The organism is Pseudomonas sp. 13B_2.1_Bac1 (genome assembly GCF_025466155.1).
In the GTDB taxonomy this organism is placed as follows: domain Bacteria; phylum Pseudomonadota; class Gammaproteobacteria; order Pseudomonadales; family Pseudomonadaceae; genus Aquipseudomonas; species Aquipseudomonas aylmerensis.
Genome location: NZ_JANLOH010000094.1, coordinates 1 through 55,963 on the forward strand (window position 1 = coordinate 1; position 55,963 = coordinate 55,963).

General features: G+C 61.5%; 55 protein-coding genes and 2 pseudogenes (1 of these 57 cut by a window edge). 20 read left to right on the forward strand and 37 right to left on the reverse strand.

Annotated features, from left to right (window positions below; all coding sequences use genetic code 11):
• Positions 1–1,136: RHS repeat domain-containing protein (locus NTD80_RS23095; RefSeq protein ID WP_262135132.1), on the forward strand; the 1,136-nt coding region annotated here is incomplete at its 5' end.
• Between the two features lie 7 nt (positions 1,137–1,143).
• Positions 1,144–1,560 (forward strand): hypothetical protein, encoded by a 417-nt coding sequence (locus NTD80_RS23100; RefSeq protein WP_262135133.1) that lies wholly within the window; start codon positions 1,144–1,146, stop codon positions 1,558–1,560.
• 68 nt (positions 1,561–1,628) lie between these two features.
• Here NTD80_RS23100 and hemB read toward each other — a convergent pair whose 3' ends face one another.
• The 3 genes from hemB to NTD80_RS23115 form a co-directional block, all read right to left on the reverse strand.
• Positions 1,629–2,603 carry a porphobilinogen synthase gene (hemB, locus tag NTD80_RS23105; RefSeq protein WP_065907100.1) on the reverse strand — a complete coding sequence of 325 codons (975 nt, stop codon included), beginning with the start codon at positions 2,601–2,603 and terminating at the stop codon, positions 1,629–1,631.
• Between the two features lie 130 nt (positions 2,604–2,733).
• Positions 2,734–3,576, reverse strand: coding sequence for a PhzF family phenazine biosynthesis protein (locus NTD80_RS23110; RefSeq protein WP_262135134.1), 843 nt, complete (start codon positions 3,574–3,576; stop codon positions 2,734–2,736).
• 3 nt (positions 3,577–3,579) lie between these two features.
• Positions 3,580–4,278, reverse strand: coding sequence for a glutathione S-transferase N-terminal domain-containing protein (locus NTD80_RS23115; protein ID WP_262135135.1), 699 nt, complete (start codon positions 4,276–4,278; stop codon positions 3,580–3,582).
• A gap of 251 nt (positions 4,279–4,529) precedes the next feature.
• Here NTD80_RS23115 and NTD80_RS23120 point away from each other — a divergent pair, with 251 nt between their 5' ends.
• Positions 4,530–5,231 carry a histidine phosphatase family protein gene (locus NTD80_RS23120; protein WP_120448085.1) on the forward strand — a complete coding sequence of 234 codons (702 nt, stop codon included), beginning with the start codon at positions 4,530–4,532 and terminating at the stop codon, positions 5,229–5,231.
• 44 nt (positions 5,232–5,275) lie between these two features.
• The gene (locus NTD80_RS23125) at positions 5,276–6,331 is read left to right on the forward strand and encodes a permease (RefSeq protein ID WP_213553526.1); all 1,056 of its coding nucleotides are present in this window, start codon (positions 5,276–5,278) and stop codon (positions 6,329–6,331) included.
• Between the two features lie 112 nt (positions 6,332–6,443).
• Here NTD80_RS23125 and mnmH read toward each other — a convergent pair whose 3' ends face one another.
• From mnmH to NTD80_RS23145, 4 genes are all read right to left on the reverse strand, one after another.
• A complete protein-coding gene (mnmH, locus tag NTD80_RS23130; protein ID WP_262135137.1) occupies positions 6,444–7,547 on the reverse strand; it encodes a tRNA 2-selenouridine(34) synthase MnmH in 1,104 nt (367 codons plus the stop codon).
• Positions 7,547–8,581: a selenide, water dikinase SelD gene (gene selD, locus NTD80_RS23135; RefSeq protein WP_106804504.1), complete on the reverse strand. Its 1,035-nt coding sequence runs from the start codon at positions 8,579–8,581 to the stop codon at positions 7,547–7,549. Before selD ends, mnmH begins: the two co-directional genes overlap by 1 nt.
• 94 nt (positions 8,582–8,675) lie before the next feature.
• Complete coding sequence (locus tag NTD80_RS23140; RefSeq protein ID WP_065907112.1) at positions 8,676–9,425, reverse strand: TerC family protein; 750 nt, start codon at positions 9,423–9,425, stop codon at positions 8,676–8,678.
• A gap of 28 nt (positions 9,426–9,453) precedes the next feature.
• Complete coding sequence (locus tag NTD80_RS23145; protein ID WP_065907113.1) at positions 9,454–9,699, reverse strand: hypothetical protein; 246 nt, start codon at positions 9,697–9,699, stop codon at positions 9,454–9,456.
• Between the two features lie 134 nt (positions 9,700–9,833).
• On the opposite strand from NTD80_RS23145, the gene nhaR reads away from it, so the two are divergent.
• The gene (gene nhaR, locus NTD80_RS23150; protein ID WP_262135138.1) at positions 9,834–10,745 is read left to right on the forward strand and encodes a transcriptional activator NhaR; all 912 of its coding nucleotides are present in this window, start codon (positions 9,834–9,836) and stop codon (positions 10,743–10,745) included.
• 1 nt (position 10,746) lies between these two features.
• On the opposite strand, the gene NTD80_RS23155 is transcribed toward nhaR, so the two are convergent.
• Together NTD80_RS23155 and NTD80_RS23160 are read right to left on the reverse strand one after the other, a co-directional pair.
• Entirely contained in the window at positions 10,747–11,901 is a 1,155-nt protein-coding gene (locus tag NTD80_RS23155; RefSeq protein WP_262135139.1) for an MFS transporter, read from the reverse strand.
• A 158-nt stretch (positions 11,902–12,059) separates the two neighbouring features.
• Positions 12,060–12,569 carry a DUF1993 family protein gene (locus tag NTD80_RS23160; RefSeq protein ID WP_065907120.1) on the reverse strand — a complete coding sequence of 170 codons (510 nt, stop codon included), beginning with the start codon at positions 12,567–12,569 and terminating at the stop codon, positions 12,060–12,062.
• Positions 12,570–12,694: 125 nt separating this feature from the next.
• Here NTD80_RS23160 and NTD80_RS23165 point away from each other — a divergent pair, with 125 nt between their 5' ends.
• Positions 12,695–13,342: a YceH family protein gene (locus NTD80_RS23165; protein ID WP_065907123.1), complete on the forward strand. Its 648-nt coding sequence runs from the start codon at positions 12,695–12,697 to the stop codon at positions 13,340–13,342.
• Between the two features lie 536 nt (positions 13,343–13,878).
• On the opposite strand, the gene NTD80_RS23170 is transcribed toward NTD80_RS23165, so the two are convergent.
• On the reverse strand, positions 13,879–14,697 hold the full coding sequence (locus tag NTD80_RS23170; RefSeq protein WP_262135140.1) for a shikimate 5-dehydrogenase: 819 nt from the start codon (positions 14,695–14,697) through the stop codon (positions 13,879–13,881).
• A 156-nt stretch (positions 14,698–14,853) separates the two neighbouring features.
• Here NTD80_RS23170 and NTD80_RS23175 point away from each other — a divergent pair, with 156 nt between their 5' ends.
• The 3 genes from NTD80_RS23175 (at position 14,854) to NTD80_RS23185 (ending at position 15,908) form a co-directional block, all read left to right on the forward strand.
• Positions 14,854–15,207: a hypothetical protein gene (locus tag NTD80_RS23175; RefSeq protein WP_065907126.1), complete on the forward strand. Its 354-nt coding sequence runs from the start codon at positions 14,854–14,856 to the stop codon at positions 15,205–15,207.
• Between the two features lie 232 nt (positions 15,208–15,439).
• A complete protein-coding gene (locus tag NTD80_RS23180) occupies positions 15,440–15,634 on the forward strand; it encodes a hypothetical protein (RefSeq protein WP_065907127.1) in 195 nt (64 codons plus the stop codon).
• A 91-nt stretch (positions 15,635–15,725) separates the two neighbouring features.
• Positions 15,726–15,908, forward strand: coding sequence for a hypothetical protein (locus NTD80_RS23185; protein WP_065907128.1), 183 nt, complete (start codon positions 15,726–15,728; stop codon positions 15,906–15,908).
• 3 nt (positions 15,909–15,911) lie between these two features.
• On the opposite strand, the gene NTD80_RS23190 is transcribed toward NTD80_RS23185, so the two are convergent.
• Together NTD80_RS23190 and NTD80_RS23195 are read right to left on the reverse strand one after the other, a co-directional pair.
• Complete coding sequence (locus NTD80_RS23190; protein WP_065907130.1) at positions 15,912–16,979, reverse strand: AI-2E family transporter; 1,068 nt, start codon at positions 16,977–16,979, stop codon at positions 15,912–15,914.
• 107 nt (positions 16,980–17,086) lie between these two features.
• Positions 17,087–17,623, reverse strand: coding sequence for a thioredoxin family protein (locus tag NTD80_RS23195; protein WP_315974946.1), 537 nt, complete (start codon positions 17,621–17,623; stop codon positions 17,087–17,089).
• 171 nt (positions 17,624–17,794) lie between these two features.
• Here NTD80_RS23195 and yegQ point away from each other — a divergent pair, with 171 nt between their 5' ends.
• The gene (gene yegQ, locus NTD80_RS23200) at positions 17,795–19,123 is read left to right on the forward strand and encodes a tRNA 5-hydroxyuridine modification protein YegQ (protein ID WP_262135141.1); all 1,329 of its coding nucleotides are present in this window, start codon (positions 17,795–17,797) and stop codon (positions 19,121–19,123) included.
• Here the strand turns inward: yegQ and NTD80_RS23205 are convergent.
• The 6 genes and pseudogenes from NTD80_RS23205 to NTD80_RS23225 form a co-directional block, all read right to left on the reverse strand.
• Positions 19,120–20,322, reverse strand: coding sequence for a pyridoxal phosphate-dependent aminotransferase (locus NTD80_RS23205; protein ID WP_262135142.1), 1,203 nt, complete (start codon positions 20,320–20,322; stop codon positions 19,120–19,122). The two genes, yegQ and NTD80_RS23205, sit on opposite strands and share 4 nt — an antisense overlap.
• Positions 20,319–20,978 carry an RraA family protein gene (locus tag NTD80_RS23210; RefSeq protein WP_262135143.1) on the reverse strand — a complete coding sequence of 220 codons (660 nt, stop codon included), beginning with the start codon at positions 20,976–20,978 and terminating at the stop codon, positions 20,319–20,321. The genes NTD80_RS23205 and NTD80_RS23210 overlap by 4 nt, the downstream gene beginning before the upstream one ends.
• On the reverse strand, positions 20,975–21,643 hold the full coding sequence (locus tag NTD80_RS23215; RefSeq protein WP_262135145.1) for an RraA family protein: 669 nt from the start codon (positions 21,641–21,643) through the stop codon (positions 20,975–20,977). Before NTD80_RS23215 ends, NTD80_RS23210 begins: the two co-directional genes overlap by 4 nt.
• A 102-nt stretch (positions 21,644–21,745) precedes the next feature.
• Positions 21,746–22,567 (reverse strand): methyl-accepting chemotaxis protein, encoded by an 822-nt coding sequence (locus tag NTD80_RS31445; protein ID WP_371920706.1) that lies wholly within the window; start codon positions 22,565–22,567, stop codon positions 21,746–21,748.
• 36 nt (positions 22,568–22,603) lie between these two features.
• Positions 22,604–23,425 (reverse strand): annotated as a pseudogene (locus tag NTD80_RS31450) (cache domain-containing protein); the annotation flags it as partial.
• Positions 23,426–23,515: 90 nt separating this feature from the next.
• On the reverse strand, positions 23,516–24,835 hold the full coding sequence (locus NTD80_RS23225; RefSeq protein WP_162946149.1) for a Na+/H+ antiporter family protein: 1,320 nt from the start codon (positions 24,833–24,835) through the stop codon (positions 23,516–23,518).
• Between the two features lie 1,384 nt (positions 24,836–26,219).
• On the opposite strand from NTD80_RS23225, the pseudogene NTD80_RS31455 reads away from it, so the two are divergent.
• Both NTD80_RS31455 and NTD80_RS31460 read left to right on the forward strand, forming a co-directional pair.
• A pseudogene (locus NTD80_RS31455) lies at positions 26,220–26,366 on the forward strand (HAMP domain-containing protein); the annotation flags it as partial.
• Between the two features lie 102 nt (positions 26,367–26,468).
• Entirely contained in the window at positions 26,469–27,224 is a 756-nt protein-coding gene (locus NTD80_RS31460; RefSeq protein ID WP_371920707.1) for a methyl-accepting chemotaxis protein, read from the forward strand.
• A gap of 842 nt (positions 27,225–28,066) precedes the next feature.
• On the opposite strand, the gene NTD80_RS23235 is transcribed toward NTD80_RS31460, so the two are convergent.
• From NTD80_RS23235 to NTD80_RS23250, 4 genes are read right to left on the reverse strand one after another with little or no spacing between them, the layout of a single operon-like run.
• The gene (locus NTD80_RS23235) at positions 28,067–29,386 is read right to left on the reverse strand and encodes a sensor histidine kinase (RefSeq protein ID WP_120448074.1); all 1,320 of its coding nucleotides are present in this window, start codon (positions 29,384–29,386) and stop codon (positions 28,067–28,069) included.
• Positions 29,383–30,051 (reverse strand): response regulator transcription factor, encoded by a 669-nt coding sequence (locus tag NTD80_RS23240; protein ID WP_027603141.1) that lies wholly within the window; start codon positions 30,049–30,051, stop codon positions 29,383–29,385. The genes NTD80_RS23235 and NTD80_RS23240 overlap by 4 nt, the downstream gene beginning before the upstream one ends.
• A complete protein-coding gene (locus tag NTD80_RS23245; protein ID WP_065907150.1) occupies positions 30,051–30,362 on the reverse strand; it encodes a PepSY domain-containing protein in 312 nt (103 codons plus the stop codon). Before NTD80_RS23245 ends, NTD80_RS23240 begins: the two co-directional genes overlap by 1 nt.
• Positions 30,362–30,664, reverse strand: a complete 303-nt coding sequence (locus NTD80_RS23250) for a PepSY domain-containing protein (RefSeq protein WP_262135147.1) — start codon at positions 30,662–30,664, stop codon at positions 30,362–30,364. Before NTD80_RS23250 ends, NTD80_RS23245 begins: the two co-directional genes overlap by 1 nt.
• 160 nt (positions 30,665–30,824) lie before the next feature.
• Here NTD80_RS23250 and NTD80_RS23255 point away from each other — a divergent pair, with 160 nt between their 5' ends.
• The 7 genes from NTD80_RS23255 to codA all read left to right on the forward strand — a co-directional run bounded on the left by NTD80_RS23255 (position 30,825) and on the right by codA (position 37,425).
• The gene (locus NTD80_RS23255) at positions 30,825–31,904 is read left to right on the forward strand and encodes a patatin-like phospholipase family protein (RefSeq protein WP_262135148.1); all 1,080 of its coding nucleotides are present in this window, start codon (positions 30,825–30,827) and stop codon (positions 31,902–31,904) included.
• Positions 31,905–31,979: 75 nt separating this feature from the next.
• Positions 31,980–32,336 (forward strand): 6-carboxytetrahydropterin synthase QueD, encoded by a 357-nt coding sequence (queD, locus tag NTD80_RS23260; protein WP_003190259.1) that lies wholly within the window; start codon positions 31,980–31,982, stop codon positions 32,334–32,336.
• Between the two features lie 91 nt (positions 32,337–32,427).
• The gene (locus NTD80_RS23265) at positions 32,428–32,868 is read left to right on the forward strand and encodes a GNAT family N-acetyltransferase (protein ID WP_262135150.1); all 441 of its coding nucleotides are present in this window, start codon (positions 32,428–32,430) and stop codon (positions 32,866–32,868) included.
• A 9-nt stretch (positions 32,869–32,877) separates the two neighbouring features.
• The gene (locus tag NTD80_RS23270; RefSeq protein ID WP_065907157.1) at positions 32,878–33,501 is read left to right on the forward strand and encodes an NUDIX hydrolase; all 624 of its coding nucleotides are present in this window, start codon (positions 32,878–32,880) and stop codon (positions 33,499–33,501) included.
• Positions 33,502–33,691: 190 nt separating this feature from the next.
• On the forward strand, positions 33,692–34,960 hold the full coding sequence (gene codB / locus NTD80_RS23275) for a cytosine permease (protein ID WP_120448070.1): 1,269 nt from the start codon (positions 33,692–33,694) through the stop codon (positions 34,958–34,960).
• On the forward strand, positions 34,957–36,162 hold the full coding sequence (locus tag NTD80_RS23280; RefSeq protein ID WP_262135152.1) for a PucR family transcriptional regulator: 1,206 nt from the start codon (positions 34,957–34,959) through the stop codon (positions 36,160–36,162). Before codB ends, NTD80_RS23280 begins: the two co-directional genes overlap by 4 nt.
• A 27-nt stretch (positions 36,163–36,189) precedes the next feature.
• On the forward strand, positions 36,190–37,425 hold the full coding sequence (gene codA / locus NTD80_RS23285; RefSeq protein ID WP_262135153.1) for a cytosine deaminase: 1,236 nt from the start codon (positions 36,190–36,192) through the stop codon (positions 37,423–37,425).
• Between the two features lie 9 nt (positions 37,426–37,434).
• Here the strand turns inward: codA and NTD80_RS23290 are convergent, their stop codons facing one another.
• The 5 genes from NTD80_RS23290 to NTD80_RS23310 all read right to left on the reverse strand — a co-directional run bounded on the left by NTD80_RS23290 (position 37,435) and on the right by NTD80_RS23310 (position 44,515).
• Entirely contained in the window at positions 37,435–39,585 is a 2,151-nt protein-coding gene (locus NTD80_RS23290; RefSeq protein WP_262135154.1) for a lipase family protein, read from the reverse strand.
• Between the two features lie 12 nt (positions 39,586–39,597).
• Positions 39,598–40,380 carry a hypothetical protein gene (locus NTD80_RS23295; RefSeq protein ID WP_262135155.1) on the reverse strand — a complete coding sequence of 261 codons (783 nt, stop codon included), beginning with the start codon at positions 40,378–40,380 and terminating at the stop codon, positions 39,598–39,600.
• The gene (locus tag NTD80_RS23300; RefSeq protein WP_262135156.1) at positions 40,373–41,209 is read right to left on the reverse strand and encodes a DUF4123 domain-containing protein; all 837 of its coding nucleotides are present in this window, start codon (positions 41,207–41,209) and stop codon (positions 40,373–40,375) included. The genes NTD80_RS23295 and NTD80_RS23300 overlap by 8 nt, the downstream gene beginning before the upstream one ends.
• Positions 41,209–43,227, reverse strand: coding sequence for a type VI secretion system tip protein TssI/VgrG (gene tssI, locus NTD80_RS23305; RefSeq protein WP_262135158.1), 2,019 nt, complete (start codon positions 43,225–43,227; stop codon positions 41,209–41,211). The genes NTD80_RS23300 and tssI overlap by 1 nt, the downstream gene beginning before the upstream one ends.
• A gap of 301 nt (positions 43,228–43,528) precedes the next feature.
• Positions 43,529–44,515, reverse strand: a complete 987-nt coding sequence (locus tag NTD80_RS23310) for a diaminopimelate epimerase (protein ID WP_262135159.1) — start codon at positions 44,513–44,515, stop codon at positions 43,529–43,531.
• Between the two features lie 348 nt (positions 44,516–44,863).
• Here NTD80_RS23310 and NTD80_RS23315 point away from each other — a divergent pair, with 348 nt between their 5' ends.
• Positions 44,864–46,015, forward strand: a complete 1,152-nt coding sequence (locus tag NTD80_RS23315) for an MFS transporter (RefSeq protein ID WP_065907177.1) — start codon at positions 44,864–44,866, stop codon at positions 46,013–46,015.
• A gap of 49 nt (positions 46,016–46,064) precedes the next feature.
• Here NTD80_RS23315 and NTD80_RS23320 read toward each other — a convergent pair whose 3' ends face one another.
• From NTD80_RS23320 to NTD80_RS23365, 10 genes are all read right to left on the reverse strand, one after another.
• Positions 46,065–46,967 (reverse strand): hypothetical protein, encoded by a 903-nt coding sequence (locus NTD80_RS23320; RefSeq protein WP_262135160.1) that lies wholly within the window; start codon positions 46,965–46,967, stop codon positions 46,065–46,067.
• 203 nt (positions 46,968–47,170) lie between these two features.
• A complete protein-coding gene (locus NTD80_RS23325) occupies positions 47,171–47,569 on the reverse strand; it encodes a type III secretion protein (protein ID WP_262135162.1) in 399 nt (132 codons plus the stop codon).
• Between the two features lie 59 nt (positions 47,570–47,628).
• Complete coding sequence (locus NTD80_RS23330) at positions 47,629–48,060, reverse strand: hypothetical protein (protein WP_262135163.1); 432 nt, start codon at positions 48,058–48,060, stop codon at positions 47,629–47,631.
• A gap of 760 nt (positions 48,061–48,820) precedes the next feature.
• Complete coding sequence (locus NTD80_RS23335; protein WP_120448062.1) at positions 48,821–51,226, reverse strand: TonB-dependent siderophore receptor; 2,406 nt, start codon at positions 51,224–51,226, stop codon at positions 48,821–48,823.
• 97 nt (positions 51,227–51,323) lie between these two features.
• Entirely contained in the window at positions 51,324–52,298 is a 975-nt protein-coding gene (locus NTD80_RS23340) for a FecR family protein (RefSeq protein WP_262135193.1), read from the reverse strand.
• A gap of 31 nt (positions 52,299–52,329) precedes the next feature.
• On the reverse strand, positions 52,330–52,830 hold the full coding sequence (locus tag NTD80_RS23345; RefSeq protein WP_213553557.1) for a sigma-70 family RNA polymerase sigma factor: 501 nt from the start codon (positions 52,828–52,830) through the stop codon (positions 52,330–52,332).
• Positions 52,831–52,914: 84 nt separating this feature from the next.
• Positions 52,915–53,559 carry a CGNR zinc finger domain-containing protein gene (locus NTD80_RS23350; protein ID WP_201143900.1) on the reverse strand — a complete coding sequence of 215 codons (645 nt, stop codon included), beginning with the start codon at positions 53,557–53,559 and terminating at the stop codon, positions 52,915–52,917.
• Positions 53,560–53,655: 96 nt separating this feature from the next.
• Complete coding sequence (cysC, locus tag NTD80_RS23355) at positions 53,656–54,270, reverse strand: adenylyl-sulfate kinase (protein WP_262135164.1); 615 nt, start codon at positions 54,268–54,270, stop codon at positions 53,656–53,658.
• On the reverse strand, positions 54,267–55,496 hold the full coding sequence (locus NTD80_RS23360) for an MFS transporter (protein WP_262135165.1): 1,230 nt from the start codon (positions 55,494–55,496) through the stop codon (positions 54,267–54,269). Before NTD80_RS23360 ends, cysC begins: the two co-directional genes overlap by 4 nt.
• A 10-nt stretch (positions 55,497–55,506) precedes the next feature.
• On the reverse strand, positions 55,507–55,963 hold the 3' portion of the coding sequence (locus NTD80_RS23365) for a class I SAM-dependent methyltransferase (protein WP_065907189.1). It continues 314 nt past the right edge of the window; only the last 457 of its 771 coding nucleotides appear in the window; the start codon falls outside the window, past its right edge — the gene reads right to left on this strand; the stop codon is at positions 55,507–55,509.

A 55,963-nucleotide genomic window follows, 5' to 3' on the forward strand; every position in this document is an offset into this window, starting at 1 on the left:
GGCACGTGCTGATCACCGAATACCGCTACGACTGCCAGCACCGGTTGATCGGTATCACCCAGCCCAACGGGCGGACGGCCAGCTACGGCTATGACCCGTTTGGACGGCGGATCAGCAAAACCGTTGATGACATAACCACGGAGTTTTTCTGGCAAGGCGACAAGCTGATTGCCGAGCATCACGCGGATCGTCATCGCAGCTATCTCTACGAGCCGAATAGCTTCCGCCCGCTCGCCCTGTTGGAAGGCTTCGGCCCGAAGGACACCAAGCCCTACCACTACCAACTCGACCACCTGGGCACCCCACAGGAACTCACCGCCCCGGATGGCGAAATCGTCTGGTCCGCCCATTACCGCGCCTATGGCGAGATAAGCCGTCTCGACATAGGAAAAATCGACAACCCGCTGCGCTTCCAAGGCCAGTACTTTGATCAGGAAAGCGGGCTGCACTACAACCGCCATCGCTACTACAATCCGGATATTGGTCGCTACCTGACGCCGGACCCGGTGAAGCTGGCGGGTGGAATCAATGCGTACCTGTACGTGCCCAATCCTACGGGATGGGTTGATCCGTTAGGGTTAAGCTCATGTCCAGGTGGAGACGAATGCAAGCCTAACGCTCCTCCTATTTTTTTGAAGCCGAGCGTTAATGAAGGCACGCCCGCTCTACCTCAACTGGCGCACACTCAACGACAGACGAGAATAGATGAACTGGCAGAGGCAAATGCAAAACAAAAAGTACTGGATTGGGAGCAGAAATACGATATGCACTCGGTTGAAAAGCATGGCCCAGAGATACCAGACAACGCTTTAAAGCAAAGATCTATTGATGGAACAAATCCGACCACTGGGGCGAGAGGAACTATTAATTCCAGCTCCCAATTTAAAACCTGGGGAATGCAGCTCCACGCTATAAATAAAGCCATGGGTAGGATGCAAAGCGACCCACCATTTCCTACAGGTCTTGATGGAAGAGGTAACCCCGTGGTTATAGTCGAGCTACCCGGAGCCGGGCGAGGCTACAAACCTAACCGCAGGGACGTAAACGATCCTAAGTACATTGAAAACATGGACAGAGCGGAGGTCAGATTTGACAGAAACAATCCAACTCGGCCATTCACTGCATTCCCTAAGTGAGCAGACAATGCTGAAATGCCCATTCATGAATACTCCTTACACTCCTAATATCTCTCATATATTGGGAGCTCTATCGATATACGATCTTGAGGAGACAGCTGGCAAAGAACTATGGAAGTACGACCCTAACAACGAGAAAGACCGAGAAACAATCATAATTTCTTTTATTTTGAAGGACCTCATGTATCTGTCATATAGACATCGCTTCGTATTGATGTCTGAACTCAGAGATGTGCTGGACAATCCCGACTTTAACTTCTCGAAAGAATTCGAAAGCGATTACGACGAATACATAACTATGGCTTGGGACGAAACAGAAATCGCCGACCCTAGAGGCTTCTTCGTCGATATCTACCGTTTAGCCAATAAGGTCTGGAAAGACGACCTCGAAAAAGCCAGCCTCGAAGACCAGTCAACGTGGTAACACCGCCACTCTCCCTGACAACCCAAACCCTGTGACGAGCGTTTGCCCCCACAGGGTTTGCACTGCCCTTAGATCCCAGCCAACGCCAAGTCCATAGCGAAATAAGTGAAAATCAAGTCCGCCCCCGCGCGCTTGATCGACCCCAACGTCTCGCGCACTACCCGATCCTCATCAATCGCCCCCGCCTGGGCGCCGAACTTGATCATCGCGTACTCGCCGCTCACTTGATAGGCCGCCACCGGCAGGCGCGACGCCTCGCGGATGTCGCGGATGATGTCGAGGTAGGCACCGGCCGGTTTGACCATCAGGGCGTCTGCGCCTTCCTGTTCATCCAGCAGTGATTCGCGCACGGCTTCGCGGCGGTTCATCGGGTTCATCTGGTAGCTTTTGCGGTCGCCTTTGAGCGCGCTGCCGCCGGCTTCGCGGAAGGGCCCGTAGAGGGCCGAGGCGAATTTGGTCGAGTAGGCCATGATCGGGATATGCGTGAAGCCGGCGTCGTCCAAGGCGCGGCGGATGGCCTGGACCTGGCCGTCCATCGCTGCCGACGGGGCGATCACATCAGCGCCCGCGCGGGCGGCCGCCACGGCTTGTTTGCCGAGGTTGACCAGGGTCGCGTCGTTGTCGACATGCGCGCCGTGCATCACGCCGCAGTGGCCGTGGTCGGTGTATTCGCAGAAGCAGGTGTCGGACATCACCACCATTTCCGGCACGGCGTCCTTGATGATCGAGGACATGCGCGAGACCAGGCCGCGTTCCTTCCAGGTGTCGCTGCCGCTGGCGTCGAGGTGGTGGGACACGCCAAAGGTCATCACCGACTTGATGCCGGCACGGGCGTAACGCTCGATCTCGCCGGCCAGTTTCTTCTCAGGGATACGCTGTACGCCCGGCATGCTGGTGATCGGCACAAAGTCGTCGATTTCTTCTTCGACGAAAATCGGCAACACCAGGTCGTTGAGGGTGAACTCGGTTTCCTGGAACAAGCCACGCAGCTCCGGGGAGCGGCGCAGGCGGCGTGGGCGGGCTTGGGGGAACTGGCTGGTCATGGCGGTCCTGACTGGGTGTAAAACAGTGGAGGCAGAAAACAATGGGGCGAAAGCTTATGCCCGCAGGCCCCGGCAACACAAATGCCAAGGGCCCAACAGTGTATTGCGTGGGGCGTAATAATTTATTGATCTAGAGCTGTAGACGCCCCGCGATGCACACCGCGACGGCGCCACCGATCCAGATTTCATCGCCCTGGCGCTCGACGTGAATGCGCCCCGCACGCCCAATGGCCGTGCCCTGGCTGACCGCATACCGCTCAGGCGCCAACCCCTCGCCGAGCAGCCATTGGGCAACGCCGGCGTTCAGGCTGCCGGTGGCCGGATCTTCCTGGGCGCCGTCGCCTGCGACAAAGGCACGCACCTCAAACTGCGCGTCGACGTCATCATGCGCGGGGTTGCAGGGAGCGATCACACCCACGGCCAGCCCCAGCAGTTGCGAAAAGTCCGGCTGCACTGCCAGGACTTGCTGACGGTCAGCCAACATCACCGCGAGCCACCCCGCGCCGTTATCGACCCACTGGCTGCGCACGATAGCCCCCGGTGCCAGGCCCAACCCCAGGCGCACACGCTCCAGCAACGGCGCGTCGACTGGACCTGAACGCAACAGCGGCGGCGCGATGAACGCCAGCTCGTCGCCCTGGCGCCGGATGCGTACCAGGCCGATCTCGCATTCCTGGATGATCTCCTCGCCGTGGGGCACGCCCCCGGCCTGCAGCCATGCATGGCAACTGCCCAGGGTCGGATGGCCGGCGAAAGGCAGTTCCTGCAAGGTGGTGAAAATGCGCACCCGGTAGTCCGCCCGTGGATCGCGGGGCGTCAGCAAAAACGTGGTTTCACTGAGATTGGTCCAACGGGCGAAATCCGCCATTTGCGCATCGCTGAGGCTGTCGGCGCCGAGCACCACGGCCAGCGGGTTGCCCTTGAGCGCGACGTTGCTGAACACATCCAGCTGCTTGAAATCGAAAGTCGGCATGGGTCAGCTCGGTATGTTCAGGCCACGGATGACCGCCGGCCGGGCAACAAAGCCGTCCAGCGCGCGCAGTACGTTAGGAAAGTCGGCAATGCCCACCAGGTCGCCGGATTCGTAGAAGCCGATCAGGTTGCGGATCCACGGAAAGGTCGCGATGTCGGCAATGCTGTACTCATCGCCCATGATCCAGGTGCGGCCCAACAGGCGCTTTTCCAGGACATCGAGCAAACGCCGGGATTCGGCGGCGTAGCGGTCACGGGGACGCTTGTCTTCGTAGGCCTTGCCGGCGAACTTGTTGAAAAAGCCCACCTGGCCGAACATCGGGCCGATACCGGCCATCTGAAACATCAGCCACTGAATGGTTTCGTAACGTGTCGCCGGGTCTTCAGACAGCAACTGACTGGTTTTTTCCGCCAGGTAAATCAGGATCGCGCCGGACTCGAACAGGGCCAGCGGCTGCCCGCTGGGACCGTTCGGGTCAATGATCGCGGGGATCTTGTTGTTGGGGTTCAGCGAGAGAAATTCCGCCGACATTTGGTCCTGGGTCTCGAAGCTGACTTTGTGTGCCTCATAAGGCAGCCCCAGCTCTTCGAGCATGATCGAGACTTTTACCCCGTTGGGCGTGGGCAGCGAGTACAGTTGCAGGCGGTCCGGATGCTGTGCAGGCCATTTACTGTTGATCGGGAAGGCGGCGATTGAGTTCATCGGGAAGTCCCTGTGCGCAAAGCCTCCATGATAGCCAGCTGTCACCTGTCCTGCATGGGTCATCAATGCGCAACATCCGCTGGCTAATATCCCGCATGGGCGAACCAATAGGCCCAGGCACACTCTTAAGTGCGCTCTTACGGTGAATGGAGGCACCTCGCTTTATCGACAAGGAACACCGCAGGACGCCGGATGCGTCACTGGGGCCGGGCTTGTCCGCCTTAATCCGAAGCACCGAAGACTCGACACTCATGACCATCAAGCCTCTGTGCCTTGCGCTGCGCCTCAAACGCTACTCCTACATCATGTTGCCGCTGCTGCTGGTCGGCGGCGCCATCGGCCTGACCCTGGAATCGCGCATCAGCAGCGCCGAACAGGTCGACGGCGTGCAAACCCTGGTATTCCTGCGCCACGGAGAGAAACCCGCCGGTGGTCTCGGGCAACTCAATTGCCAGGGCCTCAACCGGGCGATGAACCTGGCCACGGTATTGCCGGAAAAATTCGGCAAGGCCAATTTCGTGTTCGCGGCCAACCCGACGCGCAATGTCGAGGAAGGCGAGCTGGACAACTCCTACAGCTACATTCGCCCGCTGATGACCATCAGCCCCAGCGCCATCAAGCTGGGCCTGCCGGTCAACATCAAGTTTTCGGCGAATGACACCAGCGCCCTTGCCGATGAGCTGGTCGAGGACAAGTACCACAATTCGATCATCTATACCGCCTGGTCCCACGGCTACCTGCCGGAGTTGATCAACAAAGTGGCCAGCGAGGCCTCGGGCGAAAAACACACCATCACCGACGACTGGTCGGGCAGCGACTATGACTCGCTGTACGTGCTGACATTGACCTGGCACAACGGCAAGGCCTCGCTGCTGAGCCGCAACTATAAACAGGGCCTGGACAACGGCGAAGAGACCTGCCCGCTCCCCACGCAGGTGAGCGCCGATAGCTGAGGGCGTATGATGCGCCGCTATTGACTCATCTGCGGATCATCCCCATGCCCAACCTCACCTCCTCCCAGCCCTCCCGGGGTTGGTCTTTCTGGTGGAAACCAGCGCTGTTCCTGCTGGTCGCCTGTGTCGGCCTCTACTACGTGAAGTGGTCGCCCTACTACCTCAAGGCGTTTGTGGCCGCGGATAACCACAACATCGGCGCCTCGATCCTCAATGACCAGCAAAGCTCGCCGCTGGCGGCAGCGCTGGCGTATGCCCAAGTGTATTTCCTGGCAATCTGGAAAGCCGCCGTATTGGCGGTGATCCTCGGCTCGCTGCTGCAGGTGCTGATTCCCCGCGACTGGTTGCTGCGCCTGTTTGGCCGCGCCGGCCTCGGATCGACCCTGCGCGGCGGGCTGTTCGCCTTGCCGGGGATGATGTGCAGTTGCTGCGCGGCACCGGTCGCGGCGGGCATGCGCCGCCAGCAGGTGTCGGTGGGCGCGGCGCTGGCGTTCTGGATCGCCAACCCGGTACTCAACCCGGCGACGCTGGTGTTCATGGGCTTTGTACTCGGCTGGGGCTTTACCGCCTTGCGGCTGGTGGCGGGCATTGTGCTGGTGGTCGGTGTGTCGCTGGTAGCACAACGCATCGCACGGCCGGACCAGGTGCCGGAAGCGGCACTGGAGGCAGTCGCCGACGTCAGCCAGGCGGATGCGCAGCCTTTCCTCGGGCGCTGGCTGCGCACCCTGTGGCAGCTGTTCTGGAGCACCATCCCGGTGTATATCCTCGCGGTGCTGGTGCTGGGTGCGGCGCGAGTGTGGCTGTTCCCGCATGTGGACGGCGCCATGGCCAACAGCCTGGTGTGGCTGGTGCCGCTGGCGATTGTCGGCACGCTGTTCGTGATTCCCACCGCTGCCGAGATTCCCATCGTCCAAACCATGATGACCCTGGGCATGGGCACCGGCCCAGCCGTGGCCCTGCTGATGACCTTGCCGAGCGTGAGCCTGCCGTCGCTGTTGATGCTGCGCAAGGATTTCGACGCGCGAGTGCTGGTGACGGTGGCCGGGCTGACCATGCTCGTGGGGGTGGTATGCGGCTTGATTGGAGCGGTGATTCTTTAGCGTCTGAATGAAGCGCGAGCAGGCCCGCGCCTACATTTGACGGTGGTTACCCTGGAGGAACCCGGTCAAATGTGGGTGCAAGCTTGCTCGCGAACAGGCTTCTACCCGCCCTTTATGCGCGTCTGGCAACCCGTTCGCGCAGATACTCCAGCACCGCGCCCTGCTCCCCCGCAAACTCGATCCGCGCGCCTTTGCTTTCGCGCTGGAAGGCGTACATCGGGTCGTAATACTCGCGCAGCAAACACTCGATCCACACCCTGTGCAACTCCACGGCGCCACTGCGCGCCTGTTCCGCCAGCGCCTCTTGCATGATCACCTGCAAACGCTGGGAACGCTCACCGCCCAGGCGCTTGTGGATATTGGCCAGGCTCTGCGTCAGGCGCTCGGCAAACAATGCCTGGCCCTGCTCGCCAAACACCGCGATAAATTCCGCGCACAGGTCGACGACATAATCGCGCAGGATCCGCTCGACGCGGCCTTCGACGCTGTCCTCCAACCACACCATCGCAAAGGTCTGCATGCCCTTGTGCAACGGTAATGGCAGCGCGCAACTGCCGATCATGCGGCTTTCGTCCTCGACGACAAATTGCTCGATGCCCGCCGCGCGTTTTTTCAGCAGGTCCACTGCCAGGCGGTTTTCGAAGTCGATGTTGGACGGTTGCGCCGTGGCCCGCTTGCCGAAGCTGGAACCCCGGTGGTTGGCGTGGCCTTCCAGGTCCAGTGCATTGCGCAATTGGCCGAGGACTACGGTCTTGCCGGTACCAGTCATGCCTCCGAGCAACACGAAATCACACTGGGCCGCCGCCTGGTCAAGGGTCTCCAGCAGAAAGGTACGCATGGCTTTGTAGCCACCGCCGACGCGCGGGTAATCGATGCCAGCGTCGGTTTTCAGCCATTGCTGCACGATCTGCGAGCGCAGCCCGCCACGAAAGCAATACAGGTAGCCGTCAGGATTGGCCTGGGCAAACCGCGCCCAGTGCTCGATACGCTCGGCCTTGATCGCGCCCGATACCAGTTCATGCCCCAGCACGATGGCGGCTTGCTGGCCCTGCTGCTTGTAGCAGGTGCCGACGCGCTGGCGCTCGTCATCGGTCATCAGCGGCAGGTTGATCACGCCGGGAAAGGCACCCTTGACGAATTCAACCGGCGCGCGGGTGTCCATCATCGGCCGGTCGTTGAGGAAGATATCGCGGTAGTCGGTGATGTCAGTCGCCATCAAAACACCTCTACCGCGTGGGTCTGTCGCTCAACCAGTGTACCGATCGGCTCAAGGCTCAGGCCGAGTTCGGCGGCCACGGTGTGGAATTGCGCGTCACCTTCCGGGGTTACCGCGATCAGCAGGCCGCCGCTGGTCTGCGGGTCGCACAGCACGCGCTTGTGCAACTCCTGCAAGCGTCCGATCTTGCTTGAGTAGCTGTCGAAGTTACGCAAGGTGCCGCCGGGCATGCAGCCCTGGTCCAGGTAGTCCTCGATCCCCGGCAGGCGTGGGACTTTGGCGTATTCGATGCGCGCCGTTACGCCGCTGCCGTCAGCCATTTCCACCAAGTGGCCCAACAGGCCGAAACCGGTGACATCGGTCATGGCGGTCACTCCCGCCAACTTGCCAAATCGGCTGCCTGGCTTGTTCAGCGTGCACATCCAGTCACGGGCCAGGCCGATATCCGCCTCGCGCAACTTGCCCTTCTTTTCGGCAGTGGTGAGGATGCCGATGCCCAGCGGCTTGGTCAGGTACAGGCGGCAGCCGACGGTGGCGGTGTCGTTGCGTTTCATGTGGCGCTTTTGCACGAGGCCGGTCACGGCCAGGCCGAAGATCGGTTCAGGTGCGTCGATGGAGTGTCCACCCGCCAGCGGGATCCCGGCTTCGTCGCACACCGAGCGACCGCCACGGATTACTTCGCGAGCGATCTCCGGCGCCAGCACATTCACTGGCCAGCCAAGAATCGCGATAGCCATCAACGGATCGCCGCCCATGGCATAGATATCGCTGATCGCGTTGGTCGCGGCGATCCGGCCGAAGTCGAAGGGATCATCGACAATCGGCATGAAAAAGTCGGTGGTGGACACTACGCCGCGCTCGTCGTCGATGGCATACACCGCCGCGTCGTCGCGGGAGGCGTTGCCCACCCACAAGTTGGGGTCGAGGTTCTGCGCGCCGCTGCCGGCGAGGATCACTTCCAGCACCTGCGGCGAAATCTTGCAGCCACACCCGGCGCCGTGGCTGTACTGGGTAAGGCGAATCGGCTCGTTCATGGTGGACCTCAATCTATCAAGTGGGCGGATTCTAGCAGACAGCAAAAGGCCGGCTGTGCTCTGGTGAGCACAGCCGGCCGGTTTGTTTCAGCGATTACTGGCGGGCAGCGAGCAAACGCTTGTGGCGGTTGCGTCGGGCGATGTTCAGGCATTCGATCACGGCCGAGAACGCCATGGCTGCATACACGTAGCCTTTAGGTACATGGGCACCGAAGCCTTCGGCGATCAGGGTCATGCCGATCATGATCAGGAAGCCCAGGGCCAGCATCACCACGGTCGGGTTGTCGTTGATGAACTTGGCCAGCGGCTCGGCCGCCACCAGCATCACGATCACCGAGGTCACCACGGCAATGATCATGATCGGCAGGTGCTCGGTCATGCCCACGGCCGTGATGATGCTGTCGATGGAGAACACCAGGTCGAGCATCAGGATCTGCCCGATCGCCGCGGCAAAACCGATGGACACGACATTACCGGTGGTCTCCTTTTCTTCCGGCTCAGGGTCCATGCTGTGGTGGATCTCGGTAGTGGCCTTCCACACCAGGAACAGACCACCGGCGATCAGGATCATGTCCTTCCACGAAAATGCCTGGCCGAGGACTTCGAACACCGGCGTGGTCAACTGCACGATAAACGCGATGGTGCTCAACAGGCCCAGGCGCAACACCAACGCCATGCTGATGCCGATGCGACGCGCCTTGGCACGATGCTTTTCCGGCAATTTGTTGGTGAGGATCGAGATGAAGATCAGGTTATCGATACCCAGCACGATTTCCATCACGATCAAGGTCGCCAGGGCGACCCAGGCGGTGGGGCTGGCGGCCAGTTGTAAAAGGTAGTCCATAGGTCAGTCCTGACGTTGTGCTGGGAAATTAGGCTTCTTTGTTACTGTTCGATTCTTCTTGCTCGTCTTCCTGCTTTTCAGGACTGATCAAGCCTTGGGTTGCTTCACTCAATGCCTGCTCGGCGGCCTTGTGCGTGTCATCGATGGCCTGCTTGGCCGACTCGGTGGCTTTGCCGATCACTTGCTGCGCGCTTTTTTCGACTTGATCGCAACCACTGATCATCACCAATGAAAGCGCAAGCACCGACGCCGCGCCCAGGGAATTGAGTTTCATGATGTATTCCTCGTTAGAACCATTGGGTCCAAATACTGGCCCCTCGATAGCGAGGCATTCTATGCAGGCGAACAGTTCAGGAAAATTCGTATTTTTCTCGCGTATACTTCGATTTTTACGAAGTGACGCACAGCATGCTCAATTATCGCCAATTGCATTATTTCTGGGTCGTGGCCAAGACCGGCAGCATCGTGCGCGCTTGCGAGCAACTGAACCTCACGCCCCAGACCATCAGCGGGCAGATCAGCCTGCTCGAACAGACCTTCGGCATCGCGCTGTTTCAGCGGGTCGGCCGCCAGCTGGAGCTGACCGAAGCCGGGCGCCGCGCCCTGCCCTATGCCGAACAGATGTTCCAGACCGGCAATGAATTGGAGGCGATGCTGCGCGCGCAACCGAATGAGCAGCAGATCCTGTTCCGGGTCGGGGTGGCGGATGTGGTGCCCAAGTCCATCGTCTATCGCTTGATTGCGCCGACCATGGAATTGAGCGAGCCGATCCGCATCACCTGCCGTGAAGACAAACTCGAACGGTTATTGGCCGATCTGGCGATCCAGCGCTTGGACTTGGTGATCTCCGACAGCCCTATGCCTACGCACCTGGACATTAAAGGCTACAGCCAGAGACTGGGGGAATGTGGCATCAGCTTTTTCGCCACCCGGGCGCTGGCTGACCGGTATGCGGGAGATTTCCCACAGTGCCTGCACGGTGCACCGCTGTTGATTCCGGGTGCGGAAACCGTGGTGCGCAGCCGTTTGCAACGCTGGTTTGCCGAACAGCAGATTCAGCCGAAGATCATCGGCGAGTTCGATGACAGCGCCTTGATGCAGGCCTTTGGTCAATCCGGCAGCGGGATCTTCATCGCGCCCAGCGTGATCGCCGATGAGGTGGTGCGCCAGTACGGCGTGGTGTTGATGGGCCAGACCGACGCGGTCACCGAGTCGTTCTATGCGATCTCGGTGGAGCGCAAGGTCAAGCACCCCGGCATCGTGGCAATCACCGAAGGGGCACGGCGCGAGCTGTTTACCGCCCTGCCCGCGCCCGCCTGAGTCAGTTGCAGATCGCTGTAGGCTTGGCGGTCATCAGCCACAACGCCAGCAGGATCGACACCAGGATAAAGCCGGAAGCCGCGAAACCCAGGCTGCCCAGGCCGAGGGTGTCGATCACGTGCCCGCCGACCATCGCCCCCAGGCCGATCCCGAGATTGGCCCCGGCGATATTCAGCGACGCCGCAAACGCCGGCGCATGGGGCGCGGCCTTCATCAGCCGCACGTGGCTGACCAGGAACATCGCCGCCTGGGTCACACCCCACACGGCCATCGCCGCGGCCAGGCCAACGGTGGAATGAATCGCCGGCACCAGCGCAACCATGCCCGCGATCATGAAGCCGCAGAACACCATGGAGGCAATCAGCGGGTGCCGATCCACCGCACGCCCGCCCAGTGAGTTGCCGAGCAACCCTACCGCGCCAAAGCCCATCAGGCACCAACCCACCAGGGTGCCGTCGAAGCCGGCCAGGCGCTCAAGGATGTCGGCCAGGTAGGTGTAGGCGGTGAACATACCGCTGAACACCAGGATCGACAGCAGGATATGGCCCTGCATCAGCGGGTTGCGCAGGATCTTGAACTGCGAGCGCAACGTCACCTGGTCGTTCTTCGGCTGCGTCACCGGCAGGTAGATAAACAGCAGCACGGCCTTGGCCAGCGCGACCACGGCAAGGATGGCAAAGGCGGTGCGCCAGCCGAACATATCCGAAATCAGCGTACCCACCGGAATGCCGAACACCGTGGCGCAGACGATGCCAAAGCCGATTTTCTCGATGGCGCGCCCGGCGTATTCGGGGCCGACGATGTCCACCGCCGTTTCACTGGCCAGCGCCCAGAACACCGGCAGGCCCAGGGCCGGGATCAAGCGTGCCAATGCCATCACCCAGATGTTCGGCGCCAGCGCGGCCACGGTGTTGGCGACGCCGAACAGGATCAGGATGCTGATGAACAGGCGCTTGCGTGGGAAACGCGCGAAGTAGGCGGTCAGGAACGGGCCGAATGCCGCCACGGTAAACGCGAACAGGGTCACCAGCAGCCCGGCCTGGGACACGCTGACATTCAGGTCCCGGGCGATGGACGGCAGCAGGCCGACGATGACGAATTCTGTGGTCAGCACGGTAAAGCCGGCGGCCGACAGCAGCAGGATGGGAAACAGCATCAAAAACTCCAGAAACGGCAACACCAACGACAACCCGAAGGTTCGCTGGCAGATAGGATGAAAAAAGGATGCTGAATCTTAACAGAGTGTGTCGGTGTAGCCCATGAAAAAGCCCGGCGACGCCTGCAGGCATCGACCGGGCTTTGCGGCGTTACGACTTAGAACGCGCCCATGTAGTCGCGCTTGCCCACTTCCACACCGTTGTGACGCAGCAAGGCGTAGGCGGTGGTGACGTGGAAGAAGAACTGCGGCAGGCCGTAGGTCAGCAGGTAGGACTGGCCGCTGAAGCGCTTCTCTTTCGGCGTGCCTGGACGGGTGATGATTTCGATGCCTTCCTTGCCGTCGATTTGCTCGGGCTTGATGCTGTCGACAAAAGCCAGGACCTTGGCGATCAGCGCCTGCAGGTCGGCGAAGGTCACTTCGGAGTCTTCGTATTTAGGCACTTCGATCTCGGCCAGGCGCGCGGAAACGCCCTTGGCGAAGTCGACGGCGATCTGCACCTGGCGCACCAGCTGGAACATGTCCGGGAACAGACGTGCCTGCAGCAAGGCGTTGGGCTCGATGTTCTTGGCGGTGGCGTGGGCTTCGGCTTTGTTCAGCACATCGCTCAGGGCGGTGAGCATTTGCTTGAAGACCGGGACGGAAGCGGCGTACAGGGAAATAGTCATGGCAGTCTCATGGGTAATGGCACGGTTTGAACCAGCGGCGATTATAGACACGCCAGCCGCGCGCGCGGCTTGTCTTTTATTTTTTCAGGATTAGGCTAGAGCGCTCACTGCATAGGGAAAGCGCGATGACCGCCGAGCACGACACCGACACCCCTGAGCCGCGCCTGAACAGCACGGAAATCCGCGTCCTGGGCTGCCTGATCGAAAAACAGGCGACCAACCCGGAAACCTACCCCCTGACCCTCAATGCCCTGGTGCTCGCCTGCAACCAGAAGACCAGCCGCGAGCCGGTGATGAACCTCAGCCAGGGCCAGGTCGGCCAGAGCCTGCGGGTGCTCGAGGGTCAGGGCTTCACCCGCCTGGTGATGGGCAGCCGCGCCGATCGCTGGGAGCATCGCGTGGACAAGGCACTGGAACTGGTGCCGGCCCAGGTGATCCTCACCGGGCTGTTGTTTTTGCGCGGGCCGCAGACGGTCAACGAACTGCTGACGCGCAGCGGGCGCATGCATGACTTTGAAGATGCCGAGCAGGTCGTGCATCAGCTCGAACGCCTGATTGCGCGCGGGCTGGCGGTATTGGTGCCGCGTCAGGCAGGGCAGCGGGAAGACCGCTATACCCATGCGCTGGGAGATCCTGCGGATATTGAAGCGATCATCGCGGCCCGCGGGAATCCGGTGGAGCGCAGTACGGGGGTTTCTGCAGAGCGAATAGAAGAGCTGGAAGCACGAATTGCAGCACTGGAAGAGCGTCTGGCCCAGCTCGAACAGGGCTGAACCCATCTAGAATGTGAATACGCGGGATTGCTCGCGAAGGTGGCGGTGTATCAGTTGATGCATTTGGTGGCTGATGCACCGCTTTCGCAGGCAAGCCAGCTCCCACATTTGATCTTCATACACCCGGGAACCCGAGTGATACCCGGATCCCCCTGTGGGAGCGGGCTTGCTCGCGAAGGCGGTGTGTCAGTTGATGCATTCGGTGACTGATGCACCGCTTTCGCAGGCAAGCCAGCTTGCTCCCACATTTGATCTCCATACACCCGGGAACCCGAGTCATACCAGGATCCCCCTGTGGGAGCGGGCTTGCCCGCGAAGGCGGTGTGTCAGGTGATGCATTCGGTGGCTGACCCACCGCTTTCGCAGGCAAGCCAGCTCCCACATTTGATCTCCATACACCCACATACCCGAGTCATACCAAAATCCCCTGTGGGAGCGGGCTTGCCCGCGAAGGCGGTGTGTCAGTCAATGGATGCTTAACGGATACCCAGCATTCGCCCGCAATCCCGGTCTCACCCTTGGCTCGGCGCCAGCCCTCAGCTTCGGGCGAAGGCTACGGCCGCCTCAAACTGCTCCTGCGTAGGCCGCACGCCGGTGTAGAGCACAAACTGCTCCAACGCCTGAATGGCGATGACTTCCAAGCCCGTGATCACTTGCTTGCCTTGTGCCCGACCGCGCACGATCAGCGGCGTTTCGGCGGGGATCGCCACGACATCGAACAGCGTTTGCGCGGCATCCACCGCTTGCGCCGCGAACGCCAGCGCATCCGCCTCGGCCCCGCCGGTCATGCCGATCGGCGTCACGTTGATCAGCATCTGGGGGCGCAGGTCACCCAGGTCGGCTTGCCATTCGTACCCCAGGTTGCGGGCCAATGCCTGGCCTGCGGCAGCGTTGCGCGCCACGATCACGCCATTGGCATAGCCGCCGTCGCGCAAGGCACTGGCAACGGCCTTGGCCATACCGCCGCTGCCGCGCAGGGCGAAGGTCGAGGCTTTCGATACCGCATGCTTTTTCAGCAGCTGTTCAATGGCGATGTAGTCAGTGTTGTAGGCCTTGAGATGGCCGTCGGTGTTGACGATGGTGTTCAAAGAATCGATGGCTTGAACCGAATCGTCGAGTTCGTCCACCAAGGCAATGGCGGCTTCCTTGAACGGCATGGAAACCCCGCAACCACGTATGCCCAACGCGCGAATACCACCTATCGCGCCGGGCAAATCCTGGCTGCTGAAAGCTTTATAGTAGAAGTTCAGACCCAGCTGTTCGTACAGATGGTTATGGAATCGCAGGCCAAAATTCCCGGGACGCGCCGACAGTGACATGCACAGTTGGGTGTCCTTGTTGGGGTGCATCTGCATGGAAAACTCCTTTGAGTAAGCAAATCGGTACAGACCTTACACAACCTTTACCTAGCGGCCGTGCTGTTTTTCAGAAATACGTTGTCTTAAAAGTATCCCCGCGACATTACTTGAGTCTATTGATTGCAGACCACAAGCGCAGGGGCTAACCGAGGAATGACCATGATTCGTAAAATCCCCAAGATCGCCTTGCTTATCGGTGCACTCGCTATGGCCGGCCAAGCCTCCGCCCACGGTGGTGGATGGGGTGGCCCGGCTGTCTTGGGTGCGTTAGTCGGCGCAGCCGTCGTAGGCTCCGTGGTTGCCAGCCAACCCCGCGAAGTCTATGTGCAGCAACCGGTATATGTGCAACCTCAGCCGGTGTACGCCGCCCCACCGCCCGTCTACTACGCACCGCCACCACCGGTGTATGTGCAACAGCAGGTTTACTACCGCCCGGCACCGGTCTACTACGGTCCACCGCGTGGTTACTACGGCCCTCCCCACGGCTACTACGGCCGCGGCTGGTAACGGCCAATCGTCCTGTCTGAAACAGGCCTCGCTTATACGCGGGGCCTTTTTTTGCGTGCAACGTCCGAATTTATGCGGCCAAGGTCGCTCTGAGGACAATGACGTGGGTGAAATCGCACATGATTGAGGCCAATGTCTACTTGCTTGATGGGGCCTCGCGCTGTCATGTTTGTGTCACGACACACTCTCACTATCGATCCTGTCCACTCAATAACAACAAGGACGGCTGACCATGCCCACGCAAAACCCACATCGCACCGCTGGCCTGTGCACGTCCAGCAAGGTCTATAGCGCCCTCACCGAGCTCAAGCACCTGGAAGGCCATCGCAGCGCCAAGTTCCTCGCGCTGCTGGCTGAAAACCTGGTGCACAAGGGTCTGCTCAGTGAGCAGGAAGTGGTGAACATGCTCGATCAGGTAGTGGACTGACGCCTCACGTCGATGTCGACTATCGAGCCAGGTGATTTTTCCTACGGCTCCCGGCACCGTAAGGTGACCTCCATAGCGATTGGAGGTTCTTATGCCCACTGTTCAAATCATGTCCGTTATCGGCAGCGCCGTCCCCGCCCCTCTGCGGGAACTGGGGTTGCTCGCCTGCTGGTACCTGGTACGCGATGGCGAGGCCATCAGCGGCCCGCTCACCTCGTTGTCCGCCGCCGAGCAGCAACTGCGACAGGCGTCGAGCTTCAGGCTCCACGCCTGAAACTCAAGGCAAGGGCAGCTTGACCCGCGGCTTGCTTTCGACAAACAGCGCCCAGGTCGACATGAACAGCGCCGCCACCAGCGGGCCGATCACAAAGCCGTTCAGGCCAAATACCGACAGGCCGCCAAGGGTCGAGATCAAGATCAGGTAGTCCGGCATCCGCGTGTCCTTGCCCACCAGGATCGGGCGCAGCACGTTGTCCACCAGGCCGATCACAAATACGCCAAACAAGCCCAGCACCACGCCCTGCCAGATCGAACCACTCAGCAGGAAGTACACGGCCACCGGCCCCCAGACAATCCCGGCACCGACTGCCGGCAGCAGTGACAGAAACGCCATCAGTACCGCCCAGAGCAACGCGCTGGGAATGTCCAGGAACCAGAAGATCAGGCCACCCAGCGCGCCCTGGGTCACGGCCACCAACACGTTGCCCTTGACCGTCGCGCGCACCACCCGATTGAACTTGAGCTGCAGGCGGCGCTTCTGCGGTTCGGCCAACGGCACTGCCGTGCGCACCTTGCGCACCAGATCAGGGCCGTCGCGCAGCAGGAAAAACAGCAAGTACAGCATGATGAAAAAGCTCACCAGAAAATCAAACGTGCCCTGGCCAAAGCTGAATGCCTGGGACGCGAAGAACTGGCTGCCCTGCATCGCACTCTTGACGATCTTCTCCCGCAGCCCTTCAAGGTTGCCCATGCCGAAGCGATCGAGCAGGTGCTGGAAGTACGGCGGCAAAAAGTTCTTGAACTGCTCGATATAGCCGGCCACGTCGAGCTTGCCGCTCTCGACGTTTTTGTACAGCGTGGCGCCCTCTTGCACCAGCAAGGCACTGGTGATGATCACCGGCAAAATCGCGATCACCAGGCACACCGCCAAGGTGGTCAGGGACGTCAGGTTGCGGTTCCAGCCGAAGCGCTGCTGCAGGCGGCGCTGCATCGGGGCGAAGATGATGCCGAGGATGATCGCCCAGAACACTGCGCCGTAGAACGGCAGCAATATCCAGATAAAGGCGATGGTCACCAGGACCAGCAGTAACAGCAGGGTTTTGAATTGCAGGTTGGATTGATTCATGTCCGGTCCATGTCAGAAAAGCAGAGGGCCTGTGTAGGCCCTGTTGCTTAGTCCACTGCGAAACCTGGGAGTGCCATCCTTTATCCCACCAGCATAGACCGCAATCTTCAATGGCCCGCCGCCTCACGCAACAGCGCCTGGATCATGGCCTCCTGCGCGTCATACCGGCCCTCGCCGAAGTGGCTGTAGCGCACCTGGCCCTGGGCATCGATCAGGTAATGCGCGGGCCAGTACTGATTATCGAAATTGCGCCAGATCGCATAGTTGTTGTCGATCGCGACCGGGTAGGTGATGCCCAGCTTGCGCACCTGCTCCCTGACATTCGCGATGAAGTGCTCGTGGGCATATTCCGGGGTGTGCACGCCAATGACCACCAGGCCGTCCCGCGCATACCGCTGGGCCCAGGCCTTGACGTGCGGCAGCGCCCGGCGGCAGTTGACGCAGTCGTAGGTCCAGAAATCCACCAGCACCACTTTGCCCTTGAGCGTCTCGGGTGTCAGCGGCGGTGAGTTGAGCCATTCGACCGCCCCGGCCAGCGACGGCATGGCGCCCTGGGGCTCGTTGCTCTGATTGCCTGCCACCTGGCTGGAAATCAGCGCGAAAGCCAGCAGCAGGCCGGCAAACACGGCCGTGATAAGTCGCATGGGGATGACCTTTTGGAGACGGGGAGCGCCATTGAACGCCCCTGAGGTATCACTTCTGTGTCCACACCCAGCTGGCGATACACAGCGATACAAAATCGCCAAAGGACGACCTGGATCAATAAACCGCCGGCCCACCTGCACTACCCTCGCGCCCTTTTGCGACCCACGCCCATGCTCCCTGCGATTGCCTCCCCACTGCCAGCCCCTGAACTGCTCGCCCCCGCGGGCAGCCTGAAAAACATGCGCTACGCCTTCGCCTACGGCGCCGATGCGGTCTATGCCGGCCAACCGCGCTACAGCCTGCGGGTGCGCAACAACGAGTTCGATCACCCCAACCTGGCCCTGGGTATCGAGGAAGCCCACGCGCTGGGCAAGCGCTTCTACGTGGTGGTGAATATCGCGCCGCACAACGCCAAGCTGAAGACCTTCCTCAAGGACCTCGCGCCTGTGATCGCGATGGGCCCGGATGCGCTGATCATGTCCGACCCGGGCCTGATCATGCTGGTGCGCCGCAACTACCCGTGGATGCCGATCCACCTGTCGGTGCAGGCGAACACGGTGAATTGGGCCAGCGTGGAGTTCTGGCAGCAGCAAGGCATCAGCCGGATCATTTTGTCGCGCGAGCTTTCCCTGGAGGAAATTGACGAAATCCGCCAGCAGGTGCCAGCCATGGAGCTGGAAGTGTTCGTCCACGGCGCCCTGTGCATGGCCTATTCCGGGCGCTGCCTGCTCTCGGGCTACATGAACAAACGCGACGCCAACCAGGGCACCTGCACCAATGCCTGCCGTTGGAAGTACCAGGCCACGCCGGCCGTGGAAAATACCACCGGCGATATCGTCCAGGCATTCGAACCGACGCTGGGGATCGGCACCCCGACCGACCAGGTCTTCCTGCTGCAGGAAGCCAACCGTCCGGATGAGCAGATGCCCGCTTTCGAAGACGAACACGGCACCTACATCATGAACGCTAAGGATTTGCGCGCGGTGCAGCATGTGACGCGCCTGACCCGGATGGGCGTGCATTCGCTGAAGATCGAAGGCCGGACCAAATCCCACTTCTACTGCGCGCGCACCACCCAGGTGTATCGCCGTGCCATTGATGATGCGGTGGCCGGCCGTGAATTCGACCGCAGCCTGATGACCGACCTGGAGTCGCTGGCCCAGCGCGGCTACACCGAAGGTTTCCTGCGCCGCCATGTGCACGACGAATACCAGAACTACCAGAACGGCAGCTCAGTCTCGGAGCGCCAGCAGTTTGTCGGCGAGTTGACCGGCGAGCGGCGCGGCGAACTGGCCGAGGTCAAGGTCAAGAATCGCTTTGCCGTGGGCAACCACCTGGAATTGATGACGCCCACCGGCAACTTTCACTTTGACCTGGCCACCCTGCACAACGCCAAGGGCGAAGCCATCGAAGTGGCGCCGGGGGATGGGCACACGGTGTATGTGCCCCTGCCCGCCGAGATGGACCTGCAGTTTGGCCTGCTGATGCGCGACCTCTAGCGGGTCGCCAGGCAAAACCGGCGGATCGCTTCGCACGCCTGGCGCAAGGAATCCTCATCCAGCGCATAGGCAATGCGCAGGTACGGTGCCAGGCCGAACGCACTGCCGTGTACCACCGCCACATTGGCTTCGTCGAGCAGCGCGTGCGCCACGTCTTCATCGGTGCGCAGCAGCGTGCCGGCAGGTGTGGTACGACCGAGCAGGCCGGCGCAGGACGCGAAGGCGTAGAACGCACCCGAGGGTTTCAGGCACTCCAAACCCGGTGTGGCATTCAGAAAAGCCACCACCCAGTCCCGACGCGCCTCGAACACCGCCCGCGACTGCTGGATAAAAGCCTGCGGGCCGTTCAATGCGGCGATGGCGGCCTGCTGGGAAATCGCACTGGCTCCCGAGGTCTGCTGGCCCTGGAGTTTTTCCATGGCCTCCAGCAACCAGCGCGGCCCGGTGGCGAAACCGATGCGCCAGCCGGTCATGGCGTAGGCCTTGGACACGCCGTTCATGGTCAGCACGCGCGGTGCCAACCGAGGTTCCACTTGCGCCAGGGTGTGGAAGGTTTGCCCGTCGAACAGCAAGTGCTCGTAGATATCATCCGCCAGCACCAGCACATGGGGATGCTGCAACACCACCTGCGCCAGGGCCTGCAGCTCCTCGCGGCTATACACCGCGCCGGTCGGATTGGACGGCGAATTGAGGATCAGCCAGCGCGTGCTGGGGGTGATCGCCTGGTCCAGCGCGGCGGGCGTCAACTTGAAAGCGTCTTCGGCACTGCACGCCACGATCTTCGCCGTGCCGCCGCACAACTCGACCATTTCCGGGTAACTGACCCAATACGGCGCGGGCACGATCACCTCGTCGCCTTCGTTCAGCGTGGCCGCCAGCGCGTTGTAGATCACATGCTTGCCGCCATTGCTCACCAGGGTGTCCTGCCAGCTCACGTCCAGGCCATTTTCACGGCGGAATTTATCCGCCACGGCTTCACGCAAGGCGCGTACGCCGGCAACCTGGGTGTAGCGCGTCTGGCCGTTGCGGATCGCGTCGATACCGGCCTGGCGAATGTGCTCCGGCGTGTCGAAATCCGGCTCACCGGCGCACAGCGAGATGATCTTCGCACCTTCGGCACGGCGGGCCGCCACGCGGTCGATGATGCGGTACGTGGCGGAAGGCTTGGCCTGGGCCAGGCGCTTGTTCAGAGTATTCACGCGTCCTTCCTCTGCAAGGTGTGATAGCCGAGGGATTCACGGGCCTGCCTGAGGGTCTTGCCGGCTTCGATCTGCGCCCGGATCTGCGACTCGACGGCCTCGATCTGGCGGGCGATACGCGCGACTTCCTCGGCACGCGCCCAGGGCACCACCAGCACGCCATTGGCATCGGCCACCACGATGTCTCGCGAACACACGCGGGCGCCGCTGATTGCCACCGGCTGGTTCACCGCCAGGACTTGCACACGGTCCTTGCCGGTGCGCATGTAGCGGCCTCGGGTAAACAGCGGATAACCGTCGCCCAAGGCCTTGCTGACGTCGCGGCACACGCCATCGATTACCGTCGCCGCGATGCCACGGCTGCCGGCGTACTGGGTCATGATGTCGCCCCACACGGTGCAGTCAGTGCGACCGGCATTGGCGATCACCACCACATCCCCCGGCGACACGTCCTCGATAAAGTCGCCCACCGATCCCGGCGGCATGCTGGCCGGTACGTATTGCACGGTGAACGCCGGGCCCACCACGGTGCCGTGGTAGTTATCCAGCGGCGCGATTCCCAGGCATTGACCGGCGATGCCCAGTTTGTCCATGGCATCCGAGACGCCCGGGGTGTCGAGCCCTTCGAACAGGGCGACAAGCTGTTGATCGTTCATCGGGCAGGCTCCACGCGGATGGCTTCAAATTGGCGGTCATGCATCACGTCGGCGACCGAACGACCGCTGCGCACGGCATCGATCATCCCCGCTTCACGGGCGGCGATGCGCTCGCTCAACGCCAGCACCTGCTCAATCACCGCAGCCGGGATAAACACACTGCCGCAGCGATCGGCGATCACGTAGTCATCCTGCGCAACGTCCACGCCGCCGACGCGGATGGTCACGCCGGAATCGACCTGCACCACGCGATTGCGCGCGCTGATCATAGTCACGCCACGCCCGTAGACCGGGTAGCCGATGGACGCGCTGCCGTCGATATCGCGGCTGAAACCGTCGATCACCGAACCGCGAATGCCCTTGGTCACGGCGGCATTGGCGATGATGTCACCCCAGCACGAGATGCCATCAAGGCCCCCGGCGATCACCAGCACGCGGTCATCCGTGGTGATCGCGTCGATCACCGGCGAGATCAGGTGCACGCCGGGCACGGCGTCGGTCTTGGGTGCCAGTTTGACCGTGCTGGCGCGGCCGACCACCTTGGGGCAGTCCCACAACGGGCGGATGCCCACCACGGCGCCTGGCAGTTGCAGGAAGTCGAGGGCGTCGGAGACGGTGTTGGTGTCGAGTTCAGCCAGGCGCTGAAGCGGGTCGGGAGGTGACATGAGATGAGCCCCTGTTGTGGTTGGGGCTCAAGTCTCACTGAGGCGCTGTGATGGGTATATTCGTATTAACGTTAGGCAGACATACGCCCAAGCTATGGTTGCTCAGATGCGGAACTGCCCCACCAGTTGCCCCAGGCGCTGGCCCAAATCCGCCAGGCTGCGCGAGGTCTGGGCGCCCCGCTGGGTTTCATCGGCCACGCTGTCGACTGCCACGGCAATCTGATGCACGCTGCGGTTGATCTCCTCGGCCACGGCGGTCTGTTCTTCGGCGGCGCTGGCAATCTGCGCGTTCATCGAATTGATGGTGCCGATCAACTGGGCCATGGTGTCCAGCGACGCCCCGGCTTCATTGGCCTGGGCCGAGGTGCCGTCACCCGCATCGCTGGAGCGGCGCATGGCGTCGACGGCGGCCACGGTGCCTTTTTGCAGGCGGTCGATCATGCCCTGGATTTCCTGGGTGCTGGTCTGGGTGCGACTGGCGAGTGCACGCACTTCGTCGGCGACCACCGCAAAACCGCGCCCGGCCTCGCCTGCCCGCGCGGCTTCAATCGCTGCGTTGAGCGCCAGCAGGTTGGTCTGTTCGGCGATCGAGCGGATCACGCCGAGCACGCTGACAATCGACGACACGTCCTGCTGCAGGCTGTCGAGGGACACGCCACTGCTGCGGATGTCGCTCACCAGCGCATGGATCTGCGCAATGCTGCCATCCACCACACGCTTGGCGGCCTGGCCTTCGACATCGGTCTGCTGCGCGGCCACCGAGGCGCCCTGGGCACTGCGCGCGACTTCTTGGGCGGCGGATGACATCTGATTGATCGCGGTGGCGACCTGGTCGGTCTCGTGACGCTGGCGCTCCATGGCCTGTTCCGAGCGTTGGGCCTGGTCGGAGACCTGGCTGACCAGGCCGGTGAGTTGGCTGGTCATCTCGGTGATCTGGCGCACCAGGCCGTGGATCTTGTCGACAAAGCGGTTGAACGCGCCGGCCAGGTCGCCGAGTTCATCCTGGCTGGTGATGGCCAGGCGACGGGTCAGGTCGCCCTCACCGGCGGCGATGTCGTCGAGGTTGGCTTTCATCAAGTGCAACGGGCGCAGGATAGCGTTGGCCAGCAACATGCCGACGGCAGCGATCACCAGCAGCACCACCACGGCCACGCCGAGGATGCTCAGCAATACGCCTTCCATGCGCGTTTTCACCTTGGCCTCGACCACCGCCACCTGGGCTTCGATGCCGTCCAGGTTCACCGACGTACCGATGACCATGTCCCACTTCGGCAGGTATTCGGTGTAGCCGAGCTTGGGCACCAGTTCGGTCTGGCCGGGCTGGGTCGAGCTGTATTGCAGGTAGTGCGTGCCATCCTTGCCGACCTTGACCAGGTCGCGGTTGACGTAGACACCGTTGGGGTCGCGGTTGTCCTTGAAGCTCTTGCCCACGCCGTCGGGGCTGTTACCCTTGAACAGGCGAATGGTCTCGGAGTCGTAGCCGAAGAAGTAGCCGTCCTTGCCGTAGCTGGTGTTGGACAGCAGCTTGACCACCTGGGCCCGCGCGGCCGTGTCGCCGGGAGCCGCCACGTCATAGAGCGGCTTGATGGTGGTCATGGCCACTTCGACGTAGCTCTGCAGGGTCGCCTTGGCGTCGTTGAGCAGGCGCTGGCGGGTTTCATCCACTTCGTTGCGTGCCTGGCCTTGCAGGATCCACACGGTGGTCAGGCTGATCACCACGGCAAACAGCAACACCGGCACAACGGCGAGGGACAGGACTTTGGCCTTCAAACTCAGACGCATGGCTTTTCTCTCTTATTAGTGGCGACTTGAGAGGTTATCGGCCATGCGCCTGGGATCTGTAGGAGCCGGCTCCTACGGAACGGCGGTGTGTCAGAGGGTCATCGCGGCCAGCCAGCCGAACGCCAGCAGCGGGATGTTGTAGTGCAGGAACGTCGGCACCACGGTGTCCCAGATATGGTGGTGCTGGCCGTCGATGTTCAGGCCGGAGGTCGGGCCGAGGGTTGAGTCCGAGGCAGGCGAACCGGCATCGCCCAGGGCCCCGGCGGTGCCGACGATGCACACGATGGCCAGCGGGCTGAAGCCCAGTTGCACACACAGTGGCACGAAGATCGCGGCCAGGATCGGCACCGTGGAAAACGACGAGCCGATGCCCATGGTCACCAGCAGCCCCACCAGCAACATCAACAACGCGCCGACGCCACGACTATGGCCGATGAACGCCGCCGAGGCTTCCACCAGCGAACGCACGTCGCCGGTGGCCTTGAGCACTTCGGCAAACCCCGACGAGGCGATCATGATGAAGCCGATCATGGCCATCATCTTCATGCCTTCGGTGAACAGGTCGTCGGTGTCGCGCCAGCGCACGATGCCCGACACCGAGAAAATCAGGAACCCGGCCAGGGCACCGATGATCATCGAGTCCAGCCACAGCTGGATGATGAACGCCGCGGCGATCGCCAGGCCGGCCACCAGCAGGGTCAGCGGGTTGTACTGCACCGCAACCTGCTCGACCCGCTCGATTTTCTCCAGGTCATATACGCGCTTCTTGCGGTAGCTGACAAACACCGCCACCAGCAGGCCAACGACCATGCCCAGCGCGGGCAAGCCCATGGCGTGGGTGACGTTGACCTGGCTGATATCCACGCCGCTCTTGGCCACATTGGCCAGCAGGATCTGGTTGAGGAAAATATTGCCGAAGCCCACCGGCAGGAACATATACGGGGTGATCAGGCCGAAAGTCATCACGCAGGCGATCAGGCGGCGGTCCAGTTGCAGCTTGGTCAACACGTAGAGCAGCGGCGGCACCAGCAGCGGGATAAACGCGATGTGGATCGGCAGAATATTCTGCGAGGCAATCGCCACCACCCACAGCAGGCCGATCAACAGCCATTTGACGTGACTGCCGCCGGTGGCCTCCTGGCGGTCGACCAGCAGCAGAGCCTTGTCTGCCAAGGCGTGGGCCAGGCCGGATTTGGCAATCGCCACCGCGAAAGCGCCGAGCAAGGCGTAGGACAACGCCACAGTCGCGCCGCCGCCCAAGCCGCCATTGAAAGCCTTGAGCGTGGCCTCGATACCCAGGCCACCGGTAAGCCCGCCAACCAGGGCGCCGACGATGATGGCGATGACCACATGCACGCGGGACAAGCTGAGCACCAGCATGGTGCCGACCGCGGCGATGACTGCGTTAATCATGGTTACCTCAAGCAGAAACATAAAAAACAGACATGCCCGCGCCCAGGCGGCCAAGGGGTGGCTGCCAGCGTGCAGGCTTGAAGGAGGTCTTATTAGAGGGCGCGCACTTTGCAGCAGGCAGGGCTGCATGTCAAAAAACGACGCCGCTTTAAGCTTTAAATTGAACGTTTGAATAAAGAAAGTTCCACAGCGGCCGATACAAAGGCTCTCTGTGTTTTCAGGTTAAGGATGCTCCTCGATGTCCCTCAGACAGCTGTCCATTCAATGGAAAATCACCCTGCTCGCCGGCCTTTGCCTGCTGGGGATCGTGACCCTGCTGGTGGGTCTGTCGCTGTATCGCATGGCGCAGAGTTCCGAGCAGGTCAAAGCCTCCAGCATGCAAATGCTCGATGAGGCCGCCCAGGCGCGCATCGAGGCTCAGGGTGAAGTGCAGGCGCTGGGCATCCGCCAGCAATTCATGGACGCCTATCAATACGGCCATGGTTTTTCCCGCCAGGTACTGTTTTTGCGCGAGCAGGCCGAAAAGCGCTTCCTCGACGCCTTCGACACCCGCGAAGACCTGACCCGCCAGGTCAAGGCCGCGCTGCAGGCCAACCCGGACCTGCTCGGCCTGTCGCTGGTGTTTGAAGCCAATGCGCTGGACGGCAAGGACGAGCTGTTCGCCAACCAGGCTGAACTGGGCAGCAACGACAAGGGCCGCTTTGCCCTGTATTGGTCGCAACCGACGCCCGGCAAGCTGACCTCGATGCCGCTGCCGGAAAGCGACATGTCCGACACCTCCGTCGGCCCCAGCGGTGAAAAGGCCAACGCCTGGTTCACCTGCCCGCGCACCACGCTCAAGCCGTGCGTGATCGAACCCTACTTCTATGTGATCGACGGGCAGAACGTGCTGATGACCAGCATCGTGTTCCCCTTGATGGTCAACGGCAAAGTCATCGCCTCGTTGTCGGTGGACATCAACCTCAATAGCCTGCAGGCCATCAGCCAACGCGCCAGCCAGAAGCTCTACGACGGCCAGACCCAAGTCAGCATCCTCAGCCCGACCGGCCTGCTCGCCGGCTACAGCGCCGACGCCAGCAAACTCAGCCAGCGCCTGGACCAGGTCGACAGCGCCAGCGGTGCGCAACTGATCAGCGCCCTGGCCAGCAGCACGCAGATCCGCAGCCTGCGTACCGACCACCAACTCAAGGTGCTGGCACCGTTTGCACCGATTCCCGACGGCAAGCCGTGGGGTGTGTTGCTGGATGTGCCGGAAAAAGTCCTGGTCGGCCCTGCCGAAGCGCTGAAAGCCCAGATGGACGCCGACAACACCCGGGGCACCTTGCTGGAACTGAGCCTGGGACTGCTCGCCGCCGTGCTCGGCCTGATCCTGGTGTGGCTGATGGCCCGCAGCGTGACCCGCCCGATCCTCGGCGTGGCGCACATGCTCGAAGACATCGCCAGTGGCGAAGGCGACCTGACCCGGCGCCTGGCCTACGACAAGAAAGATGAACTGGGCCAACTGGCGGGCTGGTTCAACCGCTTTCTCGACAAGCTGCAGCCGATCATCGCCGAGGTCAAACGCTCGGTGCAGGATGCACGTGGCACGGCCGACCAGTCCGCCGCAATCGCCACCGAAACCAGCGCCGGCATGGAGCAGCAATACCGCCAGGTCGACCAGGTGGCCACTGCCTCCCATGAGATGAGCGCCACCGCCCAGGACGTCGCCCGCAGCGCTGCCCAGGCGGCCCAGGCCGCACGCGATGCCGACCAGGCGACCCGCGAAGGCCTGACGGTGATCGACCGCACCACCACCAATATCGGGCACCTGGCGGCAGACATGAGCACCGCCATGACCCAGGTCGAAGGCCTGGCCGCCAACAGCGAGAAAATCGGCTCGGTGCTGGAAGTGATTCGCGGCATTGCCGAGCAGACCAACCTGCTGGCGCTCAACGCAGCCATCGAAGCCGCCCGCGCCGGTGAGGCCGGCCGCGGGTTTGCCGTGGTCGCCGATGAAGTGCGCAACCTCGCACGCCGCACCCAGGAATCGGTGGAAGAAACCCGCCTGGTCATCGAGCAATTGCAGAGCGGCACCACCGATGTGGTCGGCGCCATGGGCAACAGCTATCGCCAGGCCCAGGGCAGCGTCGAACAAGTCGGCGAGGCCGTCACCGCCCTGCGCCAGATTGGCGAGGCAGTCACGGTGATCAGCGACATGAACCTGCAGATCGCCAGCGCTGCCGAAGAGCAAAGCGCGGTGGCCGAGGAGATCAACAGCAACGTGGCGACGATCCGCGATGTAACCGAATCGCTGTCCGAGCAGGCCAATGAATCCGCGCGCGTCAGCCAGGCACTGAACAGCCTGGCGAACCAGCAGCAGGGGTTGATGGATCAATTCCGGGTCTGAAGGTTGAAGTAGATCCCTGTGGGGTATGACTCTGGGCCTCGGGTGTATGAAGATCAAAGGTGGGAGCTGGCTTGCCTGCGAAAGCGGTGCATCAGCCACTGAATGTATCAACTGACGGATCGCCTTCGCGAGCAAGCCCGCTCCCACAGGGGGATCCGGGTATGACTCAAGTTCCCGGGTGTATGAAGATCAAATGTGGGAGCTGGCTTGCCTGCGAAAGCGGTGGGTCAGCCACCGAATGCATCAACTGACACACCGCCTTCGCGGGCAAGCCCGCTCCCACAGGGGATCCTGGTATGGCTCAAGTTCCCGGGTGTATGGAGATCAAATGTGGGAGCTGGCTTGCCTGCGAAAACGGTGGGTCAGCCACCGAATGCATCACCTGACACTCCGCCTTCGCGGGCAAGCCCGCTCCCACAGGGGATCCTGGTAGGGCTCGGGTATGCGGGTGTATGGAGATCAAATGTGGGAGCTGGCTTGCCTGCGAAAGCGGTGGGTCAGCCACCGAATGCATCACCTGACACACCGCCTTCGCGAGCAAGCCCGCTCCCACAGGGGGATCCGGGTATGGCTCCGGCTCCCGGGTGTATGAAGATCAAAGGTGGGAACTGGCTTGCCTGCGAAAGCAGTGGGTCAGCCACCGAATGCATCAACTGACACACCGCCTTCGCGAGCAAGCCCGCTCCCACAGGGGATCCTGATATGGCTCGGGCATGCGGGTGTACGGAGATCAAATGTGGGAGCTGGCTTGCCTGCGAAAGCGGTGGGTCTGCCACCGAATGCATCACCTGACACACCGCCTTCGCGAGCAAGCCCGCTCCCACAGGGGATTGGGGTATGCCTCAGCCCTGGCGTCTGGGCAATTCGATCAGCGCCTTGAGCCCGCCAAGCTCGGATTCCTGCAGTTGCAACACCCCGCCCCACACCTCGACGATATCGCGCACGATCCCCAGCCCCAGGCCATGGCCGTCAATCTGCTCATCCAGGCGCGCGCCACGGCTGAACACCTGGTCACGCTGGGTTTCCGGAATGCCGGGGCCGTCATCTTCGACCGCCAGCAGGTAACCCTGCGGAGTCTCACTGATGCTCAGCCGCACTTCGGCATCCGCCCATTTACAGGCGTTGTCGAGCAAATTGCCGAGCAGTTCGAGCAGGTCCTCACGGTCCCAGGGCAAATGCAGGCCTGGGGCCACCTGGTAGCTGAGGTCCAGGTGCTCGCCGTGGATCATGTTGAGGGTGGCGAGCAGGCCGGGCAGTTCTTTTTCACAGTCGAACAACGCACCGGGCAGGGTTTCACCGGCCAGGCGCGCGCGATTGAGTTCACGATTCAGACGTTGCTGCACCTGCTCCAACTGGTCACGCAGCAGCTTGCCCAGTTCGGGATGATCCTTGAGCGCCTCGCTTGAAGCGGCACTCAACAGCACCGCCAACGGGGTTTTCAGGGCGTGCCCAAGGTTGCCAAGGGCGTTGCGCGAACGCTTGAGGCTGTCTTCGGTATGCGCCAGCAGGTGGTTGATCTGCGCCACCAGGGGCTCCAGCTCCAGCGGCACCTGGGTGTCGAGCTGCGAGCGCTGGCCCTGCTGCAATTGCGCGATCTGGTTGCGCGCGGTTTCCAGCGGGCGCAAGGCGCGGCGTACGGTGACCCGTTGCAGGATCAACACCAGCAGCAACGCCGCCAGCCCGAGTACCAGGCCGATCTGACGCATCAGGCGAAAGCTTTCGCGTACCGGCGTGTAGTCCTGGGCCACGCTGATGGAAATCGGCTGGCCAAAGCGTTTGTAATCCGAACGCAGCACCAGCAGTTGCTGGCCTTCCGGCCCCAGTTGCAGATTGCCCTTGAGACCGGCCTCGGGCAGTTGGGGCAGTTCCTGGTCCCACAACGAGCGCGAGCGCCAGTGGACATCGGCGAAGTCGATCCGAAAGTAATGCCCGGAAAACGGCCGTTGGTAAGCCGGCGACAGGCGCTGTTCATCCAGCTGCACACCGTTGGGCCCACGCACCAGCGCCACCAGCAGGTTCTCGGCGTCGTTGCGCAGGCCCGCTTCCAGGTAGCGCTGCAAGCCGGCTTCGAACAACCACAGGCTGGTCTGCGCCAGCACTACGCCGACGATCACCATCACGCTGATCAAGCCCAGGCTCAGGCGTCGCTGGATCGACTTCATGCAGGGCTGGCGCCAAATCGATAACCCTGGCCACGCCGGGTTTCAATCACGCTGCGCCCCAATTTGCGGCGCAGGTGGTTGACGTGCACTTCCAGCACGTTGGAGTCGCGCTCGGTTTCGCCGTCATACAAGTGCTCGGCCAGGTGGCTTTTCGAGAGGATCTGTTCGGGGTGCAGCATGAAGTAGCGCAACAAGCGGAATTCGGCGGCGGTCAGCTGGATCTCGTCGCCATCGCGCAGCACGCATTGACGGCCTTCATCCAGATGCAGGCCGGCGGCTTGCAAGGTCGGTTGGTTGGCCTGCCCATGGGAACGGCGCAACAGTGCCTGGATGCGCAGGTGCAACTCTTCGGGGTGAAAAGGTTTGCTCAGGTAATCGTCGGCGCCGGCCTTGAGCCCTTCGATACGCTCGGCCCAGGAATCACGGGCGGTGAGAATCAACACCGGGGTAGCCAGCGCAGCGGCACGCCATTGCGCCAGTACTTCAAGCCCGGGCAGCCCCGGCAAGCCGAGGTCGAGGATAATCAAGTCATAGGGTTCGCTACGGCCCTGATAGGCGGCGTCGCGACCATCGGCCAGCCAATCGACGGCATAGCCCTGGCGCTGCAGGCCGGCGAGCAGTTCATCGGCCAGGGGTACGTTGTCTTCCACCAGGAGCAGGCGCATCAGTCTTCCTCGTCTTTGATCAGCACACCGGTACTTGCGTCCAGCTTGATCTCGCGTACCACCCCTTCGGTGGTCACCAGTTCGACTTCATAGGCATATTTGCCATGCTTTTTCTCCAGCTCAGCCTCCAGCAGCCGCGAGCCGGGGTAGCGCGCCATGGCCTGCTGCAACAGTTGCTCCAGCGGCAGGATCACGCCCTGCTGGCGCAGCGCCAGGGCCTCATCCTGATTGAGGTCGCGGGCCGCCAGGCTCGAGCAGAAAACCATGAGCACCAACGCCACTCGACTGCCGGCGGGTAAATTTACCTTCATTACGTATCCTGATGATTCTTGAGAACCTGCCCGGTGAGCGCGTCCAATTCAATATCCCATTCAATGCCGTCGGCATCTTTGAGTTCGACCTCGTAGACATACTTGCCGTAGGCCTCGTCCAGATCGGTGTCCAGCAGCGTCGAGCCGGGGTGCAGGGCCAGCGCCGTGGCGTCGAGTTGATCGAAAGCGACAATTGTAACAGTGGCGGGCACGGTCAGTGATTTGTCCGGGTCCACGGCTCCGGCCCGGCTCGCCGTGATGGCGATGATAACGGCGGCGGCCAGAGCTGTGAGGCGCTTCATGAGGAGTCTCCGTTACACGATGTTTTTCCTACGCCGGTAACGGTACCTGCTGCAACTTAACTGAAACTGAATTGCCACCATGGCAATTTCGCCGGACTGCGTTTTTCCCACATCGGCTGAGATTTCCTATAATGCCCTGCTTGCTTCAACAGAGACCGGTATGACAGCCATCCACATCAAATTCCCCGCCCTGACGCTCAAGGCCGGCACCCGCGCCTTTGCGCGCATTCGTGAACGGGGCCTGGCGCCTGCGGATGTGGGTATCCTCCCCGGTGCGGCCGGCGGGCCCAAGGCACTCGGAATCCAGGGCCTGGACCTGGCGCTGTTCGGCGACTGGCTGCCACGCGCGCCTCGCGAGCGCGCGCTGATCGGTGCGTCGATTGGCTCCTGGCGGTTTGCCAGTGCCTGCCTGCCCGACCCGGTGCAAGGCCTGCTGGACCTTGGCCGCCTCTACAACGAACAGCGCTTTGCCAAGGGCGTGACCATGGCCGAGGTCAGCCGCAGTTGCCAGCGCATGCTCGACGACCTGCTGGCCGGCCGCGACGCGCGGGTGCTGGACAACCCCGACTATCGCCTGAACATCATGGTGGTCAAGAGCCATGGCCTGCTCGCCGATGACCATCGCGGGCGGCTGGGCCTGGGCCTGTCGTCGGTGATTGCCGACAACCTGCGCGGGCGGGCGCGGCTGGCGCGGCACTTCGAGCGGCTGATCATCCACGACCCACGCCAGGCGCCGCCGGTGCATGCGCTGAAGGATTTCCCGTCGCGCTTCGTCAACCTGGAACTCGGCAACCTGCGCCAGGCGCTGCTGGCGTCGGGCTCGATCCCCATGGTCATGCAAGGCGTGCGCGACCTGCCCGGCGCGGGTGCCGGCACTTTCCGCGACGGCGGCCTGCTGGACTACCACCTCGACCTGCCCTACCACGGCGACGACATTGTGCTGTACCCGCACTTCACCGACCGGGTCATCCCCGGCTGGTTCGACAAGGGCCTGCCGTGGCGGCGCAGCAATCAACAAGGCTTGCAGGATGTGTTGCTGCTGGCGCCGTCCCGGGATTACCTGGCACGCCTGCCCCACGGCAAATTGCCGGACCGCAGCGACTTCAAGCGTTTCATGGGCGACGACCCGGGCCGCAACAAATACTGGCAAACCGCAATGAGCGAGAGCCGGCGGCTCGGCGATGAGTTTCTGCGCTTGGCCGATAACGGCGAGCTGGGCGAACACCTGCAGCCACTTTGACCCAGCGGTATGCGCGGCGGCGAATCAAACTGTTAAACTCGCCGCCTGCCAGATACTGACCGAGCTGAAAATACTGTGGAAATCTTCAAAGAGTTTACCTTCGAGTCCGCCCACCGCCTGCCCCACGTACCCGAAGGCCACAAATGCGGGCGCCTGCACGGGCATTCGTTCAAGGTGGCGATCCACCTGAGTGGCGACCTGGATCCGCATACCGGCTGGATTCGCGACTTCTCGGAGATCAAGGCGATTTTCAAGCCGCTCTACGAACGCCTCGACCACAACTACCTCAACGACATCCCCGGCCTGGAAAACCCGACCAGCGAAGTGTTGGCCAAGTGGATCTGGAATGAGCTCAAACCCCTGCTGCCGGAACTCAGTGCGATCCGCATCCATGAAACCTGCACCAGCGGCTGCATCTATCGCGGCGAGTAAGCCGGCGAAATGAAAAAACCACCCTGGCGGTGGTTTTTTTATGCCCTGCTCCCTTACAGTCGTGGCTCCAGCCGATCAGGAGCACGCCGCAATGCTGCGCCCCGCCACGCCCCATGATGTTGCCGCCATTGAAGCCATCGTCGAGGCGGCCTATTCACCGTACATCGAGCGTATCGGCCGCAAACCCGGGCCGATGCTTGAAGACTACGGCCGGCGAGTCGAGGGCGGTGGTGTGCATGTGCTGGACAACGACGGGCAGATCCAGGGTTTTATCATCCTGCAAGACACCGACAGCGCCCTGCTGCTGGATAACCTGGCGGTCGCCCCGCAGGCCCAGGGCCTTGGTCTTGGCCGCGTATTGATGGACTTCGCCGAACGCCAGGCCATCGACGCGGGTTACAGCGCCATACGCCTCTACACCAATGAAGCCATGACCGAGAACCTTGCGCTGTACACCCGCCGGGGTTACGTGGAAACCCACCGGGCCGAGGAACAGGGCCTGCGCCGGGTCTACATGGCCAAGCACCTTTAGGAGACAGGCATGGAAAACACCTGGCTGGCCCAAGCCAAACGCCTGCAGGCGCTGGCCTCCACGGGCCTGCATTTTTGCACCGATGATTTCGAACGCGAGCGCCTGGAGGAAATCGCCGAGATTGCCCACAGCATGTTGGCGCAACTCGGTAACGTGCCGCTGGAGCGCATCACCGGCTTGGTCTCGGATTTTGCCCAGCGCTATTCCACGCCAATGATCGACGTGCGCGGCGCGGTCATCGAGGGCGACCGGATTCTGCTCGTACGCGAACTGACCGATGGCTGCTGGGCGCTGCCGGGCGGTTATGCCGATATCGGCTTGTCGGCAGCGGAAAACATCATCAAGGAAATCCGCGAGGAAGCCGGCTTGAGCGTTACCGCGCGGGCACTGTACAGCGTCACCCACAAGGCCAAGGGTTTGTATCGGCCGGATGTGCGCGACTTCTACAAGCTGTATTTCCTGTGTGAACGGGTGGACCAAGCGGCGCCAATGGCCGGGTTCGAGACCACCGACGTGGGCTTTTTCGCTCTGGATGATCTGCCGCCGCTGTCCCGGGGGCGCACCATCGAGAGTGATCTGGCGGCGGCATTTGCCTTTCATCGCGGCGAAACCACCCACACGCTGTTCGACTGATCCAATTTGTATCACGGCTGCACCGCTTTCGTGCCTGACTGGGCACTGCGAACACCCTTTCCCGCTTTTTCTGCCTGTTTGGCTATAAATACTGTGCATGCTGCACAGTGCAGACCGTGCGCCTGTCACTGGGAGCGATTTGGCACGCGCGGTGCAATACGCCTGCGTCACTCATTCAGGGAGTACCGACATGACGCAGCAAGAACCGGGCAACGACTACCCCTTAAGCGAAGTCCCCATGCATGCGCGCAAAGGCTTGGCGTCTACCGCCATGGTGCTGCTGGGCTTCACCTTTTTTACCGCGACCATGTTCGCCGGCGGCAAGCTGGGGGTCGCGTTCAGCTTCACCGATATGCTCGGCGTGGTGGCGCTGGGTAACCTGCTGCTGGGTATTTACGCCGCAGGCCTGGGTTACATCGCGTTCAAGAGCGGCTTGAACTCCGTGTTGATGGGGCGCTTCTGCTTTGGCGAAGTGGGCAGCAAACTCAGCGACTTGATCCTCGGTTTCACTCAGATTGGCTGGTATGCCTGGGGCACCGCCACCGCCGCCGTGGTGCTTGGCAAGTATTTCGAACTGAGCCAGGGCAGCGTGCTGGCATTGATGGTGCTGTTCGGCCTGGTGTTTTGTGCCACCGCCTACGTGGGTTATCGCGGGTTGGAGATTCTTTCCTACATCGCGGTACCGGCCATGGGCATCCTGCTGTTTCTGTCAATGTGGGTGGCCACGGTGAAAGTCGGCGGGTTGGACGGACTGCTGGCGGTGGTGCCGACCGCTGAGCTGGACCTGTCCACCGCGATCACGCTGGTATTCGGCACTTTTGTCAGCGGCGCGACGCAGGCGACCAATTGGACGCGGTTCTCGCGCTCGGCCCGGGTCGCGGTGCTGGCCAGCCTGATCGGTTTCTTCGTCGGCAATGGCTTGATGGTGCTGATCGGCGCCTATGGCGCGATCGTCTACCAACAGCCCGACGTGGTGGAAGTGTTGCTGCTGCAAGGCTTCGCCATGGCGGCAATGGCCATGCTGTTGCTGAATATCTGGAGCACCCAGGACAACACCATCTACAACTTCGCCGTGGCCGGCTGCAATCTGTTGCGCACCAAACGCCGCAAGACCGTGACCCTGGCGGGAGCAGTGATCGGCACCCTGCTGGCACTGCTGGGCATGTACGACATGCTGGTGCCCTACCTGATTCTGCTGGGCACCGTGATTCCACCGATCGGCGGGGTCATCATGGCGGACTTCTTCTACCGCTGGCGCGGCCACTACCCGCGCCTGGCGGATGCACGCCTGCCGGCTTTCAATTGGCCGGGGCTGGCTGCATATGCGGTGGGCACCGTGCTGGCGTTCAATTCGCCGTGGGTCGCGCCGTTGGTGGGCATCGTGGCCGCATCGCTGACTTACATGCTGCTGACCTCCGTGCTGCGCGCTCGCGCACCGCTGGCTGACGCCCCGGCATGAGCCTGACGATTGCCGATGTACTGGCCTTGCCGGGTCTTGCGTCCATGCGCCTGCGCGCCGCAGAGGCAGGCCTGGACAACGTCGTACGCTGGCCGTATGTGGCGGAAAACAGCGGGATCGCCGAGTGGGTGCTGGGCGGTGAGCTGGTGTTCGTCACCGGTATCAATCACCCTCGGGATGAAGCCAACCTGCTGCAACTGCTGGATGAAGCCTGTCAGCGCCAGGTGGCCGGCTTGGTGATCCTGACGGGGCCGGCGTATATCCAGGCGATACCCCAGCGCTTACTCGACGCCGCCGAGGCCGCCGGTATGCCGCTGATCGAGCAGCCCTACTCGCTGAAGATGGTGCTGGTCACCCAGGCGATCGGTTCGGCGTTGATTCAATCCGAACAATTGGGCCGCTCGCGCCACGATGTACTGGAGCGTTTGCTGACCGGCGATTACCAATCCCTGGATCTATTGCTGCACCGCGCCGTGCAATTGGGCATGTCGCTGGCCGGCCACTGGCAAGTGGCCCAACTGCAGCTCGAAGGCAGCGAGTTGCTGTTTGCCCAGGGCGACGCGGCGCAGGTGGAGGCACAGTTGGCTCGGCAGCACGACGCCATCAGTCGACGCTTGCGCCAACTGTCGCCGGTGTTGCCGGTACTCGGCCGCGCCGGACAATGGACGCTGCTGCTGCCGGCCACGGATGCCGTCGCCGCCTTGGCCAATCGCCAGCAACTGGTCAACTGGCTGAACCCGCTGAACCTGCGCCTGGCGCCGCTGAAAGTGTTTGTCGGCTTGAGCGCTGCCGCGCACCCACCTGCTCGCCTGGCCCAGGCTCACGATGAGGCGCGCCAGGCGTTGACGGCGGCACGCCGGTTCAGCGAACGCGCCGGGCTCTGCGTGTATGACGAACTGGGGGTGCTCAAGCTGCTCAGCGGTGTGCGTGATCGCGCGCTGCTCGACCAGTTCCTGAATGAACGCCTTGGCCCGCTGCTGCGCCACGACCTGCACCATGGCCCCAGCCTGATGCCGACCCTGGAGGCCTGGTTTCACGAGAATGGTAACCTTGTGGCCGCGGCCCAGCGCCTGGCCGTGCACCGCAATACCCTGACACACCGCGTCCAGCGAATCGAAGCCCTGTGTGGCCTGACGCTGGAGAATGCCTACGACCGCCTGGACATCGGTATTGCCCTGATGATCTGGCGGCTGTCTGCCTGATTGTTGTTATCCAAGAGGAACTTGCCCATGCACATCATCAACGCCCGCCTGCGCAACCGTGAAGGCTTGCATGATCTGCACCTGGAACACGGCCGGATCGCCAGTATCACCGCACAAACCAGCGTGCCCGTAGTCGGCGTCGACGACCTCGACGCCGGCGGCAACCTGGTGATCCCGCCCTTTGTCGAACCGCACATTCACCTCGATGCCACCCTGACCGCTGGCGAGCCGCGCTGGAACATGAGCGGCACCCTGTTCGAGGGCATCGAATGCTGGGGTGAGCGCAAAGCCACCATCACCCAGGAAGACACCAAGACCCGCGCCAAAAAGACCATTCAGGCCCTGGCCGCCCACGGTATCCAGCACGTGCGCACGCACGTCGACGTCACCGACCCGGATCTCACCGCGCTCAAGGCCATGCTCGAAGTGCGCGAAGAAAGCACGCACCTGATCGACCTGCAGATCGTCGCCTTTCCCCAGGAAGGCATCGAGTCGTTTCGCAATGGCCGCGAGTTGATGGAAGAAGCCATTCGCCTCGGCGCCGACGTGATCGGCGGTATCCCGCACTTTGAATACACCCGCGACCAGGGTGTGAGCTCGGTGAAGTTCCTGATGGACCTGGCCGAACGCACCGGTTGCCTGGTGGACGTGCACTGCGACGAAACCGACGACCCGCACTCGCGTTTTCTCGAGGTGCTGGCCGAAGAAGCCCGCAGCCGCGACATGGGCGCCCGCGTCACCGCCAGTCACACCACGGCCATGGGCTCCTACGACAACGCCTACTGCGCCAAACTTTTCCGCCTGTTGGGGCACTCGGGCATCAGCTTCGTCTCCTGCCCCACCGAGAGCATCCATCTGCAAGGCCGCTTCGACACCTTCCCGAAACGCCGTGGCGTGACCCGGGTCAACGAGCTGCTGGAAGCCGGCATGAACGTGTGTTTCGGCCAGGACTCCATCGTCGATCCGTGGTACCCGCTGGGCAACGGCAATATCCTGCGCGTGCTGGAAGCCGGGCTGCATATCTGCCATATGCTCGGCTACCGCAACCTGCAGAGCGCACTCGACCTGGTGACCGACAACAGCGCCAAGGCCATGGCCCTGGGTGACCGTTACGGCCTGGAAGCGGGGCGCCCGGCCAACCTGTTGATCCTCTCGGCCAACAGCGACTACGAAGTCATTCGCAGCCAGGGCCTGCCGCTGTACTCGATTCGCAATGGCCAAGTGTTGATGAAACGTCAGCCGGCCCAGGTGGAGTTTATGTAAAGGCCCGGCTCAAACGATGGCATCGATATCCAGCGGTTGCGCCCTGCCCCACTCAGTTTGCGTGGGAGCAGGGATGCTCGCGACTTGCGGCAGCGCGTGGTTTTCACGGTGGCTGAACCAACGCTTGAGGCTGGGTTGCAAGTGGGCGGCCTGGGCCTGACTGCCGTAGACATCGCGCGCTTCCAGGCGTCGCCAGCGCAGGGTTTCGAGGCGCTCGCGGCTGGTGTGCAAACGGTCGATCTCGGCGTTCAACGGCTCGTGGTGCTCATAGGCACGGTCGTTGATCGGCTGGCGACGGGCGAGCTCGCGGCGTTTGTCGCGCAGTTGCTGACGCATGGTCTCCAGCGCATGGTCGAGCCATTCGAACTCCCGCGCGGTCACCAGCGGGCTATTGCTGTCGACGGCTTGTTGCCAGCGGCGCAACGTCGCCCAGGCGGCAGGAATGTAGCTTGCGGTCATGAAGTGCTGACGGGCCTGGAACAGCTGTTTTAACAGGTTGTCACGATCAGGCATGTCGCCATGAAGTTGCAGCGCACGATTGCAGCCGGCTTCCTGGATCGACTCGCAACCCGGCTTCCACAACACGGAAGAGTGCGTGCCATCCGGCAGCACGATCGGCATGAAGTGTTGCTGCTCACCATGGTGCTGGTAGGGGTTACCGCCAAAACGCACCAGGCCCGCCGCGAACAGCAACCCGCCCGGTGTAGGCAGGCTGAATAGCGTGATGGCACCGGGAACCCAGAGTTTTGCGGTGGTGTTCATCCACGGTGCCGGGACGCTGGGCACCGGGTCGTTGTGGTTGACGATACGGTGGTGGACGAGGGTCGAAGCGCCGTGGGTGAACTCGGCATCCGCGGCACGGGGGGCGCCGTAGGTGTAGAGAAGGATGTTGTAGGTACGATCGGGAGTACGGCGCAGCCCTTCTGCCAGCAGCAACGCTATTGCCCCTCCAAGGCTATGGCCGCAAATGATCACGCGTTGCCCGATGTGAAATTGGCCGAGGTAATGCAGCACGAAATCACGCATGGCCCGATAAGCCTGATAAAAACCTTCATGGGCCTTGCCGACACCATCGGCGAACGCAACCTGATGGGCGTTCGCATCCCGCAGTACGTCTGCATTGCTGACGGTGCCTCGCACGGAAATCAGGATCACCTCCTCGTGGTGAGTGATGAACGCCTGGGTGTCGGTGCCGAATTTTTCATCATCGAAAAAGTGTAGGCGCGCGGGGTGCTCCTGCTCGTTCCCAAGCGCCGGACGATTTTGTGGGTACAACGCAGGATCAAAAGGCAGGATCTCGAATCGCCGGGAATAAGGTACGTCCTCATAGAGCGGATAAAAGCGCTGCGGGTGGTCCGGGTCGATCCGCCAGGCTTCCTGGTAGCCCGCCAACTGCTCGGCGAATAGATTTCCGACACTGGGATCGAGTGGAAAATGGACTTCATCCACGGGATGATTCGGCGGCGCCTGACCGAAATCGCAATAACTCAACGCCGCGAACAAGGCCAGTTGATACAGGTTCAAGGCACAGAATTCGTCTTGCGTTGACAGGATCGGGCGCAGGGCTCGCAACGGGCGCACTTCGAGGACAGTGTGCCTGTCGGGGAACAGCACGACTCCCGCGAAGCTAGACTGGGGTGGGCCGAAGCCCAGGTCGGCCATCATTTTCAGGGCGTGACGCTTGGGGCGGTGGGGCGTGGGTGTCACCGGGGGAAGATGCGCGATATGCCGAACCAGATCGCTGACTTCTACCTGATAAAACTGGTCTGCTTTTTTCCCGGCAGGGTGACGCTCGGTTGGGCGGCCATTCGTGTTTGAGAAGCGTGTTTGTTCAGCGCGGATCTGCAAGTCAGTGATGGGTAAGGGGTAGGTTTTACGCTGCTGCAATGTCGAATAATAGCCAACTCGCGTTTCGGATGAAGCATCAAAAACCAACATGACGGGACCTTTACAAAGCCCCTCTAACTTAGCAAAACCCCGTTCGTTCAAACGCCCTTTGTAACATCCCCCGGCACTGTCAAAAACCTCATACCTGAGTCCTCCGTAGGGTTTTCCATCCCCTGACTCATCCACCAGACAGAAGCTCAGCCAACCGCCATTCAGTGCGCAAACGGGCATTTTTTCATTGAAAAAAGAGTGCTTCGATCGTTCTATCACCATGACTGGATATCCTTATTCAGTACAAGTTGGATATAGCTCGCAAATTCGCCCATCGGGCATTTTTATGGGTTTGAAGTCGACGGTATTGCCGTTGCAGAAGGCGTACAGGTCCTCAAAATTGTCTCCCAGGCAGCGTTTCCATCCATTAGGAAAGCGAACCCAATTGTCGCCCATGTAAGGCAGTTCCTCGGCGGCCAGGCCTATCTTTACCCGTACCTTTTTCCCTGCCAGCTCACCTCGTACCAAACCACCGCCCGTGCGGGATTTATCCGCTGGATCGACTGCACTCAAAGAGTCGCATTTAAGAACCTTGATAATCGCGTGCTGTGGCCCTGCCGTTCGAAACAACCATTGGCATTGCCCGGACAGCTCCTGGACGCCCGATTCCGGCATCCCCGGCCTATCCATCTCCGAGTGATCGCGGATGGAAATGCCGCCAAAAGCCCCGCCGACATCCGTACTGCGCTTCCCCCACTTCGCATTGAAATCAAACGCCACATTGCGCAATACCAGTGGGCAACCGTCGACCGTTTCGGTGATGGGAAGCTGGTAGCTCACACGACTGGCCACGGGCGTGAACTCGGTAAAGAACACCTTTCGCTCCGGCCTCTTGCCTCGACGCCGTGGCAAGGTGCAGAGCTCTCCCGTGGCAGGTCTATAGTTGGCGGCCGTTTTAAGTTCAAATTCCGCCGGCAAGTCCACCTCCAGCGTAAAACTGTCCACCGGCCTCGCCGTACACCCCCAAAGCCCCATCACACAGAGCGCCAGCCCTGCCCTGCAGATTGGCCTAAACATCCTGCTGCTCCATCAAACGCCACTGATTCACCATGCGGTCAAAGTGCTCGACGGGCGTTTCACCCACCCTTGGCGACCATTGGAAGACGCTGCTACGAATGGTTTCTGCCAAGCGCCTCACGACGAGAAACTCCAGCTGTTGCGGCCTGTTCCACTGCCACGCGCGTGCTTGCTCAAGCACCTGGCTCAGCCAGACTTTCGGCTCGTGGAATTCCACCAATGCCGCCAAGTCTTCACTGTGTTCAGCCAACAGGTAGCGCAGGATATTGGCGTGGAGGATGGCCCTGGTGTTTGGATTTGGCGTGTTCAACCAAGGGGCTGGATCGGGTACCGGGTAGTCACCGGGCGCTGGATTGTCGCGGCAGCGCCAGCCGCCTTCGTGCCAGTAGCATAGGCTGATCAGTGGGCCGAGGAATGCCGGCCAGTCGTCCACCGGCAAATGATCCAATGCGCGTGCCAGCGTGCGGTTGTCGTGAAAGCGATACAACGCCTGGGCGGCCTTCGGTCCGATCAACAGGCGCTCGCGCCAATGGGCTGTCACGCACACCAAGTCCTCGTCCGGCAAGCTGCCCAGCCAGCCCCAGTTCGTTTCAGGCGTTTGTAGAAGGTTGAGTAAGGCGGGCTCGTCCATGTGCTCCAGCAGCACGATCACCGGACCTGTCTGCGCCAATTGCGCCACGGTGGTCTCGGCGTAGACGCGGCGATACTGCAACAGGCTGCGCACTGACAGCAGGGGTTGATGCGCCATGTGGTCGCCATCGAGAATCAGGCACAGCCGGCGTCCGGCCTGCTGCTGTTCGGCGATCCATTGGCCTGGGATGCTCGACATCAAGCAGCCCTCCCCGGGACATCACACGGGCTTTCACGGCAACATTCGCAGACGGGGCAGAAATCGGCCCCCAACTGGCGCGCCAAGGCCATGATCACGCCCTGCTCCGCACTGGCTTTCGGCGCGTCCACATGCTCTCCAGAAGCCGCCAACTGAATCGCGGACGGCGAGCCGCCGAGGGTGATCGGGCGACTGCTGAAGATACCGCCCGCCTGAATCACCAGGTGCTCCCCACCTGCCTGGAAGCTCAGCTGTGCGCCGGCTTGGATGACTAGACTTGCCCCCGCCTTCAGTTGCAGTTGTTGCCCAGCTTCGATCACCACGGTCCGGCCAATGTGAGTGCGGCTATCACCCTGCACCTCCAGGTGATCGCTCGCCTTGAGGACAACCTTGCGATCACCGGTAACGTGACGATGCTCCTCGCTTTCCAGCTGAGTGGTGCTTAAGCCCCGGATGATTTCATGTCGCTCCCCCGCCACCTCCAGACGGCTGTCATGGCCAACCTGCTGCTCCAGGTCGCGCTGGGCCCGCAGGTAGATAAGTTCTTCGCCACGCCGGTCTTCGAGGTACAGCTCGTTGGAGCCTGAGTCGCCGACGACGCTGCGGCTGCGCAGCACACTGCGGGTCTTGTGCTGCGGCAACGGATAGGCCGGCCTGTTCGCCGCATTCGGCAGGCAACCGCTGATCAAGGGCTGGTCCGGGTCACCTTCAAGAAACGTCACCAGCACTTCCATGCCGACTCGCGGGATCATCATGGCGCCAAATCCGTCGCCGGCCCAACTGGACGCTACCCGGACCCAGCAACTGCTCTTGTCATCGTCCTTGTCCAGCCGGTCCCAGTGAAAGCGTACTTTCACCCGGCCATACATGTCGCAGTGGACCTCTTCACCGGCAGGCCCGGTAACAGTTGCCGTCTGGCTGCCGTTAAGGAGCGGTTTGGAATGGTTGAGGGGCGGCCGGTGCACCGCTCGCCAAGGTGTCGCGGTGAAGCGATTGCGGTAGCCCGTAAATTGCTCAGCCTCTGAGGTCGCCTCCTCCAGTACCTGCGGTTGACGCCCCTCATGACGTACCGACGTGATCAGCCACAGGTCATTGCACGCGGGATCGGGATGATCGCGCAACTCGAGGAAATGCCCACTGCGCAACGCTGGTTGATCGCTCTTGCCGAGCACCCGATGGCGGTCGCGTTGCTGACGCTCCAACCCCCGGCGCGCCAATCGTCGGCCGTGGGCATACCCGGTAAATCCCGCCGGGTAGCGATAGTCCTCGAGGGGATGCGCCGAGGCTGGCCCCGCGGACTCCTGCAGGCGCAATGCAGGGTGTTCGAAGTCGCGATCGCGGCGCACGGTTTTCTGGCTGCGTGTGGCCAGGCGCCTATCGAAACGCTGGATAACCTGCGCCTCGGCCTGTGGCCCGCCGGCCGCGCTGTAGCGCTGCGCGGGCAAGCGGCGAAATACCGTCTGGTCATCGCCGAATACCAGGAGGTGAGCGTCGGCGCTGTGGCGAAAATGATAGTGAATGCCCTCCTCCTCACACAGTCGCTGGATGAAGTGCAGGTCGCTTTCCGCGTATTGCACACAGAACGTGCGTGGCGGATACACCACGGGGCCCAGCTCGAACACGTAGGCGTCCGCCAGGATGCCGTGGTGTTCGAGAACGGCTGCAATGATCTGCGGCACGCTGCGGTGCTGGAAAATTCGCTGGTCGAACCGATGGGCGAGATTGGCCAGGCGCGGTGCAAGGGTCAGGTGATAGCGGGTGAGCCGCCGACCCGGATCATCCCGGCCAATGGCATAGACCTGCCCGTGCAAGCCTGCGCTCTCCTGTGCGAAGTCCAGATAGGCAGGCTGTTGAAGCAGCTCCTCCAGGTCGACCGAAGGATTTTCACTGATCAACTCCACATGGATGAAAAACGGCTGATCCAGGACTTCAGCGCCTTTAAACGCCAGCACCTGGAAGTCGGTATTCATACCTGAAAGAATCAATTTGAAACGTGATTCGACAAACGCCTCGACCATCCGCTGTTACCCGCCATCCACTCATGCGCTGAAAGACTTTCTCTCTTCAAAAGGCCGAATGATCGCCGAGAAAAAGTGCCTGAACGCCTTGAAGCTTAGCGATTTCGGGGGAAAGACAGGCCATGCAAAAACAAAAAAGAAGTTTCGCACAATGAATCTGGAAGTATCTTTTACAAGATAAAAACATGAGCCAAATGGCCACTTCTTAATATCAAGAAATGCCCTACAACAACTTAGCCCGCATAACTAAGCAATAGAGAAACGCCCGACACCTTATGCCTATGTCGGGCGTTTGAAAAACTTACGTCTGCACGCGGGCCGTCCCGAAGAGGCTGACGCTCAGCAACGTTTCAGCCTGAGCCTGCAAACGCACTGGCGCGGTGCCACCCGGCATCACCACCGTGATATCACCACTCCCGACCCACCCCGCACGCCACGCCGCACATGCGACCGCGCTCGCGCTGGTCCCGGAGGAGGCGGTAGGCCCTTCGCCCCGCTCGAATACCCGTGCGACAAGCCGATTGGCGGATTCGCGTACAACCCATTGCAAGTTGACCCCGGCCGCACACGGCTGCCCGCCTCCCGCAGGGGGCGCGAAGGCAATCGCCTTCAGCGCCTGGAACAACCCTGGCTGGTGCATCTGCAGATTGTCCGGCAAGCCCGATACCTGCTCGACCAGGGTCACACAATGGGGATTGCCCACCCGCACAAACTGACTGCGTGCCCACTGCGCATTGAGTGCCGACAACTCGCTCACGTGGCTCATTTCAGCGCCATTCAAAAAGGTCGATTCAACCCCCTGCGCGCCCACGGCCGATGGCCCGAACTCGGGCAGCCCCAATGCCAGCCAGAACCCCGCCTTCTGCTCATGGACTGCAGGTTCGATCCGGGTCGCGGTGGGCGTCGGCACATCCGATTTATCGTGATGCACGCGCAACTCACAGGCTTGCGTCATCAAGCCCTGATCCGTGAGCGCCTGGGCAAAGATCGTCAAGCCGTTACCACTGCGCTCGGCCAGCGAGCCATCGGTGTTGACGATTAACAGATCGAATGGCGGGTCAGCCTGAAACGGCCCGACCAGCAGGCCATCGCAACGGTGGGCCTTGGCGTGCGCAGGCTTGGGACTCGTCTCCCAGCCACACTCGGACGCGATAGCTGCCGCCGTCCACCCCTTGCGCGCAGCCGCTGCCTGGGCCGCACTGTCGGGTACATCCACGCCTCGGGTACGTAAAAAGGCCGGGCTGACGACTGCATAAATGTTGCCGCGTGCGTCGTAGAACAGCGTCATAGCGCTGCGTGCCTGAGAATGTTCATCGGTTTATCCGTCTGGTTGCCTGCTTATACGCTCGGCAGCGTATTACAGAACCTGACGTTTGTGGGAGACGGCCTGGAAGGTGGTAATCCACCGCAAGAGACCCGGGGTTCACCAGTTCCCGCAGGGATTACACACCTTCAAGGCCGTCTCCTACGCACTCGATAATCCCTGTGTGGTTACCCACCTTGATTGCGTTCCGCGACTGTAAAAAGAAAATTCCCAACCGCCCATCCCAACGGAACCCGGCTCGCGCCTCAAGGCCTGATGTGCAACGATGTCACGCCGGACATCGTTCGTTGAACGCAAAACCAAGGATTTTTCATGACTGCCATCCCCACCTCAGCGCCCGTGGTTCCCGGGCGACTGGAGCAAATGTCGACCCGTATCGCCTTCTTCATCGCCGGTTTCGGTATCGCCGCCTGGGCCCCCCTGGTGCCGTATGCCAAGGCGCGCGCGCAACTGAGCGAAGGCACGCTGGGGCTGTTGCTGTTGTGCCTGGGGGTGGGCTCGATCATCGCCATGCCGGCAGCGGGTGCACTGGCGTCGCGCTTTGGCTGCCGGCGGGTGCTGACAGCCGGCACGATCATGATCTGCCTGGCCCTGCCGATGCTGGCCACGGTCACTTCGATTCCGTTGTTGATGGCTGGCTTGTTCCTGTTCGGTGCCGGCCTGGGCACGGTAGATTCCACGGTCAACCTGCAGGCGGTGATTGTCGAGCGAGCCAGCGGAAAAACCATGATGTCGGGGTTTCACGGGTTGTTCAGCCTGGGAGGGATCGTCGGTGCGGCCGGTGTCGCCGGGTTGCTCGGGCTCGGCCTGTCACCCTTGCAGGCGACCTGGGTGGTGATCGCGGTGATGGTGGTGGCCCTGCTCAAGGCCGGCCCACACCTGTTGCCCTATGGCAGTGAAAGCTCAGGGCCGGCCTTTGCGGTTCCCCATGGCGTGGTGCTGTTTATCGGCTGCCTGTGTTTTATCGTGTTTCTGGCCGAGGGCGCGGTGCTCGACTGGAGCGCGGTGTTCCTCAGCGCCGAGCGCGACCTGGATGAAGCCTACGCCGGCCTGGGCTACGCGGCTTTCGCCTTGACCATGACGGCTGGACGCTTGACCGGGGACGCCATCGTGCGGCGCCTGGGCGCGACCTGGGTGATCGTGGCCGGTGGCGCGCTGGCGGCGGCCGGTATCTTTATCGCCACGCTGTCCCCCGCCTGGGAAATGGCGTTGCTGGGCTACGCCCTTGTCGGCGCCGGGTGTTCAAATATCGTTCCGGTGCTCTACACCGCGGTCGGCAAGCAGAACGTCATGCCAGAGCACATTGCCGTGCCGGCCATTACCACCCTCGGATATGCCGGTATTCTGACCGGGCCTGCCGTGATCGGATTCATTGCGCATGGCAGCAGCCTGGCAACGGCCTTCCTGTTGATCGGAGGATTGCTGGTCGTGGTGGCGGTCAGCGGCAAAATACTGCGGGTATGAAGGAAGAAAACATGAGCTTCCCGAGTCACTCAGGAAGCCCATGCATGATTTACCTGCCCCTCTCTTCCTTGTCGTTTTTCAACCAGCGATCGAGGCTGTAGTTCTTCAACCAGCCATCATCGTTATGGCTGCCGAAGATGTTGGTTCCGTTGGCCTTGGTGCTGTCCAGCGAGGCCAACAGTCCTGGTCGTTCGACCAGGTTTTTGGCCATATACACTTGCTGCTCGCTGTATTTCTTCTTCGGAAACCCGGTGGCCATGTCCCGCACCACCTGACCATTCTTGTCGATTTCGTCAGGGTCCTTGCTCATCTCGATGAGCGTATCTTTCTTCACATACCGGTGCTTCTCGAAAAAAAAGGTGCGGTCCTCCGACGTGTCCCGCAGATCATCAAACATGCCCCTGAATGCCTCTACTACCTGTGCGTCGGTTTTCGCATGGAAGGGGTCGAGGCTCTGGGTGTTGGGGTTGGTATTGCCAATAATCAAGCTGGTGGCTTTTTCGAGGCTGTCCAGGGTGATTTCACCGCCCTTGCCAACAATGCCCTCTCCCAGTCGCGGGCGATTGAGTATCTCCCGGGCCAGCATGATTGTCCGTTCGTGGACCTTACTCTCGCCGGGTTGTTCTTTAGCTATGTCCGTCAATGAGCTCAGGGTCAGGCGACCATCTTTCTTGAAATCACCCAACATCGAATAAACGTTACTCAGTTGGGTCGCCAACAGGTGGTCGTCCGAGCTGACATAAGGGTTCCCCGCGCTCGACATGCCGCCGTAGAGGTTTTGGCCGTCGAAATGCCGCTGGGCACCGTTCGCGAACTTACTATCGTAAGGTTGTGCAGTGGGCAGCGATTGGCCCAGCGCCCGCGCGTCTACCCCAGGTCGGGCGTGGCCATTCCCCGTCGGTATATTCACCCCGGGCAAGAAGCCCCCTGGATTATTGATACTGAAACTCATAGCTCATCTCCAGCATAGTTAGATTCCGTGGACCGGCCTCTGGTTGTTCGATCGGTGAAAACACCTCGAAATCAACAGCCAGCGATTGAGTGGTCGGCGGAAAACAGTGGTTCCGGAGAAATGCCAAATCGACCCGAGTAAAACTTGAGTGTTTGTAACGGTCGGGAAGGAGCCGTCGAATGGTCGTCAGTCAACCCGGCCGATCAACTGGCTTTCTGCTTGCGCCACCAAGCGGCCAGGCCATTGAGCAGGCCGGTGTTTTTCAGCGAGGAGGAATCGGCATGGGCGCGCTTTTCCTCTACCTGCATGCCCCTGGAAAAATCATCCGCGACGGGTGCCTGGAATTTGCGCTGGTCGACAAAGGCTTTCATCCGCTGGGTTTCGACCGCGTGTGTAGTCGATGCAATGAAGGGATCGCGCGATGCGGCATCCCTTTCTGCCCCCGTCAGCGCCTCTGCAGGCGGGGTATGAAAAAGCTCTTGGCAGCTGGGCTGGGGAGAACGAAACGAGGTTGATGTCATTGGCGAGCCCTCACTGTGAATCTGAAAGCGACCGGCCTGATTGAAACCGGTAGCTACAACCTGTGTGGCAAATGGGTGCAAACAGTTCCTGAAACAATTGAACCAGGCACCGCATCCGGCGTGCGGCGCCTGGACGTGGGTCAGCGGGATAGATAACGCAGCATGGCCTGGCTGATACGGTTACCGGAGCTCGCCAGGTTGAGCGCATTGGTACGCTTGAACATTTCCTGGGCCAACTGGATGAGGTGATCCTTGGGAGAGTCACCGGTAAGGCTCTGGCCAGCCAGTTTTCGCAGATCGCTGACGGTCAGGTCGCGCCCACCGTACCGGCCCTTCAGGTCGTTGTAGTGTTCAAGCATTTCACCGAACAGTTCTTTGTCAGTCTTGAACTGGAAGTAGTTGGTTCCATTGATGACAGCGTTCAGGCTGGTCCGGTCGATCAGCCCATCGAGTGCACCGGTGGAGCCATGACGATCAAGCGCACTCATCAGCTCAGGACGCCGTAACAGCTCATTGGCCAGGCGAATGTTCTCGTTCACGGCCGGGTTGGGCGACCAACCTTTTTTTGCCATCGCCTGAATACTGTCCCTGCTGACATACCCGGGGTTCCTGGGGTCCCTGAAGGCGTTGAAGTTGGCACTCAACTGTTTAGCCAAATCTTCACGACTCTTTAACGAGTACTGGGGGTCCGGAAAGCCGGGCACGGTAGGAAAAGGCCTGGGTGGCGGATTACTGATGACCGGCATCGGGCGTGGCGGTGGATTGCTCCAACCAGGATGCGGCCTCGGTGGTGGGTTGCTCCAGCCTGGATGCAGGGGTGGACGATGCCCGCCAAACCATTGGCCCACCCAATGCTTGATCTGGCCCAAGGCGCTCGACGTCGCCAGTGCGCCGCCGTGGCGACTCGAGTCTGCCGCAGACGTCGTTGCAGCGCTGGCCGACTGAGGCGCGCCGAATACCGGTCCGGCATGGGTTTCCCGAGACTGGAAGCTGACGCTAGCAGCGCTTTGCCCCATGAAGGTTGGCGCGGCAGGCGCCGGGCCACGGGCTTTGGCCTGGGGGCTGGACTTGGCCTGAGAAAGTTCAGGGCCTGATGAAGCAGGTGTGGGTTTATCGAGCATCGATACCGACATAGGTTCCTCCGTTACGGTGGGCGCGATTTTCAGCCTGTCGCTCCAACCACAATGTCGAAGCCCATCAGCTAGCCCATGTGTGGCGCTGTGTCGGAATTGGTTCCTGAGTGAGCAGCAACATGCGCTGTGTCGGTGTAGGAAAAACAGGCAAAAAAAATCGCAGCCTCAGGGAGCTGCGATTTTCCTCCACCGATGCGGATCAGAAGCCGACGCTGGCTTGCACAAAGAACGTACGTGGTTCGCCCAGGTACAACCCGGAGTTGTTATCACTGGAACGGGTGTAGTGCTGCTGGTCGAAAACGTTCTTCACGCCGACGCCCAGTTTGAGGTTCGACAATTGCTCGCCGAAGTCATAACCACTGCGCACGTTGACCGAGACATAACCTGGGATATCACCGTACTGGCCGTCCGCCGTGCCCTGGGTGATATAGGTACTGGTGGTCCCCGGTGCGCGCTGCCCGGACTGGGCGTACACATCCAGGTTGTGGGTCCAGTGGTTGATGTCGTAGCGCAGGCCGAGGGTCGCCACTTCACGGGAGTACAGCGGCAGGTCGCGGCCCTTGAACGGCACGTCACCTTCCGAGGTGGCTTTGGTGTAGGTGAAGCCGGCGTTGGCGGTCAGGCCGTCGAGGCGCGGGTCGAGGTTCGACAGATCATAGTGGGCCGAAGCTTCGATACCGGTGTGCTTGGTGGCACCCAGGTTGGTCCAGCCCACGTCGTTGCTGACGTATTGCAGCTCATCCGAGAAGTCGATGTAGAAGAACGTCAGCTCGCCGCCCCACACGTTGTCGTTGTAGCGCGTCCCCACCTCGTAGGTCTTGGCCTTTTCCGGGTTCAGGCCGTTGGCGGTCTGGTCGCCCGTGCCGCCCTGGCCCAACTGGAAGTATTGCAGGCTGCCGAACGAGGTTTCGTAGTTGGCGAACAGTTTCCAGGCATCGGACACGTGGTACATCACGCTCAGGGCCGGCAACGGCTCGTTGTTGTTAACCTCGCGGCGCTTTTCCGCCACCGCCTCGCCCTTGAGCCCGACCACCGGCCGGTCGTGCCATTCGGTACGAATGTCTTCAAAGCGAATGCCCGGGGTGATGGTCCACTTGCCGATATCGATTTTGTTGTCGATATAGAAAGCATTGGCCTCGGTGCCACCGGTGCGATCCTGATAGACGTGGCCATCGTTGAAGCCGACCGGCGTCGGTACGTTGTCGACCAGTTTCAGGCTGGTCGCCTGCTCGTGCATGCCTTCCTTGAGGTAGCGATAACCCAGGCTGACTTCCTGGGTGCTCGGGCCCACGTCGAACACATGAGACACCCGCGGCTCGATGCCAAAGGTGTAGTAGGTGCGCGGGTAGGAGCCGATGCTTCCCAGGTCGCGGTTGGCGATGTTGCTGCCACGGAAACTGTCCGAATAGTAAGTGAGGACTTCGGCCTGGGTACGGTCATCGATCTGGCGGATGTACTTGAAGGACACGTCCTTGCGGCGGCCGCTGAAGTTGTCCCAGTCACGTACCGATTGATACGGGTTGGCGTCGAACTGCTTCTGGGTCAGGCCGCCGGGCATATCGGCGCTGGCGTCGTAGTAGTGGAAGTTCAGCGAGAAGTCGTCTTGATCGGTCGGCGCCCAGTGGGTCTTGAAGATCACGTCGTCGATGTCATTGGAGTTGTTGCTGTTGCGATAGCCGTTGCCATTCACCCCGGAATACAGCAATGCCACGCCGATGCCATTGTCGGCGGTGCCACCGATGAAGGCGTTATCGATGTGTTTCCAGCCGCCATGGGCGGACGTTTGCAGGGTGCTGCCGACTTCCCCGGAGAATTTCTCGGGGATCGCGCGGGTCACGAAGTTGATCACGCCGCCGACGTTCTGCGGCCCATAACGTACGGAGCCGGCGCCGCGCACCACGTCGATGCTGTCCAGGTTGCCGGCGGAAATCGGCGCCATCGACAGCTGCGGCTGGCCATAGGGCGCGAACGCCGCCGGTACGCCGTCGATCAGCACCGTGGAGCGCGGCGACAGGCGCGACGTCAGGCCACGTACACCGACGTTGAGCGAAATATCACTGCCGCCGGTGCCGTTGGATTCCTGCACCTGCACGCCGGGCACGCGGCGCAACACGTCACCGACGTTCATCGCGCCCTGCTCGACCATGGCTTCGCGGCGGATCACCGTGCGCGCGCCGGGGTGGTTCTGCACCACTTCGGCGTTGGCATCGCCGAGCCAGTCACCGACCACCTTGATGTCGGTGGCGCCCAGTTCCAGCGGCGAGCCGGCTTCACCAGTGCCGCTGTTCAACGGGCGCAAGGTCACGGAACCGGCGTCGATCTGGTAGTCCAGGCCGCTGCCTTGCAACAATTGGCGCAAGGCTTGTTCAGGGGAAAGATTGCCGTCGACCGCCGGAGCCTGCTTGCCGGCGACCATGTCCGGGCTGAAAAACACTTGCAGGGACGTCTGCTGGCCCAGTTGGCTCAGCGCTGCGCCCAGGGGCTGGGCCTGGATGTGGATGCCCTCGGCGGCGTAGGCGGCCGGCAGCGCGGCGCTGACAGCAAGCGCCAGCGCGAGTGGCGCCCAGCGAGAGATTTTATTGTTGTTCACGGCAAGTTTTTTCACGTCGAACCTAGTCCTGTGATCGCAAAAGTACGCGGCTGTTAATGCAAACCAGTTGCAGTTGCAGGAGAAGACGAAGAACTCGGAAAAAACCTGAATGTCAGCGTGAAATAATTTCCTGGCTGCCGTCCGGCAAGGTGCGCAAGGCCACCGGCAGGATATGTGGCAAGGCCTTGAGCAAGGCGTCGGTGTCGTTGGACTTGAACACACTGGTCAGGCGCAGGTTGCCGATTGCCGGTGTGCTGACCCGCAGTGGCTGCTCGCGATAACGCGAGACTTCGCGTACGACTTCGCCCAGCGGCGCGTTGTTGAACACCAGCTTGCCCGTACGCCAGGCTGTCAGCTCCTCGGCGTTCACCGCGTAGGCCGTTGCCACCTGTCCCTTGCGGTCGACATGCGTACCCAGGCCCGCCGTCAGTGTCACCACGGTGTCTGCAGCCTGCCCTTGCACCTTCACGGTGCCGGCCTCGACCGCTACGCGGGTCTGGTCGTCATCGCGACGCACATCGAACCGCGTGCCGGTGACCGTCACCTGCCCTGCCCCGGCGGCCACCACAAAGGGCCGGCTGGTGTCGTGCTCGACGCTGAACATTGCCTCGCCCTGCTTGAGCTCCACGCCACGCCGGCCTTTTTCAAAGTGCACGGCGACGATGCTGCGGCTGTTGAGGTCCATCACGGAACCATCCGGCAAGGCCACCTGGCGATGCTCACCCAGGCGGGTGCTGAACTCGGCAGTGTAGGGTTTTGGATGATCGAGGCCGCTGAACAGCCCCAGCCCCACGGCCACGGCGACCACACTGGCTGCCACCGCATAACGCAACACGGCGCGGCGCTTGGGGCGCTCGGCGGGTGCTTCGCACAATGCCTGCAGGCGCGCCCTGGGCAGCAAGTCGGTGGCGCTCCACAATCCCTGCAGCACATCGAACTCGTATTGATGCTCGGCGCGCTCATTGCGCCAGGCGTCGAACCGTTGGCGCTCTTCAGGGCTCAGGTCAGCGTCTTGAAGACGTACGAACCATTGCGCAGCTGCATCGCGAGCCTCCTCACTGCCGCAGGCACGTTCAACGTTATCCATCATGGAAGGTCCTGTAAAAAGCGGGCGTGGGTCATGGGGCCATCGCGTCCAGGCGGTCACGCAAATGCCGCAGGGTGCGGATCATATACTTTTCCACCATGTTTTTAGACAAACCCAGGCGTTCGGCGATTTCCTGCTGGGTCAGGCCCTCGATTTTCTGCCAGATGAAAATCTTGCGGCAGTTGAGGGGCAGCTCGGCCAAGGCCCGTTCTATGGAGTCCGCCAACTGGATCGCGTGCATGAAATGCTCCGGGTCGCCGCTGTGGGGCGAGCTCTGATCACAGGTTTGCAGGGTCATGGCTTCGCGACGGTCTTCGCGCCGATAAGCGTCCACTGCAATATTGCGCGCGGTCTGGTGCAGGTAGGCGCGCGGTTGCTCGACCTCGGAAGATTTTGACTCAAGCACCCGCACAAAGGTGTCATGGGCCAGGTCTTCGGCCTGCTGACGGTTTCTCAGGCGGCGCGTCCACGTCCCGACCAACTCTTCGTAGTGTTCGAAAAAGCCTGTTCTGCGGGGCGGCTGAGGGATCATCGCGGGAGCACTGGGGAGGCGGGGCGTGAATAGTAATGCTTCCTATTAAGTCGAGCAATTGCTACCCGTCGCCCGTGGCACTCGCTATGGCTGGCTGGCCACCTGCCTGAGACGGCTAAGCTTCTCCCGGCTGCCGCAGACGCTCATCTGGCACCACTTGCGCAGTTTATTCTTGGAGATGTCCAGGAACACCCAATCGCAGTCGGTGGCCGTGCAACTCCTCAATGCCTGAAGATCACCGGACACCAGCATTTGCGTGGCCTCGATGGCAAGGCGGCCCAACACCATGGTGGTGAGTTCCTGCGCGGTGGTGCAGGGTTTCCACTCCCAGGCAGGCTTGCCGTCCACCGAGCGCAGCAGTCGCCAGGCAACGCCCTGCTGGAATGCCAGGTTGATCTGCTGCAATGGCGCATCGGGCGCGGCCTGTTGCAATGACAACGGATAGAACACGGCGTACAGGCACTCCCTGAACGCGATGATCGCGTCCAGGTCGGGCTGATAGGAAATTGGCGACTCAAACACCATGGGCTTGTAGTCATCGAACTCTTGCGCCGAGATCAACGAGGCATGGAGCGCCCATTCGAAGAAGAACTGAAAACTGGTCAGCCGCTCTTCGGTCACCTTGAGGGTGGTGCCGGGACGCCGGCCATTGGTGGTATTGATAAAGTCCAACACCCGGGCCCCGCCAATCAGACGGATCGATTTTGCAGTGCCCGTAAAATGCGTCATGTCTGCTCCTTAGAAAACGCGGTCTTGCGGCGATGCCGCAGATTACCTTGTTTTCTGAAAAGGCTGACAGTGTGATACCGACGCAAAGACCAACGGCTACTTGCGCGCGTCGTTACGTGCGACCCAATCGAGGATCGCCTCGACGGACTGCTCGACCGACAGCGCCTGGGTATTCAAGTGGACTTCCGGAAAGATCGGCAGGTCATACCGCGAATCAATACCGGTGAAGTTCTTGATCAGCCCGGCGCGGGCCTTTTTATACAGACCCTTGGGGTCACGTTGTTCGGCGGTTTCCAACGGCGCATCCACATGCACTTCCACAAACGACTCATTGCCGATGATCGAGCGCGCGTAGTGCCGGCTGGCCGCCGACGGCGAGATCAGCGCGACGATCACGATCAGCCCCGCCTCCAGCATCAGCCGCGCCACTTCGGCGACGCGCCGGATGTTCTCTTCGCGGTCGTTGTCGGTAAATCCCAGGTCCCGGCACAGCCCGCCTCGCACGGAGTCGCCGTCCACGATGCAGGTAAATCGCCCCTGGGCCTGCAGGGCAATGTCCAGTGCATCGGCAATGGTCGACTTGCCGGAGGCAGAGATGCCGGTCATCCAGATGACCAACGGCCTTTGCTTCATGCGCGGGTGTTCGGCGCGTAGATGGCTGAACGCAAACGCATGCAGGTTCTGGCCTGGACCTTGCGCAACATAGCTCATGGCTGCTCTCCCGCCGTCATCGAAACAGGTTGTTTACCCAACATGAACACCATCAGGCATTGCGCGAACAACAAGAGCGCAACCACCCAATAGACGCTTGAGAACGACCCCGTCAGGTCCTTGGAAAACCCGCCGAGGAAGTTACCGCACACGCCCCCCAGGCCGATCAGGACATTGGCGATGCCAAAGGCCTGGGTCAGGCGGCTGACCGGGACGATTTGCCCGATGTAACTGGGGACAAGCCCGAAGATCGGGTAGAACGCCAAAGCGAACAAAAAGGCCGCGAGGTAGAACAGTGGAAGGCTGTTGAAACTGAACACCAGGGTGGCGGCAAGCCCCGCGCTCAAAAAGCACATCGCCAGGGATGCCCGCACGCCGACCTTGTCGGCGATCCACCCGACCAGAAACCCCGACGCCATGCCCACGGCACCGATGGTGGTCCAGATAAACCCGGCATCCTGCACCGACACACCCAGCTCATCGCGAAGAAAAGGCGCCAGGTATGTCTGGAACGGCAACAGTGCCATGCCGTTGAGAAAAGCGATGGCCCAGGTCAGGTACAGCGAACGACTCAGCCAGGGCCGATCCCCGCCTGCCACTGCCGAGTGCTCCCCGGAAAAGCCGACATCCTGGCTCGCCCCCAGGTTACGCAAGAGAAACCAGGCCACCAGGCACAACGCTACGGAAATCAGGCCGGCGGTGAGCCAGATCGAACGCCAACCGCCGTTCAAGGTGAGAAACGAGACCAGCAATCCATTGATAAACACCCCATAGCTGGTGCCGCTGGAAATCAGCCCCATGACCCGCGAGCGATTCCCCGGGCTGAAGCCCTTGGTGACGATCTCGGCCAACGGGATATACACCGAGGCGGAACAGCCACCGAGCAGAATCAGCAGCGCGCCGGACAGCCAGATGTTGTCGCTGATGCTCAAGCCCAGCAGCGCCAGGGAGGTCATCACGGTGGACACCAGGCTGATTTTCCAGCCCTCGAAAAACCGGCTGATATAGCTGGTGACCGAGGAAAACAGCAGGAAGCCGACCTGCGCGCCGCCGGTGATCACGCCGACCGTGGTGTAGTCGAAGCCGATGTCCCGGCGCATGTCCACCACGAGGTTGGCGAACAGGTAGACGCCAAACCCATAGGTGCTGGCCACGAAGCCGGTCAACACCACCGCCAGCACCACACTGTCGAGGGTGCGGGGGTTGCTCTGTACGAGTGTACTCATGCTCTGACCCTCAGACGGCGCGCGCGGTGTGGATGACAAAGTCACAGGTCATCATGTCGTAGTCACGCTGGAAATCACCGTAGCTCTCATGCGCGCCAAACCCGGACGCAAGCACCTCGGTGGCCAACTTGCCCGGCAACAACGGATACACCTTCAAGCGATACTGTTCGGTCTCATCGAAGGTGTAGATGAACTCACACAGGTGTTGATCGACGTGCCCCAGGGTCACGCAGGCGTTGGTGCCGCAATAGTAGTAATTGCCGCTCGCCTTGAAGTTGCCCGCGCGAATCGCGAAGAAATTGCGCTGATCCACAATCAGCAGGCCGCCCGGCTTGAGGAGTGCCCTGAACTTCTCCAGCACCCGCAATCGATCATGGGCTTCAAAGACGTGGCACAGCGAACTGCCCAGGCACACCACCGCGTCGAACTTGCCCAGCACGGTAGGATCCAGCGCGAGCCAATCCATG

Excerpts from the sequence above, each read along its gene's own strand:
- NTD80_RS23100 (WP_262135133.1), top strand. The coding sequence starts at position 1,144 with ATGCTGAAATGCCCATTCATGAATACTCCTTACACTCCTAATATCTCT.
- hemB (WP_065907100.1), bottom strand. The coding sequence starts at position 2,603 with ATGACCAGCCAGTTCCCCCAAGCCCGCCCACGCCGCCTGCGCCGCTCC.
- NTD80_RS23110 (WP_262135134.1), bottom strand. The coding sequence starts at position 3,576 with ATGCCGACTTTCGATTTCAAGCAGCTGGATGTGTTCAGCAACGTCGCG.
- NTD80_RS23115 (WP_262135135.1), bottom strand. The coding sequence starts at position 4,278 with ATGAACTCAATCGCCGCCTTCCCGATCAACAGTAAATGGCCTGCACAG.
- NTD80_RS23120 (WP_120448085.1), top strand. The coding sequence starts at position 4,530 with ATGACCATCAAGCCTCTGTGCCTTGCGCTGCGCCTCAAACGCTACTCC.
- NTD80_RS23125 (WP_213553526.1), top strand. The coding sequence starts at position 5,276 with ATGCCCAACCTCACCTCCTCCCAGCCCTCCCGGGGTTGGTCTTTCTGG.
- mnmH (WP_262135137.1), bottom strand. The coding sequence starts at position 7,547 with ATGGCGACTGACATCACCGACTACCGCGATATCTTCCTCAACGACCGG.
- selD (WP_106804504.1), bottom strand. The coding sequence starts at position 8,581 with ATGAACGAGCCGATTCGCCTTACCCAGTACAGCCACGGCGCCGGGTGT.
- NTD80_RS23140 (WP_065907112.1), bottom strand. The coding sequence starts at position 9,425 with ATGGACTACCTTTTACAACTGGCCGCCAGCCCCACCGCCTGGGTCGCC.
- NTD80_RS23145 (WP_065907113.1), bottom strand. The coding sequence starts at position 9,699 with ATGAAACTCAATTCCCTGGGCGCGGCGTCGGTGCTTGCGCTTTCATTG.
- nhaR (WP_262135138.1), top strand. The coding sequence starts at position 9,834 with ATGCTCAATTATCGCCAATTGCATTATTTCTGGGTCGTGGCCAAGACC.
- NTD80_RS23155 (WP_262135139.1), bottom strand. The coding sequence starts at position 11,901 with ATGCTGTTTCCCATCCTGCTGCTGTCGGCCGCCGGCTTTACCGTGCTG.
- NTD80_RS23160 (WP_065907120.1), bottom strand. The coding sequence starts at position 12,569 with ATGACTATTTCCCTGTACGCCGCTTCCGTCCCGGTCTTCAAGCAAATG.
- NTD80_RS23165 (WP_065907123.1), top strand. The coding sequence starts at position 12,695 with ATGACCGCCGAGCACGACACCGACACCCCTGAGCCGCGCCTGAACAGC.
- NTD80_RS23170 (WP_262135140.1), bottom strand. The coding sequence starts at position 14,697 with ATGCAGATGCACCCCAACAAGGACACCCAACTGTGCATGTCACTGTCG.
- NTD80_RS23175 (WP_065907126.1), top strand. The coding sequence starts at position 14,854 with ATGACCATGATTCGTAAAATCCCCAAGATCGCCTTGCTTATCGGTGCA.
- NTD80_RS23180 (WP_065907127.1), top strand. The coding sequence starts at position 15,440 with ATGCCCACGCAAAACCCACATCGCACCGCTGGCCTGTGCACGTCCAGC.
- NTD80_RS23185 (WP_065907128.1), top strand. The coding sequence starts at position 15,726 with ATGCCCACTGTTCAAATCATGTCCGTTATCGGCAGCGCCGTCCCCGCC.
- NTD80_RS23190 (WP_065907130.1), bottom strand. The coding sequence starts at position 16,979 with ATGAATCAATCCAACCTGCAATTCAAAACCCTGCTGTTACTGCTGGTC.
- NTD80_RS23195 (WP_315974946.1), bottom strand. The coding sequence starts at position 17,623 with ATGCGACTTATCACGGCCGTGTTTGCCGGCCTGCTGCTGGCTTTCGCG.
- yegQ (WP_262135141.1), top strand. The coding sequence starts at position 17,795 with ATGCTCCCTGCGATTGCCTCCCCACTGCCAGCCCCTGAACTGCTCGCC.
- NTD80_RS23210 (WP_262135143.1), bottom strand. The coding sequence starts at position 20,978 with ATGAACGATCAACAGCTTGTCGCCCTGTTCGAAGGGCTCGACACCCCG.
- NTD80_RS23215 (WP_262135145.1), bottom strand. The coding sequence starts at position 21,643 with ATGTCACCTCCCGACCCGCTTCAGCGCCTGGCTGAACTCGACACCAAC.
- NTD80_RS31445 (WP_371920706.1), bottom strand. The coding sequence starts at position 22,567 with ATGACCAGCCAACTCACCGGCCTGGTCAGCCAGGTCTCCGACCAGGCC.
- NTD80_RS31460 (WP_371920707.1), top strand. The coding sequence starts at position 26,469 with ATGGAGCAGCAATACCGCCAGGTCGACCAGGTGGCCACTGCCTCCCAT.
- NTD80_RS23235 (WP_120448074.1), bottom strand. The coding sequence starts at position 29,386 with ATGAAGTCGATCCAGCGACGCCTGAGCCTGGGCTTGATCAGCGTGATG.
- NTD80_RS23240 (WP_027603141.1), bottom strand. The coding sequence starts at position 30,051 with ATGCGCCTGCTCCTGGTGGAAGACAACGTACCCCTGGCCGATGAACTG.
- NTD80_RS23245 (WP_065907150.1), bottom strand. The coding sequence starts at position 30,362 with ATGAAGGTAAATTTACCCGCCGGCAGTCGAGTGGCGTTGGTGCTCATG.
- NTD80_RS23250 (WP_262135147.1), bottom strand. The coding sequence starts at position 30,664 with ATGAAGCGCCTCACAGCTCTGGCCGCCGCCGTTATCATCGCCATCACG.
- NTD80_RS23255 (WP_262135148.1), top strand. The coding sequence starts at position 30,825 with ATGACAGCCATCCACATCAAATTCCCCGCCCTGACGCTCAAGGCCGGC.
- NTD80_RS23265 (WP_262135150.1), top strand. The coding sequence starts at position 32,428 with ATGCTGCGCCCCGCCACGCCCCATGATGTTGCCGCCATTGAAGCCATC.
- NTD80_RS23270 (WP_065907157.1), top strand. The coding sequence starts at position 32,878 with ATGGAAAACACCTGGCTGGCCCAAGCCAAACGCCTGCAGGCGCTGGCC.
- codB (WP_120448070.1), top strand. The coding sequence starts at position 33,692 with ATGACGCAGCAAGAACCGGGCAACGACTACCCCTTAAGCGAAGTCCCC.
- NTD80_RS23280 (WP_262135152.1), top strand. The coding sequence starts at position 34,957 with ATGAGCCTGACGATTGCCGATGTACTGGCCTTGCCGGGTCTTGCGTCC.
- codA (WP_262135153.1), top strand. The coding sequence starts at position 36,190 with ATGCACATCATCAACGCCCGCCTGCGCAACCGTGAAGGCTTGCATGAT.
- NTD80_RS23290 (WP_262135154.1), bottom strand. The coding sequence starts at position 39,585 with ATGGTGATAGAACGATCGAAGCACTCTTTTTTCAATGAAAAAATGCCC.
- NTD80_RS23295 (WP_262135155.1), bottom strand. The coding sequence starts at position 40,380 with ATGTTTAGGCCAATCTGCAGGGCAGGGCTGGCGCTCTGTGTGATGGGG.
- NTD80_RS23300 (WP_262135156.1), bottom strand. The coding sequence starts at position 41,209 with ATGTCGAGCATCCCAGGCCAATGGATCGCCGAACAGCAGCAGGCCGGA.
- tssI (WP_262135158.1), bottom strand. The coding sequence starts at position 43,227 with ATGGTCGAGGCGTTTGTCGAATCACGTTTCAAATTGATTCTTTCAGGT.
- NTD80_RS23310 (WP_262135159.1), bottom strand. The coding sequence starts at position 44,515 with ATGACGCTGTTCTACGACGCACGCGGCAACATTTATGCAGTCGTCAGC.
- NTD80_RS23315 (WP_065907177.1), top strand. The coding sequence starts at position 44,864 with ATGACTGCCATCCCCACCTCAGCGCCCGTGGTTCCCGGGCGACTGGAG.
- NTD80_RS23320 (WP_262135160.1), bottom strand. The coding sequence starts at position 46,967 with ATGAGTTTCAGTATCAATAATCCAGGGGGCTTCTTGCCCGGGGTGAAT.
- NTD80_RS23330 (WP_262135163.1), bottom strand. The coding sequence starts at position 48,060 with ATGGCAAAAAAAGGTTGGTCGCCCAACCCGGCCGTGAACGAGAACATT.
- NTD80_RS23340 (WP_262135193.1), bottom strand. The coding sequence starts at position 52,298 with ATGGATAACGTTGAACGTGCCTGCGGCAGTGAGGAGGCTCGCGATGCA.
- NTD80_RS23345 (WP_213553557.1), bottom strand. The coding sequence starts at position 52,830 with ATGATCCCTCAGCCGCCCCGCAGAACAGGCTTTTTCGAACACTACGAA.
- NTD80_RS23350 (WP_201143900.1), bottom strand. The coding sequence starts at position 53,559 with ATGACGCATTTTACGGGCACTGCAAAATCGATCCGTCTGATTGGCGGG.
- cysC (WP_262135164.1), bottom strand. The coding sequence starts at position 54,270 with ATGAGCTATGTTGCGCAAGGTCCAGGCCAGAACCTGCATGCGTTTGCG.
- NTD80_RS23360 (WP_262135165.1), bottom strand. The coding sequence starts at position 55,496 with ATGAGTACACTCGTACAGAGCAACCCCCGCACCCTCGACAGTGTGGTG.